The organism is Acinetobacter sp. YH12255 (assembly GCF_013417355.1).
Taxonomy (GTDB): Bacteria; Pseudomonadota; Gammaproteobacteria; order Pseudomonadales; family Moraxellaceae; genus Acinetobacter; species Acinetobacter pseudolwoffii.
In genome coordinates this window covers 1-56,248 of the sequence record NZ_VPEC01000023.1, presented here as the reverse complement: position 1 = coordinate 56,248, position 56,248 = coordinate 1, and the positions used below count along the sequence as shown (strand labels likewise).

48 protein-coding genes, 3 tRNA genes and 2 pseudogenes are annotated in these 56,248 nt (G+C 44.9%); 25 read left to right on the top strand and 28 right to left on the bottom strand.

Annotated elements, in window-relative coordinates; translation table 11 throughout:
* From FTV30_RS10760 to truA, 4 genes and pseudogenes are all read left to right on the top strand, one after another.
* Positions 1-108 (top strand): annotated as a pseudogene (locus FTV30_RS10760) (IS5/IS1182 family transposase); the annotation flags it as partial.
* Positions 109-264: 156 nt separating this feature from the next.
* Positions 265-1,575, top strand: a complete 1,311-nt coding sequence (locus FTV30_RS10755; protein ID WP_180001573.1) for a fimbrial protein FimV — start codon at positions 265-267, stop codon at positions 1,573-1,575.
* A 47-nt stretch (positions 1,576-1,622) separates the two neighbouring features.
* Positions 1,623-2,591 carry an asparaginase gene (locus FTV30_RS10750; RefSeq protein WP_005172835.1) on the top strand — a complete coding sequence of 323 codons (969 nt, stop codon included), beginning with the start codon at positions 1,623-1,625 and terminating at the stop codon, positions 2,589-2,591.
* 15 nt (positions 2,592-2,606) lie between these two features.
* Positions 2,607-3,404 (top strand): tRNA pseudouridine(38-40) synthase TruA, encoded by a 798-nt coding sequence (gene truA / locus FTV30_RS10745; RefSeq protein WP_100329278.1) that lies wholly within the window; start codon positions 2,607-2,609, stop codon positions 3,402-3,404.
* Between the two features lie 90 nt (positions 3,405-3,494).
* Here the strand turns inward: truA and FTV30_RS10740 are convergent, their stop codons facing one another.
* Positions 3,495-4,502 carry an AraC family transcriptional regulator gene (locus tag FTV30_RS10740; RefSeq protein ID WP_180001572.1) on the bottom strand — a complete coding sequence of 336 codons (1,008 nt, stop codon included), beginning with the start codon at positions 4,500-4,502 and terminating at the stop codon, positions 3,495-3,497.
* Positions 4,503-4,733: 231 nt separating this feature from the next.
* Here FTV30_RS10740 and infA point away from each other — a divergent pair, with 231 nt between their 5' ends.
* The 3 genes from infA (at position 4,734) to FTV30_RS10725 (ending at position 6,019) form a co-directional block, all read left to right on the top strand.
* Positions 4,734-4,955: a translation initiation factor IF-1 gene (gene infA, locus FTV30_RS10735; protein ID WP_001284370.1), complete on the top strand. Its 222-nt coding sequence runs from the start codon at positions 4,734-4,736 to the stop codon at positions 4,953-4,955.
* Between the two features lie 132 nt (positions 4,956-5,087).
* Positions 5,088-5,468, top strand: coding sequence for a hypothetical protein (locus FTV30_RS10730; RefSeq protein ID WP_100355809.1), 381 nt, complete (start codon positions 5,088-5,090; stop codon positions 5,466-5,468).
* Between the two features lie 146 nt (positions 5,469-5,614).
* Positions 5,615-6,019 carry a hypothetical protein gene (locus tag FTV30_RS10725; RefSeq protein ID WP_180001575.1) on the top strand — a complete coding sequence of 135 codons (405 nt, stop codon included), beginning with the start codon at positions 5,615-5,617 and terminating at the stop codon, positions 6,017-6,019.
* Between the two features lie 83 nt (positions 6,020-6,102).
* Here FTV30_RS10725 and leuB read toward each other — a convergent pair whose 3' ends face one another.
* The 4 genes from leuB to leuC form a co-directional block, all read right to left on the bottom strand.
* Positions 6,103-7,182 carry a 3-isopropylmalate dehydrogenase gene (gene leuB / locus FTV30_RS10720; protein ID WP_180001571.1) on the bottom strand — a complete coding sequence of 360 codons (1,080 nt, stop codon included), beginning with the start codon at positions 7,180-7,182 and terminating at the stop codon, positions 6,103-6,105.
* 42 nt (positions 7,183-7,224) lie between these two features.
* A complete protein-coding gene (locus FTV30_RS10715) occupies positions 7,225-7,788 on the bottom strand; it encodes a hypothetical protein (RefSeq protein WP_180001570.1) in 564 nt (187 codons plus the stop codon).
* A gap of 87 nt (positions 7,789-7,875) precedes the next feature.
* Positions 7,876-8,526, bottom strand: coding sequence for a 3-isopropylmalate dehydratase small subunit (gene leuD / locus FTV30_RS10710; RefSeq protein ID WP_100329281.1), 651 nt, complete (start codon positions 8,524-8,526; stop codon positions 7,876-7,878).
* 105 nt (positions 8,527-8,631) lie between these two features.
* On the bottom strand, positions 8,632-10,065 hold the full coding sequence (gene leuC, locus FTV30_RS10705; protein ID WP_100329282.1) for a 3-isopropylmalate dehydratase large subunit: 1,434 nt from the start codon (positions 10,063-10,065) through the stop codon (positions 8,632-8,634).
* A gap of 261 nt (positions 10,066-10,326) precedes the next feature.
* Between leuC and FTV30_RS10700 the strand changes: the two genes are divergently transcribed.
* The 3 genes from FTV30_RS10700 to ovoA all read left to right on the top strand — a co-directional run bounded on the left by FTV30_RS10700 (position 10,327) and on the right by ovoA (position 13,958).
* Entirely contained in the window at positions 10,327-10,563 is a 237-nt protein-coding gene (locus FTV30_RS10700) for a DUF2061 domain-containing protein (protein WP_005172852.1), read from the top strand.
* A 195-nt stretch (positions 10,564-10,758) separates the two neighbouring features.
* Positions 10,759-11,634 (top strand): LysR family transcriptional regulator, encoded by an 876-nt coding sequence (locus FTV30_RS10695; RefSeq protein ID WP_100355810.1) that lies wholly within the window; start codon positions 10,759-10,761, stop codon positions 11,632-11,634.
* Between the two features lie 149 nt (positions 11,635-11,783).
* Entirely contained in the window at positions 11,784-13,958 is a 2,175-nt protein-coding gene (ovoA, locus tag FTV30_RS10690; protein WP_180001569.1) for a 5-histidylcysteine sulfoxide synthase, read from the top strand.
* Positions 13,959-14,001: 43 nt separating this feature from the next.
* Here the strand turns inward: ovoA and FTV30_RS10685 are convergent, their stop codons facing one another.
* Together FTV30_RS10685 and FTV30_RS10680 are read right to left on the bottom strand one after the other, a co-directional pair.
* Positions 14,002-14,250 (bottom strand): DUF2789 family protein, encoded by a 249-nt coding sequence (locus FTV30_RS10685; RefSeq protein WP_005095458.1) that lies wholly within the window; start codon positions 14,248-14,250, stop codon positions 14,002-14,004.
* A 169-nt stretch (positions 14,251-14,419) separates the two neighbouring features.
* On the bottom strand, positions 14,420-15,070 hold the full coding sequence (locus FTV30_RS10680) for an HAD family phosphatase (protein WP_005095456.1): 651 nt from the start codon (positions 15,068-15,070) through the stop codon (positions 14,420-14,422).
* Between the two features lie 182 nt (positions 15,071-15,252).
* Here FTV30_RS10680 and FTV30_RS10675 point away from each other — a divergent pair, with 182 nt between their 5' ends.
* The 3 genes from FTV30_RS10675 (at position 15,253) to FTV30_RS10665 (ending at position 18,651) form a co-directional block, all read left to right on the top strand.
* Positions 15,253-15,735, top strand: coding sequence for an RNA pyrophosphohydrolase (locus tag FTV30_RS10675; RefSeq protein WP_005095455.1), 483 nt, complete (start codon positions 15,253-15,255; stop codon positions 15,733-15,735).
* 88 nt (positions 15,736-15,823) lie between these two features.
* Positions 15,824-18,121 carry a phosphoenolpyruvate--protein phosphotransferase gene (ptsP, locus tag FTV30_RS10670; protein WP_005172856.1) on the top strand — a complete coding sequence of 766 codons (2,298 nt, stop codon included), beginning with the start codon at positions 15,824-15,826 and terminating at the stop codon, positions 18,119-18,121.
* Between the two features lie 41 nt (positions 18,122-18,162).
* Complete coding sequence (locus FTV30_RS10665) at positions 18,163-18,651, top strand: hypothetical protein (protein WP_005095451.1); 489 nt, start codon at positions 18,163-18,165, stop codon at positions 18,649-18,651.
* Here the strand turns inward: FTV30_RS10665 and FTV30_RS10660 are convergent.
* A complete protein-coding gene (locus FTV30_RS10660) occupies positions 18,648-18,827 on the bottom strand; it encodes a hypothetical protein (protein ID WP_005095450.1) in 180 nt (59 codons plus the stop codon). The genes FTV30_RS10665 and FTV30_RS10660 overlap by 4 nt on opposite strands.
* A gap of 642 nt (positions 18,828-19,469) precedes the next feature.
* Between FTV30_RS10660 and FTV30_RS10655 the strand changes: the two genes are divergently transcribed.
* Positions 19,470-20,990, top strand: a complete 1,521-nt coding sequence (locus tag FTV30_RS10655) for a catalase (protein ID WP_180001568.1) — start codon at positions 19,470-19,472, stop codon at positions 20,988-20,990.
* An 89-nt stretch (positions 20,991-21,079) separates the two neighbouring features.
* Here FTV30_RS10655 and FTV30_RS10650 read toward each other — a convergent pair whose 3' ends face one another.
* The 9 genes from FTV30_RS10650 to hcaE all read right to left on the bottom strand — a co-directional run bounded on the left by FTV30_RS10650 (position 21,080) and on the right by hcaE (position 30,010).
* The gene (locus FTV30_RS10650; protein ID WP_180001567.1) at positions 21,080-21,781 is read right to left on the bottom strand and encodes a DUF542 domain-containing protein; all 702 of its coding nucleotides are present in this window, start codon (positions 21,779-21,781) and stop codon (positions 21,080-21,082) included.
* A 130-nt stretch (positions 21,782-21,911) separates the two neighbouring features.
* On the bottom strand, positions 21,912-22,967 hold the full coding sequence (locus FTV30_RS10645) for an MBL fold metallo-hydrolase (RefSeq protein WP_180001566.1): 1,056 nt from the start codon (positions 22,965-22,967) through the stop codon (positions 21,912-21,914).
* Between the two features lie 499 nt (positions 22,968-23,466).
* Positions 23,467-24,375, bottom strand: a complete 909-nt coding sequence (locus FTV30_RS10640; protein WP_100329289.1) for a DMT family transporter — start codon at positions 24,373-24,375, stop codon at positions 23,467-23,469.
* A gap of 297 nt (positions 24,376-24,672) precedes the next feature.
* Positions 24,673-25,899, bottom strand: a complete 1,227-nt coding sequence (hcaD, locus tag FTV30_RS10635; protein WP_100329290.1) for a 3-phenylpropionate/cinnamic acid dioxygenase ferredoxin--NAD(+) reductase subunit — start codon at positions 25,897-25,899, stop codon at positions 24,673-24,675.
* A 5-nt stretch (positions 25,900-25,904) separates the two neighbouring features.
* A complete protein-coding gene (locus FTV30_RS10630) occupies positions 25,905-26,870 on the bottom strand; it encodes a 3-carboxyethylcatechol 2,3-dioxygenase (RefSeq protein ID WP_180001565.1) in 966 nt (321 codons plus the stop codon).
* Positions 26,871-26,983: 113 nt separating this feature from the next.
* A complete protein-coding gene (gene hcaB / locus FTV30_RS10625; protein ID WP_004278515.1) occupies positions 26,984-27,799 on the bottom strand; it encodes a 3-phenylpropionate-dihydrodiol/cinnamic acid-dihydrodiol dehydrogenase in 816 nt (271 codons plus the stop codon).
* Between the two features lie 2 nt (positions 27,800-27,801).
* On the bottom strand, positions 27,802-28,128 hold the full coding sequence (gene hcaC, locus FTV30_RS10620; RefSeq protein ID WP_180001564.1) for a 3-phenylpropionate/cinnamic acid dioxygenase ferredoxin subunit: 327 nt from the start codon (positions 28,126-28,128) through the stop codon (positions 27,802-27,804).
* Positions 28,128-28,646, bottom strand: a complete 519-nt coding sequence (hcaF, locus tag FTV30_RS10615; protein ID WP_180001563.1) for a 3-phenylpropionate/cinnamic acid dioxygenase subunit beta — start codon at positions 28,644-28,646, stop codon at positions 28,128-28,130. The genes hcaC and hcaF overlap by 1 nt, the downstream gene beginning before the upstream one ends.
* Positions 28,643-30,010, bottom strand: a complete 1,368-nt coding sequence (gene hcaE, locus FTV30_RS10610; protein WP_005095430.1) for a 3-phenylpropionate/cinnamic acid dioxygenase subunit alpha — start codon at positions 30,008-30,010, stop codon at positions 28,643-28,645. The genes hcaF and hcaE overlap by 4 nt, the downstream gene beginning before the upstream one ends.
* A 280-nt stretch (positions 30,011-30,290) precedes the next feature.
* Here hcaE and hcaR point away from each other — a divergent pair, with 280 nt between their 5' ends.
* Positions 30,291-31,199, top strand: a complete 909-nt coding sequence (gene hcaR / locus FTV30_RS10605; protein WP_180001562.1) for a DNA-binding transcriptional regulator HcaR — start codon at positions 30,291-30,293, stop codon at positions 31,197-31,199.
* Positions 31,200-31,578: 379 nt separating this feature from the next.
* On the opposite strand, the gene FTV30_RS10600 is transcribed toward hcaR, so the two are convergent.
* The 7 genes from FTV30_RS10600 to FTV30_RS10570 form a co-directional block, all read right to left on the bottom strand.
* Positions 31,579-32,439 (bottom strand): alpha/beta fold hydrolase, encoded by an 861-nt coding sequence (locus FTV30_RS10600; protein WP_005095425.1) that lies wholly within the window; start codon positions 32,437-32,439, stop codon positions 31,579-31,581.
* 284 nt (positions 32,440-32,723) lie between these two features.
* On the bottom strand, positions 32,724-33,992 hold the full coding sequence (locus FTV30_RS10595; RefSeq protein WP_180001574.1) for an OprD family outer membrane porin: 1,269 nt from the start codon (positions 33,990-33,992) through the stop codon (positions 32,724-32,726).
* A 429-nt stretch (positions 33,993-34,421) separates the two neighbouring features.
* Positions 34,422-35,441 carry a 4-hydroxy-2-oxovalerate aldolase gene (gene dmpG, locus FTV30_RS10590; protein ID WP_005102984.1) on the bottom strand — a complete coding sequence of 340 codons (1,020 nt, stop codon included), beginning with the start codon at positions 35,439-35,441 and terminating at the stop codon, positions 34,422-34,424.
* An 11-nt stretch (positions 35,442-35,452) separates the two neighbouring features.
* Positions 35,453-36,346, bottom strand: a complete 894-nt coding sequence (locus FTV30_RS10585; RefSeq protein ID WP_004278526.1) for an acetaldehyde dehydrogenase (acetylating) — start codon at positions 36,344-36,346, stop codon at positions 35,453-35,455.
* Between the two features lie 24 nt (positions 36,347-36,370).
* A complete protein-coding gene (locus FTV30_RS10580) occupies positions 36,371-37,168 on the bottom strand; it encodes a 2-keto-4-pentenoate hydratase (RefSeq protein ID WP_005095421.1) in 798 nt (265 codons plus the stop codon).
* Positions 37,169-37,574: 406 nt separating this feature from the next.
* The gene (locus FTV30_RS10575; protein WP_005095419.1) at positions 37,575-38,243 is read right to left on the bottom strand and encodes an HAD-IA family hydrolase; all 669 of its coding nucleotides are present in this window, start codon (positions 38,241-38,243) and stop codon (positions 37,575-37,577) included.
* Between the two features lie 195 nt (positions 38,244-38,438).
* Positions 38,439-39,395 carry an RluA family pseudouridine synthase gene (locus tag FTV30_RS10570; protein WP_005095416.1) on the bottom strand — a complete coding sequence of 319 codons (957 nt, stop codon included), beginning with the start codon at positions 39,393-39,395 and terminating at the stop codon, positions 38,439-38,441.
* A gap of 766 nt (positions 39,396-40,161) precedes the next feature.
* Here FTV30_RS10570 and FTV30_RS10565 point away from each other — a divergent pair.
* The 5 genes from FTV30_RS10565 to FTV30_RS10545 all read left to right on the top strand — a co-directional run bounded on the left by FTV30_RS10565 (position 40,162) and on the right by FTV30_RS10545 (position 46,148).
* Positions 40,162-43,632: an Rne/Rng family ribonuclease gene (locus FTV30_RS10565; protein ID WP_180001561.1), complete on the top strand. Its 3,471-nt coding sequence runs from the start codon at positions 40,162-40,164 to the stop codon at positions 43,630-43,632.
* A gap of 182 nt (positions 43,633-43,814) precedes the next feature.
* Positions 43,815-45,647: a long-chain-acyl-CoA synthetase gene (locus tag FTV30_RS10560; protein WP_373683716.1), complete on the top strand. Its 1,833-nt coding sequence runs from the start codon at positions 43,815-43,817 to the stop codon at positions 45,645-45,647.
* Positions 45,648-45,842: 195 nt separating this feature from the next.
* Positions 45,843-45,918 (top strand) — tRNA-Lys (locus tag FTV30_RS10555).
* A gap of 20 nt (positions 45,919-45,938) precedes the next feature.
* Positions 45,939-46,014: transfer RNA gene (locus FTV30_RS10550), tRNA-Lys, on the top strand.
* A gap of 58 nt (positions 46,015-46,072) precedes the next feature.
* Positions 46,073-46,148 (top strand) — tRNA-Lys (locus FTV30_RS10545).
* Between the two features lie 191 nt (positions 46,149-46,339).
* Here FTV30_RS10545 and FTV30_RS10540 read toward each other — a convergent pair.
* Positions 46,340-47,032, bottom strand: coding sequence for a hypothetical protein (locus tag FTV30_RS10540; RefSeq protein ID WP_180001560.1), 693 nt, complete (start codon positions 47,030-47,032; stop codon positions 46,340-46,342).
* A gap of 243 nt (positions 47,033-47,275) precedes the next feature.
* On the opposite strand from FTV30_RS10540, the gene FTV30_RS10535 reads away from it, so the two are divergent.
* The 3 genes from FTV30_RS10535 (at position 47,276) to FTV30_RS10525 (ending at position 50,048) form a co-directional block, all read left to right on the top strand.
* The gene (locus FTV30_RS10535; protein WP_005095409.1) at positions 47,276-47,551 is read left to right on the top strand and encodes a PspC domain-containing protein; all 276 of its coding nucleotides are present in this window, start codon (positions 47,276-47,278) and stop codon (positions 47,549-47,551) included.
* A gap of 216 nt (positions 47,552-47,767) precedes the next feature.
* Positions 47,768-48,553: a sulfite exporter TauE/SafE family protein gene (locus tag FTV30_RS10530; RefSeq protein WP_180001559.1), complete on the top strand. Its 786-nt coding sequence runs from the start codon at positions 47,768-47,770 to the stop codon at positions 48,551-48,553.
* An 82-nt stretch (positions 48,554-48,635) separates the two neighbouring features.
* On the top strand, positions 48,636-50,048 hold the full coding sequence (locus FTV30_RS10525; protein ID WP_005172903.1) for a DASS family sodium-coupled anion symporter: 1,413 nt from the start codon (positions 48,636-48,638) through the stop codon (positions 50,046-50,048).
* Between the two features lie 122 nt (positions 50,049-50,170).
* Here FTV30_RS10525 and FTV30_RS10520 read toward each other — a convergent pair whose 3' ends face one another.
* Both FTV30_RS10520 and FTV30_RS10515 read right to left on the bottom strand, forming a co-directional pair.
* The gene (locus FTV30_RS10520; RefSeq protein WP_005095404.1) at positions 50,171-51,289 is read right to left on the bottom strand and encodes an HPP family protein; all 1,119 of its coding nucleotides are present in this window, start codon (positions 51,287-51,289) and stop codon (positions 50,171-50,173) included.
* 233 nt (positions 51,290-51,522) lie between these two features.
* Positions 51,523-52,365, bottom strand: coding sequence for a transglutaminase family protein (locus tag FTV30_RS10515; protein ID WP_005172908.1), 843 nt, complete (start codon positions 52,363-52,365; stop codon positions 51,523-51,525).
* Positions 52,366-52,678: 313 nt separating this feature from the next.
* On the opposite strand from FTV30_RS10515, the gene glyQ reads away from it, so the two are divergent.
* Both glyQ and glyS read left to right on the top strand, forming a co-directional pair.
* Complete coding sequence (glyQ, locus tag FTV30_RS10510; protein ID WP_005095400.1) at positions 52,679-53,662, top strand: glycine--tRNA ligase subunit alpha; 984 nt, start codon at positions 52,679-52,681, stop codon at positions 53,660-53,662.
* On the top strand, positions 53,662-55,731 hold the full coding sequence (gene glyS, locus FTV30_RS10505; protein ID WP_180001558.1) for a glycine--tRNA ligase subunit beta: 2,070 nt from the start codon (positions 53,662-53,664) through the stop codon (positions 55,729-55,731). Before glyQ ends, glyS begins: the two co-directional genes overlap by 1 nt.
* A 255-nt stretch (positions 55,732-55,986) precedes the next feature.
* Here glyS and FTV30_RS10500 read toward each other — a convergent pair.
* Positions 55,987-56,248 (bottom strand): annotated as a pseudogene (locus tag FTV30_RS10500) (IS5/IS1182 family transposase); the annotation flags it as partial.

Here is a 56,248-nt window from a genome sequence, read left to right as displayed (position 1 = left end):
CTTAAACATTTTCGGATATTAACAGAACGCTATAGAAATAGACGGAAACGCTTTGGTCTAAGAATGAATTTAATTGCTGGAATGGTGAATTGGATGCTCTTAAATTAACTTTCGCAAGAGATCTATTAAATGCGCGTCTGGCCCAGCTGCAACAACAGCTTAAAGCCCAACAAGCAGATAAGAAGCCAGTTAATTAAAAGTTACACATGACGATTTATTGGGATGAGTGAACATTGAATACACTCTATCCTCAAGGGGTAAAACATGCTGATTTATGTGATTCCATTAGTGATATTGATCATCGTATTAATTGTCGTCAAAAAACGACAAGATGCTCAAGAATCAGATAAAGCAAAAACTAAAACTGTAAAAGCGAAAAAACCTGGCTCTGCTTCAAAAACTGCCCCACAAAAAACCAAAGTAGTTGAGCCAGTCGGGGTCGCAAAAAAATCAGCAACGCCATTATCCGCAGAAACGCGTAAAAAAATTGAAGGCCTGATTCAGGAACGTAATTTTTTTGCGGCCGAAGCTCAGATTAACCAGGCATTGAATCGCGACAATTCCCAGCATGAGCTCTATCTGCTGTTGTTAGATATTCATATCTTACAGAAAGATGAGTTTGCGATTTCACAACTGCTCAACCATATCCGTTCTTTAAATTTAGATGAGATTCTGGCGCAAGCTGAAGCCAAACAGCGTGAATTTGATCAATCTTTATCTGCTGTTCAAGATACGATTGATTTCCCAAGTGCACAGCTTAAAACTTCATCTGTACAGGAAACCTCGGCATCTTCCGATGCCTTTGCTGATCTGGTCGCTCCCGCTCCTTCAAATGAGCAGGCATTTGAACAGTTGCAACAAGAGTTTCAACCAAGCAAGCCAGCTCCAGCAATTGAGCCTGTTGCGGATATTCAGCCACTTGAATTTAATTTTGAACCGACAACTACGCCGGTCATAGCGCCAAAATCTGAAGAAACTCCGGTACCTGCTGTAGATTTTGAATTTCAAGATACTTCATCTGCTGTTGTGCAAACTACACCTACGGCAGCAACAGAAACTGCACCTGTTTTAGATTTTAAACTGGAATTGCAGCAGGCTGCTCCAGTAGAAACAGCGCCTGCTGTATCTGAAGAGATCAAGCCTCTGGATTTCTCATTTTCTATAGGAACTCCAGCGCCTGTCGCCGAAAAAACCTCAGAACCAGCAATTGAGTTTGATCTGTCTAGTCTTTCTGCTGCTGCACCTGTGAGTGAATCTGCGACACAGACAGACCTTTCATCAGGCCTAGACTTTAAATTAGATCATGCAGAAACTAAACCTGCTGCAACAGGTGTTACTTTCGACATTCCTGCTACATCAGTTCAAACAGCCACAGACCAGCATGATCCACTGGTACAATCTTTCCCGGAATTACTGGACATCAATGAGGCCAGTCTGAATCTGGATCTTGCGCAGCAATATATTCAGCTCGGTGCCTATGTTGCCGCACGTGAGATCATTGCAGAGCGAGAAGCTGAATGTACGGCCGAGCAACAGCAACGCGCAGAGCAATTACTGAATCAAATCGCATCTTGATGCATTTCGATTTACACTAAAGCAGTCAAGGGTTGGCTGCTTTTTTTATGATGAAAAATATTGCATTAATTTATATGGGTGGCACATTCGGCTGTGTCGGCGATCCACTTGCCCCGATGTCTGCGGATTTATTTATTCCCAAGCTCGAACAGATACTCGCAGACCAATATTTCGTTGAATGCCATCGCGCACCAGCCATTAAAGACAGTAGTGCCTGTACAGCAGCGGACTGGCTGCAATTGGTGCAGTTTATTCAAGAACTACAATCTCGAAAGATCCAATATTTTGTGATTATTCACGGTACAGATACGCTGAGTTATGCCAGTGCAGTCCTAGCACATTTTCTCGGCAACTCGGCACATGTGGTACTGACTGGTAGTCAATATCCGCTGCTGAATGCTCAGGGCAATAAGCAGCGCGAATTTAGTGATGCGCTGGATAATCTGAGATTCGCCCTAGATTCTGTCAGCATGTGTACCGCAGGGGTCTATCTGGCTTTTCATCATCAACTAATGCATGCCCAGACGGCACTCAAACAGCATACCACCGAGTTAAATGCCTTCTCAGGTCTTGAGGCCAATATTACAATCCAGGCCAGTCAGCAGTGTTATCAAGTCAAAGCTGAAGATATTAGGAAAGCCGCTGGATTTAACTGCATGAGTATCATGATGCAACCGATTGATCTGGCCCAGCAACTGAACAACCTGCACAGCTTATTAGCCAGACCACCGCATTTTTTATTTCTGCAAGGTTTTGGCACGGGTAATCTCGCTGTCAATGAGGCCCTGATCGCACTCATTGATCAACTCTATGACCAAGGCTGTCTCTCTGTACTGACCACCCAGGTGCCTTTTGGCGCGACAGATCAGCGCTATGCCATTGCAGAATGGGTCAATCACTGCAAAATTCTGCTGAATGAAAGTTATGGCCATGCGGATCTGTATGCAAAAGCACTGAAAATGTATTTACAATATGACACTGTAGAGCAATGGCATCGTCATTGGTACGATCAATAAGGTTTTGAGGTCATTATGCAGCGTTTTGCGGTGGGAATTGAGTTTTGTGGGATGCATTATCGAGGATGGCAGACTCAACAGCCGGGTGTTGCAAGTGTGCAGGAAACCATTGAAAAGGTACTGAGCCGGGTTGCCGATCAACCGATTAGCCTACATGGTGCCGGACGTACCGATGCGGGGGTACATGCGACCAATATGGTGGCACATTTTGATAGCGATGCCATTCGTTCTGAACGTGGCTGGCTGATGGGTTGCAATAGCCAGTTGCCCAAAGATATCTCGATTCAGTGGATCAAAGAGATGGATCACAGCTTCCATGCCCGCTTTAAGGCTCAGGCACGCCGTTACCGCTATGTGGTCTATAATCATCCTGTGCGACCTGCATTGCTGCATAAACAGGTCACCCATGTCTATGCTTCACTCGATATTGAACAGATGATGCTGGCTGCGAAAAAGTTTGAAGGTACACATAATTTTGAAAGCTTCCGTGCTGCAGCCTGCCAATCCAATCAACCGGTACGCCATGTCAGCCATTGCCGTCTGATTCAGCATGGTCAATATCTGGTACTGGATATTCAGGCCGATGGCTTTCTGCATCATATGGTGCGTAATATCATGGGCTGCCTACTGGAAATTGGTCAGGGCATGTATGCTGCCGATCATATTGATAGTATTTTCGCGGCCGAAGACCGCAAAGCTGCTGGCGTGACTGCGCCTGCCGATGGTTTATATTTTATTCATGCCGACTATCCGGAGCAGTTTGAATTGCCTAAATTACCGTTGGGGCCGCATTGGCTGAATCTGCCGGAATAATTTTTAAATTTTTTAGAATATTTACCTCCCCTAACTCCTTCTGAAAGGAGGGGAATTCCTCCCTTTTTAAAGGGAGGTTAGGAGGGATTTTTAACGCTGCTTGCGTTTCCGATATTCCACTGGCGTTTCATTGGTCCAGCGTTTAAAGGCACGATAAAACGTACTTGGTTCCGAGAATCCGGTCAGATAGACAATTCTTTCAACACTTTCAGTGGTACTCGCCAGCAAACGCTTGGCCAGACGACAACGATAATCCGACAGAATCTGTTGAAAGCTGGTATGTGCTTCACTCAGTTGTGTTCTTAAGCGACGTGGCGTGATGTTTAGCTGTGCAGCTACAGTTTCCAGTGTGGTTTCGCCACTTTCCAAAGTAGAGCCAATCGCTCGACGAACTTCACCGACCAGATCATAACGCGCCAGTTCCTGCAGTTTTTCAATTGCCAGCTGCTCATGTAATTGTAAAAGCTCTGGTTCAGCCTGCCACAGTGGAAACTCTAGAATACTTGGGTCGAAATAAAGTCGGGTTTCTTTTTGACCTAAGCTGACCGGACACTCATAAACCCGGAAATATTCCTCGTCAGGAGCACCTTTGGAAAAATTAAAATCGATATAAATCAGTTCAAAACGTCCTTCGGTAATAAATTTGAAGAAACGCAGTACACCCGACATGGCACACTCGGTAAAATGACGATTGACCAGACTTTCAGCAAAAGGCTGCTCGCCATTGGTTAAATAGCAGCGATCATCTTCAATCACCAACTTGGCAGCAAAGGCATCGCTGATCAGTCGTTGATAGGCCAAGGCACGTTTCAGTCCCTCACCAAAATTTTCAGATGAAACAAACAGGTGTTCAATCACCTGACCACGATACAGTGGTAAATGTTCGCCCAGATGCAAACCAATATCCGGGTCCTTACTGACTTCTTCAGCTGCCACCCAAAAGGCATACTGGGCACTCAGCGGCGTACGGTCATTGGCCTCGACCTGATTTAAAGCAACTCCTGCTTTGGTCAAAAGTTCTTCTGTCGGCAAACCCGCACGACGAATCGCCTGATAGCCCAAACGCAATACGACTGATGCATCCGTTAGCTGACTCACTCAAAAGCCTTCCTTGTATGTACTTCATTTATACTTAAAAAGATTAATTTTAGATTAACTGCGATTGACCAAACTGACAACAGAAACCGACATTTTTTTAGTTAAAAAGTTTATCCTGATCGTTCGCTTATTTTACTGACAGATGATCAGTCTAACACCCGTTTCACCTTGTATTTTGCAAAAAAATTGACTATAATTTGCGCCTTTCCAATTTATTCATTCAGGTAGGCTATGGCCAATAAAGAGGAACTCATCGAGTTCGAAGGCGTTGTCACCGAGACGCTTCCTAATACTATGTTCCGTGTACGTTTAGAGAACGGTCACGAAGTGATTGCCCACATCTCTGGTAAAATGCGTAAACACTATATCCGTATTTTAACTGGCGACAGTGTAAAGGTTGAAATGACACCTTATGATTTGACCAAAGGTCGTATCACCTATCGTGCACGCTAAGTTTTAGCGCAAGCAAAAGCCACTTTTAGTGGCTTTTTTATTGCTTTAATTTTTTATTGAAAAATAAAATAATTTGACACTGAACTATAAACTCACGACTATTCATTTAATTAAAATAACATGTCTAAAACTATGAATATGAAGTGCTTAGTCCTGCTGTGCAGCTTAATCCTCGTCGCCTGTGCCACAGGCGGCAAACATCACCTAAATCAGTCGCTACAACACTATGTCGGTCAAAATGCAGCACAGGTTCGCAGCCAGCTTGATCTGAGTGCAATGGGATTTAAAACCGCCCAGCAACCGATTCAGACAGCAGAGTTTCTCAGCTACACTATTTTTCGGGACATGAATATTCCGATGGGTACACCGAATATTAGTCAGAGTATTTCGATCGGTGTACCAATGCCTACGCCCTCAAATGGCGGTTATAACATCGAGATGAAATGCCAAATCCGGTTTGAGCTGAAAGATGAAATTATCCAATCCGTTCGCTATAGCGGCAGGGCTTGTTAAGCTGTCATCCTGTAGTCCAATTTCTTTGATGGATTGATGTTGAGCTAGCTCTCGCCCCCATCTGTACCGCGTGTCAAATTACAACAATACCAATCACACTTCCTGCCTACACTATTGATGAGTCGTTCCTGGGCAGGAGTGAAATGATGCGATTTTCCTATCTCCAACTATCGCTCGGTATTTTGGCCAGTGTTTTAATAGCGGGCTGTGCACATTCCCCCAATATGGGCCAATCTGAACGCGAAGCCTATTTGCAGCAGTTTATTGGACAAAGCAGCCAGCTGATCGATCAAACTCTGGATCTGAAACGTTTAGGTTATCAGCAGGTCAGTGGGCCTGAACTCAGTGCCCAGCAATTAAGCTATGTGGTACAGCGCCCTGTTGCAATTCCTTTGCCTGTAGCACAGTTTCCGGCAGCAGGCGGTGCTGTACCTATTCCGGTTCCTGTGAGTCCTTCAGGTGGCTATGACGTCAATCTGCAATGTAAGATCACCTTCTTACTCAAAGATAATATTGCAACCGCAGTTCGTACTACAGGTCGAACCTGCTAACCTGAGCTAGATACGAGAAATCTGACATAAAAAAACGCAGCTCAAGGCTGCGTTTTTTAATCAGTTTTTAAATCGAAACAAACTTAGTTTAATGCAGCAACCACTGCCTGACCCATTTCAACTGTACCGACTTTCTGCATGCCTTCAGACATAATATCTGCTGTACGCAAGCCTTGATCCAAAACATTGCCTACGGCATCTTCAATCGCTTTGGCCGCAGCTTCTTCACGGAAGGTGTAGCGTAGCATCATCGCAACAGACAAAATTGTGGCCAATGGGTTCGCCAGGTTTTGGCCCGCAATATCAGGGGCTGAACCATGACAAGGCTCATACATACCTTTAGCATTTTCATCTAGCGAGGCTGATGGCAACATGCCGATTGAACCGGTAAGCATCGCTGCTTCGTCAGACAAGATATCACCGAACAGGTTAGAGGTGACAATCACATCAAACTGTTTTGGCGCGCGCACCAGTTGCATCGCAGCATTGTCGACATACATATGTGACAAGTTAATTTCTGGATACTGTTCTTTTTTCAACGCAGTAACCGTCTGTTTCCACAGCTCTGTTACTTCAAGTACGTTGGCTTTATCCACTGAACAGACTTTAGCACCGCGCAGCTTCGCCATTTCAAAGGCAACTTTGGCAATGCGTTTGATTTCAGATTCTGAATACACATCCGTGTTATAACCTTGCTTCTCGCCATTTTCCAATTCACGGATCCCACGTGGCTGACCGAAATAAATACCACCCGTCAATTCACGCACGATCAGGATATCCAGACCTGCCACGATTTCAGGTTTCAGGCTTGAAGCATCAGCCAATTGTGGATAGAGAATCGCTGGGCGCAAGTTGGCAAACAGGTTCAGTTCGCTACGTAATTTTAATAAACCGCGTTCCGGACGGATTGAGCGCTCGATCGTATCCCATTTTGGCCCGCCGACGGCGCCCAATAAAATTGCATCGGCTTTTTTGGCCTGTTCCGAGGTCACTTCAGGATATGGTGAACCGTGGGCATCAATTGCCGCACCACCGAGTAAACCCTGTTCCCATGTCAAATCGAGATTAAATTTTTCATTTACACGATCCAGTACCTGCTCTGCCGCTTTGACAATTTCAGGACCGATGCCATCACCAGCTAAAATCAAAATTTGTTTAGACATGAGATTTTCCGTTTAAAGCGTCAGATTCAGACCTGACAAAGGTTAAATTTTCTTTTCTACAAACTCTGCAATGCCGTTGACCACATTATAAGGTTTGCAAAAACGACGAATGGTTTTTTGCTCTTGCAATAAATCCACGCAAAGCGGATCAGGTGCAGAGGCATTTAATAAACTGCTGCTACGCGCACTACGGTCGCGGAACATTTTCAAGGTATAAGTTTTGTTGGCCTGAAAGCGATGAAACACATGTAAAATTTCCGCTTTATCCTTACTGATTGGATAAAAACGGACGACTAATTCATGCTGTCCTGCGGGTACTGACAAGTAAATCGGATTGGCCTGACTTAAATTCTTAGCCTGCAAACGTACCAGTTTTTGCTTTCGCGCCTCATTACTGAGGCGGCCATTGTCGTTATTGACAATGATGGTCTGGTTTAAGCGCTCGAACTGGCAATCCGATGTTCCTTTACAGTAAATCAGGGCATTGTTTTTGCTTTCGGCATTTTCTTTGGCATGTTTGAGCTTCATGGTATCGATGCTTTGACATGCAGTCATCAGCACCGACACCATACTTAAAGCAAGCCACTGTTTCCAATAATTCGCCATAATGTCTGTCTTACCCAATCAAAAAATCCAATAATCTTCCGATATTAGCAAGGGCATCGCAGTCATGCTATGACAATTTTCGCTGATTTAGCCCTGAATTTCGGCAAATACCCATGGACGTGATTGTTTGGTTTTTTCCTCATAAGCACGAATGTCATCCGCAGCTTGTAAAGTTAAACCAATATCATCCAGACCATTTAACAGGCAATGCTTACGAAATGGATCGACTTCAAATTGAAAGCTTTCACCATTTGGTGTGCGTACTTCTTGTGCGTTCAAATCGATGGTGAGTTGATAACCTTCAGTTGCAAAGCATTCTTTGAATAACTGATCAACAATCTCTTCAGACAAAATCACAGGCAACATGCCATTCTTAAAGCTGTTGTTATAGAAAATGTCGGCATAGCTTGGTGCAATCACGGTACGGAAACCGTATTCTTCCAATGCCCATGGCGCATGTTCACGACTAGAACCACAACCAAAGTTGGCGCGTGAAATCAAAATGCTCGCGCCTTGATAGCGAGGTTGGTTTAATGCAAAATCCTTGTTTAAAGGTCGTTTTGAGTTGTCTTGACCCAAATAGCCTTCATCCAGATAACGCAATTCATCAAATAAATTCGCACCAAAACCACTACGTTTGATCGATTTCAAAAACTGTTTTGGAATAATTAAATCGGTATCGACATTGGCCCGGTCTAATGGTGCAACGATACCTTGTTCAACGGTATATTTTTTCATTGTCTTTATTCCTAAAGAATGTCATCACTTTAAATCTCCCCTAACCCCCTCTTTATTAAAGAGGGGAACTTCCTCCTTTTCTAAAAGGGGGACTGAGGGGGATTTTTAGAAACTACGCACGTCAACAAAGTGACCGGCAATTGCCGCGGCGGCTGCCATTGCAGGGCTGACCAGATGCGTACGACCGCCATTGCCCTGACGACCCTCAAAGTTACGGTTAGACGTCGATGCACAATGCTCGCCCGGTTGTAACTTGTCAGCATTCATTGCCAGACACATTGAACAACCTGGTTCACGCCATTCAAAGCCGGCTTCTACAAACACTTTATCTAGGCCTTCAGCTTCTGCCTGGGCCTTGACCAGACCCGAACCCGGAACCACCATCGCCTGCTTGATGCTTGCCGCGACTTTACGACCTTTGATCACTTCAGCCGCAGCACGGATATCTTCAATACGCGAGTTGGTGCATGAGCCAATAAAGACACGGTCTAATTGAATTTCAGCCAAGGCCTGACCGGCATTTAAACCCATATATTGATAAGCACGGTTCCAGTCATTGCGTTGTACTTCGTCTTTGGCTTGTTGCAAAGTTGGTACTGCCTGAGACACTGGAATCACCATTTCAGGAGAGGTTCCCCAAGACACTTGCGGCTCGATCTCTTCGCCTTGCAAGACCACAACTGTATCAAAGTGTGCATCTTCATCCGAATGTAAGGTATTCCAATACACTACGGCCTGATCCCACTGTTCTGCAGTCGGTGCATAAGGACGGCCTTTAACATATTCGATGGTTTTGTCATCGACAGCGACCATACCTACGCGTGCACCGGCTTCGATTGCCATATTACACACGGTCATACGACCTTCAATCGACATGTCACGGAACACCTGACCGCCAAATTCAATCGCATGACCAGTACCCCCTGCTGTACCAATCTTGCCGATAATCGCCAAGACCACATCTTTCGGTGTCACGCCCTGACCCAACTGACCGTCAACGCGTACCAACATGTTTTTCATCTTCTTTTGAACCAGGCATTGGGTCGCCAATACATGTTCAACTTCTGAAGTACCGATACCATGCGCCAAACAACCGAAAGCACCATGGGTCGCAGTATGTGAATCACCACAGACCACGGTCATGCCCGGCAAGGTTAAACCTTGCTCAGGCCCAACCACATGCGCAATCCCCTGACGGATATCATTAATATCAAATTCAACAATATTAAAGGTCTTGCAGTTGTCGTCCAAGGTTTGTACCTGAATGCGCGAAGTTTCATCTTCAATGCCGGCAACACCCTGTTCACGCTCTTTTTTCGAGGTGGGTACGTTATGATCTGGTGTAGCAATGTTTGCGCTTAAACGCCATGGCTTGCGCCCGGCGAGTTGTAAACCTTCAAATGCCTGTGGCGACGTTACTTCATGTAATAAGTGACGGTCAATGTACAGTAAGGCAGAACCATCATCACGTTGTGTTACTAAATGGTCATCCCACAATTTATCATATAATGTTTTTGCTGTTTGGGTTGCGCCTGCCATGTCGATGTACTCCACTGGACTGGGTAAATTCTTGCTCTGATTTTGATTATATCGCTGCTGTCACATAAATCTAATTTATCATTTTTATTAGTTAAAAAACTTTTTGGAATCTTTCAAAAGCTGAATAAAATCATGATTTCGCTGCATTCCCATAAATCTACTTTTCCGATCAATTTATTAAAAATATTCGTTTTTACAAATTAAATGAGAATTATTATTATTCCTGCATAGACAGAGATTTATATTTTGAGGAACTTCGACATGGCACATATCCAACGTTTTGTAGACAATAATCAGCGTATGTTTAAAAAGACCTTCAGCTATTACATTATGCACATCACGGTGGCGATGATTGTCGGTTATTTGGTGACTGGCAGTTTGGCCATGGCAATTGCCTTAAGTTTATTGGAACCCACAGTACAGGCAGTTGCGTTCTTCTTCCACGAAAAAATCTGGGAGCGTAATATCGAACAGCAGAATGAGGACATCACCGCCTGATCTTTTCTGTCGATGTTCCTGACCAAAGACCATCTCACCCAAGAGGGTCTTTTTTTGACGCTATTTAAATCCCAAGGCTTTGAAAATGTTTAGTAATGCAGCAATGCAATAGAAACAAGCGAATTATGCTTTGATTTATTCTTAAAAAATAACAATAATATAATTACACATAAAAATTCTTTATAGGTGATTAAGATGAATCTCGCAGCTTTTGAAGCCTTCGTAAAAGTCATGGAAACTGGTTCGATTTCTCTGGCCGCAGATCAGCTTTTTATTACCCAGCCTGCCGTCACCAAACGTATTCACAGTCTGGAAGAATATTTTGGGGTCAAACTGTTTGAATCCGCCGGACGTGGTGTACAAGCCACCCATGCCGCGCATTCGCTATTGCCTAAAGTGAAAAACTGGCTGAATGAACTCGGTGATATTCATTATACCTTGAGCCATGAACAGGGTCAGGTACAGGGAAAATTGAAAATCGGCACCAGTCATCATATTGGCCTGCATCATCTTCCGAGTCATTTGCGCCGTTATGTACAGGAATATCCGGATGTAAGGCTGGATGTACATTTTGTCGATTCCGAGCAGGCGCATGAACAGGTGATTGCTGGCGATCTGGAACTGGCATTTTTAACCTTGCCGCCACGGGGTGATGCGCGTCTGAATTACGTGACCATCTGGAATGATCCTCTGGTCTTTGTGGTGGCACCGTTTCATCCGCTGGCGCAGCAAAAAAATCTGTGTCTGGAAGATTTACTCGACTACCCGAGCCTATTGCCCTCATCACAGACCTATACTTCGCAGATCACCTTGGCCGAATTTGAAAAACAGGGTATTAAACCGAAAGTCAGCATGAGCAATAATCCGCTGGAATCAATCCGCATGCTGGTATCCATTGGTCTCGGCTGGTCTGTGCTGCCAAAAACTCTGGTCAATCACGATCTGCATCAGCTGGATATCAATCTGGAAATGAACCGCCGGCTGGGCATGGTCTGGCATCCGGGTCGTACTCAGTCCAAAGCGGCGCAAGCTCTGGTTCAACTCATGCAAAGTAGTTCCCTGCCTCTTTAATTCATTTCTAAAAATGCTGCATTCAAAACAGTGCAGCATTTTGTTACCTAAATACACCCATCTGGGGATTTCTTTCGCGTATTTTTAAGATAAATCTATTCTTTTGCGATGCAGAGGAATACTTAAAATTATTCGATGGAGCCTGACGGATGCAGCTCGATTCTCCCCTAAAACCCCTCTCTCAAGATAAAACAAATACCAGCAGCCTATGGCTTTCGGCCAAACCGATGCTGTTGCCTACCCCTGCGCTTGATTTTGCCGACGAACAAACAGCGCGACACAGCCTGCGTGACTACTTCCTGAATACCTTTGATACCTATGAGCAGTTATTTGAATGCCTCAAGCATGAAGATGCTTTTTTTATCAAGCCAATTAATTTGCGTCATCCGCTGATTTTTTATTTTGGTCATACCGCGACTTTTTTTGTCAATAAACTGCTGCTGAGCAAACTCATTACTGAACGTCTGAATCCGCATTTTGAAAGTATTTTTGCGATCGGGGTTGATGAAATGAGTTGGGATGATCTGGATGAAGTGCATTATGACTGGCCGACTGTGCAGGCAGTCCGGGATTATCGACATCAGGTACGCGCGCTGATTCTGAACATTGTTGAGCATGCCCCGCTGAATCTGCCCTTAAACTGGCACAATCCGTGGTGGACGCTGATTATGGGCATCGAACATGAACGGATTCATCTGGAAACGTCATCGGTGCTGATTCGTCAGCATGCTTTAGAACATGTACACCAGCATCCGCAGTGGCGTGCCAATATCATTACCGGCATTGCCCCGGAAAATAGTTTGATTGCTGTGCCTGAAGGCCAGGTACATCTACAGAAAGATTTTAACCATCCTTTTTATGGCTGGGACAATGAATACGGCCAGCATGAAGCCGAAGTTGCAGCCTTTGAAGCTGCAAAATATCTGGTGTCGAATCAGGAGTTTCTGGCCTTTGTCGAAGCAGATGGCTACCAGACCGGACACTACTGGAGTGAAGAAGGCTTAGGCTGGCTGCAATTTTCACAAGCGACTCATCCGTGTTTTTGGTGCAAGACTGAACTCGGCTGGTCACTGCGCCTGATGCTGGAAGAAGTCCCCATGCCCTGGGATTGGCCGGTAGAAGTAAATTATCATGAAGCCAAAGCCTTTTGTCAGTGGAAATCGCAACAGCTTGAAAAAACCATCCGCCTGCCCACCGAAGATGAATGGTATCGCCTGTATGCGGTTTCAGACCTGGATCCAGATTTACCCAGTCCTGAACAGGCCAATATCGAATTGAAATATGGCACCAGTTCCTGCCCGGTCGATCATTTTCAGCAGGGCGATTTCTATGATATTCAGGGCAATGTCTGGCAATGGACTGAAACGCCAATCTATCCGTTTCATGGCTTTCAGGTGCATCCTCTTTATGATGATTTTAGCACCCCGACCTTTGATGGACGGCATAATATTATTAAAGGTGGCTCCTGGATTTCAGCAGGCAATGAAGCCCTGCACAGCGCACGTTATGCTTTTAGACGGCATTTCTTTCAACACGCTGGCTTCCGCTATGTCGCCTCTGATCAAGCCTTGCAACAGTTTCCTTCACAGTATGAAAGTGACCAGTTGGTGTCTCAATATCTGGAGTTTCAGTACGGCGCCGAATACTTTGGCATCGCCAATTTTGCCAAAACATTGGTGCAGCTGGCACAGCCGTATTTCCGGGAAACTGCATGTAAAAGTGCTCTGGATATTGGCTGTGCTACTGGCCGCGCCAGCTTTGAACTGACACACTATTTTGATCAGGTCACCGGTCTGGATTTTTCTGCACGCTTTATTCAGCAAGCCGTCTTTCTGGCCCAAGGTCACCGAATCCGTTATCAGCTCCCCGTAGAAGGTGAATTAAGCGAAGAGAAAATCTGCTCGCTTAAGGATTTCGCTTTGGATCGGCTTGCCTCTAAAGTGGAATTTTTTCAGGCCGATGCCTGTAATCTGAAAGCACATTTTATTGGCTATGATTTTATTCTGGCGGCCAATCTAATTGACCGGCTGCATCATCCCAAAGACTTTTTGATGCAGATCCATCAACGGATAAATATGGGTGGAATTCTACTGCTCAGTTCGCCTTATACCTGGCTGGAAGAACATACTGCACGTGATGAATGGCTGGGCGGGTTCAAGCAGGCAGACAGAGAGGTCACTACACTGGAGGGAATCTCGGAAATATTAAAGGCTCATTTTGAGCTGGTGACCCAGCCCCAGGATGTGCCTTTTGTTATTCGTGAAACCGCCAGAAAATATCAACATAGCTTGTCACAAGTCAGCATCTGGCGACGCACTCACTAAAGCCTTCAAGCTAAAAAAGCCAATCATTCGATTGGCTTTTATTTCATCCTTCACTGGTTGAGTTTTCATGCAGGGATTCATTGAGTTGATCCACCACAATGGCCCATGAACCATCAGATGCAATTTTTTCGGTTAAAAACTGACGTTGTGCTTCTGACCAGTACGGTGCATCGAGCAAAGTCAGATCTTTATGCAGTTGATGTTCGTGAATAAACTTTTCAATGCCTTCCTGAGTGGCATCCAAGCCAAGCTGCTGAAACAGATGTGTCATACGCGGTCGAACGTGAGTCATAGCATTACACCTCAAACTTTTCCATTATTTTCATGTCCTGTTTTTTGAGCATAACATGTCCGAGGCAAGCGGACTGTGAAAAAACATTAACACTTATATTGAATTCGGGCAGATAAAAAAGCACAACCGAAGTTGTGCTGGATCAATCAGATGGATAAAATGCAATCAGTTAAATCGACCAGTCCTGTATATTCCAGCCCTGCGCTTTGGCTAAAACTTCAAGGCGGTCATCCGGATTCACTGCAATGGCATGATCGGCATATTCCAGCAAGAAACGGTCATTAATCGAATCTGAATAGGCCCAAGACTCGGTCACATCGCGACCTTGCAGCCACTGTTCCAGACGCACCAGCTTGCCTTGTTGATAACACGCGGTATTGATCACTTTTCCGGTATATTTGCCATCGAGTACTTCAGCATTGGTGGCAATAATTTCAGTAATGCCGAATTCACGAAAAATTGGTGCAGTAATAAAATCCGAAGTCGCGGTAATCCCGACCAGAGCATGACCGGCGTCTTTATGCCGTTGAATGGCCTTAAAACCTTCTGGACGCATTTGCGGGCGAATCACCTTTTGCATAAACAGCTGGTGCAACTCGGTTAAATAAGCATGCTCATGTTGAGTCAGAAACTGGAACACAAATTCATTATAGGCATAGGGGTCTAACTGACCTTTTTTATAGTCGTCATAGAACTTGTCATTCATGGCACGATGCTGCACCGGATCGACCAGACCCTCGCTGACCAGAAACTCTCCCCAAGAATGATCCGAATCCGTGTTTAACAAGGTGTGATCGAGATCAAATAGCGCCAATTTCATGAAAATACTCGTAAAAACTGAAATTTAAGAAAAAAATTGTAAATCTATCTCCGCTAGTCGATAGAAATTCGTTAAGATCATAGCAATTTTAACATTTTTAAACTTTGCTTTTTTCGAGTTGGATAAAGAAATAACGCTCCCCGATGGCAAAGGTATAAATTAAACAATTTTTAGGTAGCCAAATGATCGACTCTGAGGGTTTCCGACCAAATGTCGGGATCATTTTGGCAAACGATGCTGGACAAGTTTTATGGGCAAAACGCATTGGTCATAATGCATGGCAATTTCCACAAGGAGGTATCCAATATGGAGAAACCCCTGAGCAGGCACTCTATCGTGAGCTGAGAGAAGAAGTTGGCTTATTGCCCGAACACGTCCAGATCATCGCGCAAACCAAAGGCTGGTTGCGCTATCGTTTGCCGCATCGATACATACGACCGGACTCCGATCCGGTGTGCATCGGTCAAAAACAAAAGTGGTTTTTACTCAAACTTACGGCCCCCGTTCAGCATATTCAGTTGAATCTGTCTGATCCGCCGGAATTTGATCAATGGCAATGGGTCAGTTACTGGTATCCATTAGGTCAAGTCGTGAATTTCAAACGTGATGTTTATCGCAAAGCCCTGGTGGAGTTGTGTCAGCAGCTGCCCCAGCAAAAACCTTAAAAAATCGCATAAATCATGCAGATTTTTTGGTCGGCTATTGTTATAAATAAACGTATCACTGAAATTCTGAATAGACGGAGCAGACCTTATGTCGAATATGCAACTGGACACGTTGAGACGTATTGTTCAAGAGATCAATGCATCTGCCAGTTTGCATGAATCCCTCGATATCATGGTCAAGCATGTCGCAGACGCCATGCATGTCGATGTCTGCTCTATTTACCTTCTGGATGAACGTAACCAGCGTTATCTGCTGATGGCTTCCAAGGGCCTGAAGGCTGAGTCCGTAGGTCACGTATCGTTACAGACTGGCGAAGGTTTGGTGGGTCTGGTCGGCCAGCGTGAAGAAATTGTCAATCTGGACAATGCACCCAAACATGAACGCTTCCTGTTCCTGCCTGAAACCGGTGAAGAGCTGTATAACTCTTTTCTGGGCGTCCCGGTGATGTACCGCCGTAAGGTCATGGGTGTGCTGGTGGTTCAGAATAAAGAATCTCAGGATTTCTCTGAAGCCGCCGAATCATTTCTGGTCACACTGTGCGCGCAGCTCTCTGGCGTGATTGCCCATGCCCATGCGGTGGGCAATATTGATGTCTTCCGCAAGCCAAATAACCTGCCTGCCTATAAAACCTTTCAGGGTGTGTCCGGTTCAGGCGGGATTGCTCTGGGTCGTGCCGTGATTCTCTACCCGCCAGCAGATCTGGCCGCCGTTCCCGATCGTGAAGCCGATGACATCAGCGAAGAACTACAATTATTAGACAGCGCCCTCAACTCCGTCCGTGAAGAAATCCAGTCGCTCGATGACAAGATGCAGGATGCGCTGATGGCCGAAGAACGCGCCCTCTTTAGCGTATTCTTGCGGATGCTGGATGAAAATGCCCTGCCGGCAGAAATCAAGGCGCTCATTCGGGAAGGCCATTGGGCACAGGGTGCAGTGCGCATCGTGATTGATAGTCATGTGGCACAGTTTGCCCAGATGCAGGATGATTATTTACGTGAACGGGTGGCAGACTTAAAAGACTTGGGCCGCCGTATTCTGGCGCGTTTACAGGAAGCTGATGCCAGTCATCGTGAGCTGACCGATGAGAGTATTCTGATAGGGGAAGAGATTTCCACTGCAGCTCTGGTTGAACTGCCAGTGGATAAAATTGCTGCGATTGTCACCACTGAAGGTGCCATGAACTCGCATATGGTAATTGTGGCACGTGCCCTCGGCATTCCGACTGTGGTCGGTGTGACTGAACTGCCAATTAATACCCTGGATGATGTAGAAATGATCGTTGATGCGCATCAAGGCCGGGTCTTCATCAATCCGCCACGGCGTTTGCGCAGTCGCTATAAAGAAATTCAAAAAGAAGAAGAACAGATCGCCAAAGATCTGCGTCAGTACGAAACCAAAGATGCGATTACCCCGGATGGGGTAGCGGTAAAACTGTACGTCAACACCGGCCTGATGATCGATGTGGTCCGTGGCGTGCAACGTGGTGCCAAAGGCGTTGGTTTATACCGTTCTGAAATTCCATTTATGCTACGCGACCGCTTCCCGGGCGAAGAAGAACAGCGCGCGATTTATCGCCAGCAACTCACTCATTTTGCCAATAAACCGGTAGTGATGCGTACCCTGGACATTGGGGCAGACAAAGACCTGCCGTATTTTTCGATTGAAGAAGAAAATTCGGCACTGGGCTGGCGTGGCATTCGTTTTACCCTGGATCATCCGGAAATTTTTTCTTCACAAATTCGCGCCATGCTTAAAGCCAGTATCGGACTGAATAACCTGCATATTCTGTTGCCGATGGTGACCAGTGTCAGTGAGGTTGAAGAAGCCCTCTATTTACTGGAACGTGATCATGCGGCGATTCAGGAAGAAGAACAGGTCAAAGTGAACAAGCCAAAACTCGGCATCATGGTGGAAGTGCCGAGTGTGCTGCATCAGATTGATGAGTTTTCCGAACTGGTCGATTTCTTCTCGGTTGGCTCTAACGATTTGACTCAATATCTTTTGGCAGTCGATCGCAATAATCCGCGGGTTGCCAATGTCTATTCACATTTACATCCTGCCGTACTGCGTGCCCTGACCCGTCTGGTGCAGGACTGTCATCGTAATGAAAAACCGGTCAGTATCTGCGGTGAAATGGCAGGTGATCCGCTGTCTGCGGTTTTGCTCATGGCCATGGGCTTTAATACCCTGTCAATGAGTTCGAGTAATATCCTGAAGGTACGTAAAACCATTTGTCACGTGCCGATGAGTGATGCACAGGAATTGCTACAGCATGTGTTAAAAATGGACAATCCACTGATGGTAAAAAGCTGGCTGGAATATTATTTCAGAACCCATGGTTTGGGTGATATGGTGAAATCAGCCACGCGTATGGTGAGTGCCTAATCCGGGACTTTTCCAGTCCCTCGACGAGTGTAGAGGTGGTTATGGAATTTCTGGTTATCCTGTTCATGCTCATTGCGGTGTTCTATATTGTTATTATTGCACCTGCCTTGCGGGCCCGGAAAAATGCGGATTATTCCGGTTCATCTTATACACGTCCTGCCAGCGGCTATGCCGATCGGCCTAAAATGTCCCCTCTATTGGGCATCGAAATTTCAGCATCCCAGCGACGGCGTTTAGGCCGAAATGATCCCTCTGTGATAGCGGCCAAACTCTATCGTCAGCAAAAAGATCAATTTGCCAGTTTTCAGCAGGCCAGAACTGAACCTCACCCTGCACATTATGGACAGCCAAATCAGGGAAGACTGAATAAATTATTTAATGATTTTATACGAGATGAGCCAACAAATTCATCGCGGCGCTCCACTCAAAATACACAAAATCGTAGCAACCGCCCCGTTGCCCCGCTCTCTCCACTTGGAACCAACCCCAAACAGCCAACGCGTCATCCTCAACCACCTTACAGATCTTAAGCTGCCATTAAAAAAGGGCGATCTTCCATAGAATATCGCCCTTGTCTGTGCTTGTTGTAGCCACGTTTTGCATTTTTCTTTCGGTCTACAAAAACCTGACTTTTGTTGACTTCATGCATGTGTTTTGCCACAAAATTATGGATCACCACATGCTCGACTGTTTTCTTCTTGGCCATGTTGTACTTTCGCCTTTTAACTAGATTTTAGTGAGTTTCCACGCGAGTGGGAAAATAATGATACGCCATTTTGGACAATTTTCAAGCATATTTGCCAATGCTTTTTTTAAAAATAAAGACCATTTAAGCAGGATATTCTGTATACAAAAATGAGCACTATAGCCGGAAAACATGCTGATTACATTCAGCACTTTATGATGTTTTTCACACAGACAAAACCTAATCAAAAAAAGCATTTAAAATAAATCAGTTATAAGATTTATTTTAAACAGCACGATTCATCTATTAGTTTGATCCTTTGATAAAAACATATAAGGGACTTAAAGATTGTTATTTTCGTTTAATCCGATTCATTATTTGAGTTATCCAAAATATAGAGAATTTGATATTGTCAAAGAGTAGAAAACCGGCTACTTTTAAAAAGTAACCATTTAATTTTAAATATTTTAGACTTTATTAACTTTAAAAATATTTTTTGAGTGACATCACTCAATTATATCCTGTGAATTCCACTTTGTGCGCTAACAGTATTTATATCAAGATATTGAAAATAGAGTAAAACCTGATGCCCTTCGCAGATAACTCAATATTTTATAAATACTGGATAAACGCTACAAGATATTCAAAACTTGGAGAGGAAAAATGAGCCAAGATTTTAAAAAATGCCCTGTTACCCACCTGACCACTGAAGCGGGTGCGCCTGTGGTCGACAACCAGAACAGTATGACCGCAGGTGCACGTGGTCCATTACTTGCTCAGGATTTATGGCTGAATGAAAAACTGGCTAACTTTGTTCGCGAAGTGATTCCTGAGCGCCGTATGCATGCCAAAGGTTCAGGTGCTTTTGGTACATTTACCGTGACCCATGACATTAGCCAATATACCCGCGCTAAAATCTTCTCTGAAGTGGGCAAAAAAACTGAAATGTTTGCGCGTTTCTCTACCGTTGCCGGTGAACGTGGTGCTGCCGATGCAGAACGTGATATTCGTGGTTTTGCCCTGAAATTCTATACCGAAGAAGGTAACTGGGATTTGGTTGGTAACAACACACCAGTATTCTTCTTCCGCGACCCTCGCCAGTTCCCTGACCTGAATAAAGCAGTAAAACGCGACCCACGCACCAACTTGCGTAATGCGACCAATAACTGGGATTTCTGGACATTGCTGCCGGAAGCATTGCACCAAGTCACCATTGTGATGTCAGATCGTGGTATTCCAGTCGGTTATCGTCACATGCATGGTTTTGGTAGCCATACCTACAGCTTCATCAATGCCAACAATGAACGTTTCTGGGTGAAATTCCATTTCCGCACGCAACAAGGCATTCAAAACCTGACCGATGCCGAGGCAGCAGAACTGGTTGGTCGTGACCGCGAAAGCAGCCAGACTGACCTGTACAATGCGATTGAACGTGGGGACTTCCCGAAATGGACCCTGTTCGTACAAATCATGCCAGAACTTGAGGCAGAACAAGTACCATATCATCCATTTGACCTGACCAAAGTCTGGCCGAAGGGTGAATATCCACTGATTGAAGTGGGTGAATTTGAACTGAACCGCAACCCAGAAAACTACTTCCAGGATGTTGAACAAGCCGCCTTTGCACCAAGTAACCTTGTTCCGGGGATTAGCTACTCACCAGACCGCATGCTACAAGCGCGTTTAGTTAACTATGCCGATGCTGCACGTTACCGTGTAGGCGTGAATCATTCACAAATTCCAGTGAACGCAGCACGTTGTCCGGTGCACTCAAACCGTCGTGATGGCCAAGGTCGTATGGATGGCAACTATGGCAGCTTGCCACACTATGAGCCAAACAGCTTCCACCAATGGCAAGAACAGCCACAATACCGCGAACCGGCATTGAAAATTCGCGGTGATGCAGATTTCTGGGATTACCGTGCAGATGATAGCAACTATTTCAGCCAGCCACGCGCATTGTTCAACCTGATGAACCCTGAGCAAAAACAGGCCCTGTTTGATAACACCGCACGTGCGATGGGCGATGCTCTAGACTTCATTAAGTACCGTCATATCCGTAACTGTTATGCATGTGACCCAGCTTATGGTGAAGGCGTTGCTACTGCATTAGGCATGACGGTTGCTGATGCCCAAGCTGCTCGTGCAACTGATCCTGCACTGGGTCAGCCAGGTGTGCTGTAATCTTTGCCCTTAAAGATTCACTAAAAATATAAAGCAATAAAATACCCCTATTTCGATAGGGGCTTTTTTTAGTTTAGAGCCTTGAGAATTTAGCTAGTATAGCGCTTAAACAACACGCTATTTTCTTTAGCAATGTGTAAAAACACATCATCGACCAGTTCATGCAGTTTGGCATAGACCACTTTGACCGTTGGGCAGGCATAATCCGGCGGGGTAAAATGCCCGGTCAGTTCAATGATCTGTTTAATCAACTGGCCTGCGGCATCATGCTCATCTTCAAGTTCTGCAATTAAACTTTTAATTTTGTCTAAATCTGCTGCAGACTTTGTTTCAAGCCGCAAAGCTGGAAACAAAATTTTCTCTTCTTTGGCAAAGTGCTGTTCAAGTTCCATTTTAAGCAAGCTAAAACAACGATGCAGTGCCAATAAACGTTCTGGATCATGCTTAAAGTGCACCAGTAAAATTTTATTGACCAGTTCATCCAGCTCTTTCCAGAGCGCTCGTTCCGGCACATGATGAACAGAGAGAATTAAATCAATTAATTCCTGATCAGATGATTCACTGACTGGTACATCGGTCTGTTCCTGAGTTAAATACTGTTGATAGGCCTGCTGGATTTCATTTAAAAAATCGGCAGCAAGTCCGGTTTCCTGCATCGCGGTTTGTAAACTCCGATCGCCCTGACAGCAGTAATCTATCTGTAACGCATTCAGTCGCGGGGTAATGGCGGGAAAGAAAGTGACCAACTCGCCCAGTGTGGTCTGTTCAGTAATCTCTAATGTTCTGGTCATTTTATTATCCTTCTCATCTGTGCAACATGGTGGAATCTGAACCTGACGCGAAGCCTCTTTAAACCCTACCATACCCGCGATGCGGTGATCTGCTAAACAGGTCTAAACCTAACCCTCTGCCTATTCAACATTAGACAATAATCCGTTTGCCTTCACGTATGCAGTAAAATGGATTGATCAGCTTGGAAGAATGCTTGATGAGCTCATGCAATTCGTGTTCCGGTGCATCCCGGTCTTCATCCGTCAGCTGGAAAGTCCGGTAATGAATCGCCAGGGAACATTTGGCCTGCAAGTCATGATGGGCATGAAAGGCATCTTCCGGATTCATATGGATGGCGCGCATCAGTTCACGCGGCTCATAAGCGCCAATCGGCAGCAAGGCAATTCGCGGTGCACCCAGACGTTTACGAATCTCTTTAAAATGCGAAGTATAACCGCTATCTCCGGCAAAGAAACAATGTTCCTTACCATGTAATAGAGAAAAGCCGCCCCAGAGCGCACAATTCTGATCTCGCATGCCACGACCTGAAGCATGTTGTGCCGGCGTATAAACAATCCGGATCTCTTCAAAGAAGGCGTTTTCCCACCAGTCCATTTCATGCACGGTATAGTGTTCTGGCAAATACCAGGCATTGCCCAGACCGGTATAAATCGGCATCTGAAAAGCGTTATGCAGCCATTCCAGACTGGCCAGATCCATATGATCATAGTGGTTATGGCTGAGCAGCACAGCATCAATATGTGGCAGTTCATCTAGCGCAATACCGGCAGGAATGACCCGCTGCGGACCAGTGGATGCAGAAGGACTGGCATATTCAGCCCAGACCGGATCGGTCAGGAAATTATAAGGCCCGATTTGAATGAGCACAGTGGCGTGACCAATAAACCAGATTTGCCAGTCATCTAAAGGCGCATCGGGACGCTGCTGTGGCAATGCACGCGGTCGCGCAAAAAACTCGGCACGTTCTGCGTCAAGATTGATATTCCAGGTTTTGGATTTTCGGGTAATGAGCCATTTATATAAGTCAAAACGACTGTGCGCCCGAGCAGGATGCTCGAGATTACGAAACTGTTGTCCATTGAAATGATCTGAATGCAGATACTCAAATACCGGCTTAGACCAGAGATGTTTCCAGCTGGACTCCGTGGTTAACTGAAATTTTTTAGTTTTGAGAAGATCTTGCATAAACATCCACTATTTATTATTCGCTATATGCAAGACAGCAACCGCTTGAAATGGTCAGGCGATGCATCTTTTAATGAGCATACAAACTAAAAACAGGCGCACTTGAGTATAGTATGAAATCCATCACAGACAATCATGTATGTTTTTGTTATTTTAGCAAAAAAATAGCGCTCTGATAGCCTGCTGGCTGGCCGGACTATGGGTACTGTCGAGAAAAACATGTTGCATACAGTTTTTTAAAAAATACAAAATCATACCAAGCCCTACTCTACTGATTCCAGCCAAAATTTTATCCTCATAATGTGCTGATTTGATCGTGCATGCCTGAGTTATGCAACGATTGAGAGTGCATACGATGACATATACTATTTTTAACATTTGGCCAATCTGCTAAATAGACTTGCTTAAACTCTTGTGAACGGATGTAGCCATAGACTTCATTCCTCTAAAAGATTTAAAGCATAAAAAAGGGCTTTCGCCCTTTTGATTTGCTACAGATTTAGTGCTTGGAAAAGTATTGCTCACGCCACTCTTTCCAAAAGTACATAATGATGCCGAACATCACCACGGCAATTCCTGCAAAGGCATGACTGCTGATGATTTCATGATTCAGAGTCGCACCAAGTACCAGTGCGATGACTGGCGTCATGACATTACTCAAAGATACTGTTGAAGCATTTAAACGCCGAATCAGCCAGAAATAACACAGCATCGCCACAATCGAGGACATGATCATGGTAAATACAAACCCGATCAGCGCCTGTATGCCAGGCAACTGGGTCGGCATATGCTGCCAGATAAATGGAATCAAGAGCAGTGAACCGGCTGCTGATAGCAGCAATGAACCTGTCGCTTGTGACATTGGGCTTAAAGGTGCGTTGATCTGTTTGACCCAGAAGATTGAACTGATATAGGACACCATACTGATCAGCATCAGCACCACACCCCAAGGATTCACCTTGCTGTCTGCCGAATCTAAAAATACAAAACTCAGCCCTGCAATGGCAACAGCCATACCTGACCATTGCAGCCACACTAACTGATGAGTTTTTAAGATCACATGCCCGATCAGACCGGCAATCAGCGGCGAAAAACCAAAAATCAGGGCCATCAGACCTGAGGTCAGATAATTGGCTGCCAGATAAATAAACAGCTGTGCACCGATTAAATTCAGACTGCCGGCCAGATAGCTTTTCATTGAAGTGCCGTCAAAAGGCAAGGGATCACGCATGATTTTTAGCAGGAATAGCGCAATAATCGATGCGCCAAAATAGCGAATGATCAGTACCCACATCGGGTGAATCTCGGCCACACTCCAGACAATCGCCAAAGGCGTTGCGGCCCAAATCAGCACAAGTAAAACGTAAATACTTGCCGTCACCAGCATGGGAGATGAATTTGAATTCATAAAAGACTCAATTAAAGTTAATCAGAAAGAATTGAACTAACTTCTCGTTCAAATCCACAATCGACAATACTGATTGCGGCATGGATGCCGCCGCTAAACTGGGATATATGGACATATCCTCAGTTTAGAAAAAGATTTTTGTCACTTTTGACCTCTCAAAAGTGAGGCATTACCTACGCAAAGTAATACAAACCAAAACTGAAACTTGAGGTAGTGATCATATAGAGAGTATTCGATAAACATAAAAAAACAGACCTATGCAAAACATAGATCTGTTCCAAGATATCTCAATACAACTTAAGCAATTTTGCGTAAGTCTTGTGCCAGATCCAAATGTTTTTCAGCTTCAAAAGCCGTATTCTTGCTGATCATTTTTTTCAGATGACGCATTTCTTTGGCCGCATTGACGGTAATACCGGCAACGATTTGACCATCTGTCACACCATACATCACAAATGAATTGTCTGCGCCTTTGGCTGCATCCATGTCGCCACGAACCAGCCATTGGGTCGCTGCCATATCACCGACAAACTGGAAGTTGATATTGAGCTGATCGGTCCAGAACCAGGCCGGATTGGCTTTTGGATGTTCGACACCCATGACATGACGCGCAAAAATGCCTGCCTGAAGATTGGCATTTTCCCAAGTCTCGACACGGCGGAATTCGCCGTCTTCACGAAGTTGTGTCGCGACATCGCCTGCTGCATAAATATGGGCATTTGAAGTCTGGCAATTTTCATTGACCTTGATCGCAAGATCAGCATCTAAACCGGCTGCAATGGCAAGCTGTGCGTTTGGCACAATTCCGATTCCATAAACCACAGCATCAGCACGTAACTCTTCGCCATCAGCTAAAGTCACCACAATTTCTTCACCATCTAAACGGCAAGCTGCAACTTGAGTATTTAAGCGAACATCTACGCCTGCCAGACGGTGTTGTTCAAGCAGAAATTCACTTAAAATACGCGGTGAACAACGCCCCATTACCATTGGTCCCTGCTCAAGCACAGTCACCTGACAGTCTTTGTAACGCGCAGAGGATGCCAGTTCAAGACCGATCACACCGCCACCGATCAGCAGAATACGTTGACCTGCTTGCAATACAGGAACCAATGCCTGTGAGTCTTCAAGGTTACGCAAGGTATAAACATGTTTGCCTAACGCATCGAAGTTTGGCAGACGGCGCGCGGCACCGCCTGTTGCGAGAAGCAATTTGTCATAAGCAACAACATCACCATTTTGAAGTTCAACCGTTTTCGCGGTCGCGTTGATTTGAGTCACGCCATTGCCACGAATGGTGGTCACGCCAAGATCAGCCAGTTTTTCTGCTGACAGAATTTCAATCTTGGTGTCCTCAGGTTTTAGAATCACATCTTTCGACAGTGGCGGACGCTCATAAGGAAGATGCGTTTCATCACCAATCAGAATGATTTTACCTGCGTACTTGTTGCCACGAAGTTCTAAAATCGCGCTTGCACCTGCCTGGCCAGCCCCTACAATTACGATGGTTTCGATGTTGCTCATGTCAATTAACCTTTTAACTCTGCAGATACGATGCCGAAGCCCGCAATCCATTCACTGATATCTTCATAGCAGTGTGTTGTCATGTCGTATTCGCCCATTTCGCTTAAGGCTGCAAATGCGGCCATCCAGGAACGGACTTCCTGACCACCACGACCGCCGTCACGACGAATTTCATCTTCTGTCACGGCTTCTAAGGTCGCAAAATCAGCGTTCTTGAAGGTTTCAAGCAGTGCACGATCCCATTCAGCATTTAAAGGAACTGCAACCGAAGTATCGCCTGCTGCCAGTTTCTGACCGACTGCAATGACTTTGCCCTGACGTGCTTCACGTGCTTCAGGCGTTGGATTACGACCTGCAATCAGGAATTCTTCTACTTGTGGTGGAACCGAACCCATTTGCGGTGTGGGTGGATCATGCGACAGACCACCTGTACCTAAAACAAGGACACGCTCATTTTCAAGGTTTAAAGATTTAATAAACTGACCTACAGCACGGCCCAAAGCAATGGTACGCTTGGGGGTTGGCATCGGTGCTGCAGCGCCATTAATAAAAATTGGAATCGTTGGATAACGATCGAGTTTGCCGTCACACAGGAAGTGCAATGGCTGAGTCACCCCATGATCCGCCTGCATACGGTAAGAATATGCAACGTCGACACCTTCATCGAGTACACGTCGAACCAAACCTAATGCTTTGTCTTCAGGTACATCAATGTGATCATTGTCTTTACCATAATCCCAGTCACCCGCAGCTTTGGCACGAATACCGACACAGAAACTTGGCATCAGGTCATAGAAGAAACCATTAAAATGGTCAGGACCAAAGGTGATGATCAGGGTTGGGTCGTAAGCTTTTACTTCAGCAGAGAGTTTTTCAAAAGCATCACGAACAGCTTGTTCTTTACGCTTTTCCTGTGGTGAAGCAAATTCCATTAACGGACTGTGCGATGCACAAATAAGTTTAACGGCCATGAGAGACTCCAAAAAGGAAGACTTAAATCCTCCCCATCCTTCCTTTAAAAAGGAGGGAGATTTTCTCCCTCTTTTATAAAGAGGGGGAAGGGGAGATTTTTAAAAGCAGATTTTTATTCGTCAAAGAAACCGGCACGGGGCTGACGTAAGCCACGAATCCCCAGACCGCATTCTGCATTGATCAGAACGCCAGTCAAAGGACGGTTATTTTGACGAGATGCCAAGAGTACGTATGAACCTGTCATATCTTCCGGTTCAGGCAAGAAATTCAGTGGCATACCACGTGCAATTTTCTCAGGATCACGTGCATCGAGCAGGCCAACATTTTCCTGACCGAGCGACGCTGCGCCTTTGATATTCACATTCATACCTGACGGTGCAACCGCATTCACTCGTACTTTAGGCGCAAGCTCATAGGCCAATTCTTTCATAATACCCACCCCTGCATGCTTAGATGCAGTATATACAGGGCCTCCGCCAGCGGAGTACAGTGCCGAATTAGACAAAGTAAATATGATAGAACCTTCAGAAGCGATCAATGCATCCAGTGCAGCCTTCGCGCCGAGAATGAGCGACTTGGTATTAATCCCCATAATCTCGTCAAAGGCTTTTTCCAGCTGCTCACCAGAGGTATTGACGATATCGGCATAGTGATCCCAGATACCGGCATTACCAACGAAACAATCGAGTTTACCGAAACGTTCCACAGTTGCTTGAACTGCACGAACGTTATCTGCATAGCTGGCTACATCACCTTCGATCGCAAGAACTTTTCCACCGAAGTGTTCATTTAATGCATCTACTTTAGCTTTTGAACGCTGAAGAACAGCGACTTGCGCACCTTCCTCAATAAAACGCTCTACCAAAGCCCAGCCTAAGCCTGAACCACCACCAGTAATAAGTGCAACTTCGCCCTGTAGCCAACCCATGATTACTCTCCTACCATCTCTACAAACAATTGACCATCTTCAACAACCACTGGGAATGTTTTGATTGGATCAGTTGCAGGTAGACATAATGCTTCACCTGTTTTTAAACAGAAACGTGCTGAATGCAATGGACATTCCACAGTACCGTCATCTTCCAGATAGCCTTCAGACATAGAAGCATTACCATGACTGCATTTATCGTTCATAGCGAAGAATTCACCGCCATTGTTAAATACAGCCAGCGCTTCGATACCGTTTACGCCACAATCTACTTTTAACGCTTCGCCTTCGTCTAATTCGTCAACTTGGCAAACAAAAATCTTATTCATTAGAAGAACACACTCAGGTTATGTGAGCTATATGTCGCTTGATCAAGCGTGATCTTACGGTTGAAGATCTGGAAGCCGAGGCCGCCTTCAACTTTACGGATCTTGTCATGACGTTTACCGCAGTAAATGACAATGTCTTTCTCTTTTTGCGTACGATATAGCAAATAGGTTACGTACACGTCGTATTCGCCTTCAACTTCAGTTGGCTCTACGATCACGTTGCTCACCATGTGGGTGGTACGTGATGGAGGCTCTTCAGCCCAAGCCATACCGGTTTCCAGACGCGCTACACGACGCTCTAAAAGGTCTTTCGAATCGTTAAACACCCAAGTTGTAGGTGGTTCAACTGAACGACGACGGTCACGGGTTTGTGCGTTTGGTGTGGTACGTAGCGTGTAAGAAATATCTTCAGCTAAGGTATCTAACCAATCGCGGAATTTCCAGTCGTCCAGCAATTTTGCTTCGCGATACAGGAACTGACTGATTTGATGATGAAGTTCTAAACTCACTTGACTCATTTCATAAGCTCCTTCTCGTATGCGTCAGCTGCTGCTTCAACGTCTTCCCATTTTTCATGGATCAATAAATCTGCCCAGCGGCGGTACATGCCACGTGCTGCAGTTTCAGAGAAAATATAGTTGGTGATCCCCGGAATACCGTCTTCACGGATTTTCTCGTTGCCTTTACCCATTTCCATAATGAGTTTGTTTTGACGGGCTTTATAACCACGTAAAACTTTTTGGATTTCGATCCAGTTTTCAGAGTCATCTTGCTCTAGGAAACCAGCAGGACCGAAAGCACGCGTTGCAGAACGTTCAAATGCTTCTTTGACTTCTTGCGATGCTTCAGCATCCGCAATACAGAATGCCCATACTTCAGTTTTGTTTGGACCACGTGGGTGCCATACACGAAGCGTTGCCGTACCGTTCAACCAAGACAAGGTCGGGAACATGGTGTTATGACCTGCAAGACGCAGGGCACGGACTTCACCTAAACGCTCTTTTACTTCTTCATAAGTTTCGCGGAAGTAGTTGGCTACTTCACCGTCGACCCATACGTTTGCATCTGGTTTTTCTGTAAAGAAGAAGCCTGAACCGTGACCACGTGAACCGTACTGAAGTGCATCTTTAGCCGTTTCCCAGACTGGACGAGCCGTTTGTGCAGCACCAAGTTTTTTCGATGCTTCATCATCTGGTTTTGCGCCAAGGACTTGGATCGCAGATGCATGAGAGAACAAGGCATGATATTGGTCAGATGCAAACTGTTCCGCTGCAAATTTCCAGTTACACTCGATTTCCCATTTGTGTACACCACCGATAATTTCTGTACCACCTGGACGACGGTCAAGTACACCATCTAGATACCAGGCGATATCGCCCATGTATTCTTCAAGATCAGGTGTGGTTTCATCCCAACAAGCGAATACCAGACCTTTGTAAGACTTGACACGATTCACTTCGACCAAGCCCCATTGCTCTTTACATGCACCTTGTGGGTAAGCACGTTCTTCAAGCGGAATGTCTTTTAAAGAACCGTCAATGCCATAAGACCAGCCGTGGTATGGGCAAGTGAATGCACGGGTATTACCACAGTCTGCGAAACTCACACGCATAGAGCGGTGACGGCACTGGTTTAAGAATGCTTTGATTGAGCCATCTTTTTGACGTGCCACGATGATCGGATCTTCACCCATATAGGTATTGAAGAAGTCACCCGCCTTTGGAATCTGGCTTTCATGACAAAGGAACAACCAAGTACGGCCAAAAACGCGTTCAAGTTCTAATTCGTAAATATCTGGATCTGTATAGATAGATGGAGTGATACGCCCATTTTGTGCATCGACTAAAGCGTCGATTTCACGCACATCAATTTTTCCACTCATGAAAAGCTCTCCTGTGACCCATCAAGGCACAAAGTAAATAGACTCAATTCGAATGGATAATGGATTTTGGATTGATTTTGGGGAAATATTTTTTTTGTTTCAATTAATAGCTTTAAGCAATTATTCCACGTGCTTGTTCTGATATTAAAACATTAATAAATATCTCAAGAGTATTTACTTTCTAAATATCAAAATAACCTTCACGACATAGTTGTTTATAGATTATACTTCTATGAAATTATAGTAAGACATTTTTTGGATTACTCTTCGGGCTGATGACATGGAATTACGACACCTTCGCTACTTTATCACCGTTGCTGAAGAACTGAACTTTAGTAAGGCAGCACTTAAACTTTATACGGCTCAACCCTCACTTAGCCAGCAAATCAAAGACCTGGAAGAAGATGTCGGCGTCAAGCTACTCAACCGAACCAAACGTAAAGTGGAGCTGACCGAAGAAGGCGCCGTATTCCTGGAACAGGCCCGTCTCACCCTTGCACAGGCGGACAAAGCCGTTGCCATGGCACGTCAGGTGTCACAGGCCAAACAGCAAATGCTCCGTATCGGTTTTGTACCGGTAGCCGAGATGAAAATCTTCCCCTATATCTTGCCAAATCTACGTGTACAGAACCCAGATTTAAAAATTGAACTGCTCAGCCTGAACAACAATGAGCAGATGCGTTTGTTAAAAAAAGGTGATCTAGATCTGACATTTACCCGTCATAATTTCAATAGTGATGAAATTGAAAGCCAGTTCGTGATTCGTGAACCGCTGATTTTTCTCCTGCCTAAAGATCACCCCTTAGCAAAATACGAAAGAATTCCTGTTAAAGCATTGAATGGTATTGATTTTATTATTCCATCAGCAGAGCAGTCCTTGACCCTGAACCAGGCTATTCTGGACTTTGCCAAAGCCAACGGCATTGAACTCAATATCGTGCAAAAGGCCGATAATATTTTATTTAATATCAACTCGATCGGAATGGGCCTAGGCTGTACCATTTTGCCTGGCTATATTGCACCACTAACCATGGATAATACCGTGATTCGTCCGCTGGACGTGGAACTGCCATATCTGGATCTGTATGTCAGTTACCACAAAAACAACAAATCCTATGCGGTAACCAAATTCCTTGAGCTATTAACCCGGGTGTTTTATCTGGACATTAACCGCGACGAACAGGACTAATGCCGCTCCATCCCCGATCAAGCATATGCCATTCAACTTTTGAGTGGCATGTGCTTTTTTGTTTTATCATTTTTTGCTAAAAAATTTATTTTAAATTCTATTTTTTGATAAAGGATCAATCTGTAGCTCCTTAATTGGTCGCCTGATCTAGGCTAATACTGCCTGTTTTTCACCCTAAACTCCCTTCATTTACAACTTAAGTCTAATAAAAGTTAAGTCAGTTTTTTCTCGGCTTAAATTTAATAACTTGCTAAAAATAATTAGATTTTTACATCAACCTATACAAATGAGAATCATATGCACTTAAATACATTCTGTTCAATATTTTGCCCACAAAAAAAGGATGACCGAAGCCATCCCTTTTTAAAACACGGTAAAATTATTTTACGCCGTGAACAGCAAGATAGTTTTTGATCACAGTATTGAATTCGTCTGCTTTCTCAACTTGAGACCAGTGACCACATTGGCTGAAGATGTGCGCATCAGCATTTGGAACCACATTCAGGATGTCCCAAGTACGTGATACTGGAATGACCACGTCTTGCGTACCATGAATCAATAACACTGGCACAGTAATATCTTTCATTTTTTCGAAATCAAGCGGGAATTCGAAACGGTCACGGTCACGTGCGCCAACTACATCCATCAAACGATTTGATGCATAGTCATTTGCAGCAGAAGCAAAGCGAACTTTAACCAGTTCATCCGTGATCAAGTCTTTATTTACCACAAACATTGACAAGGTTTTCTTGATGCCTTCTTCAGTCAACACCGGGTTTGCATGCGCTTTGAGTGCAGCAGTTTGTTTCGCACCGCCTGTCCCCATAGACACGATACCCAAAACGCGCTCTGGATAATCCAGTGCCAACTGGAATGCCAACCAGCCACCTAAAGAGTTACCCACTAACCAGGTTTTTTCGATACCCAAAGCATCTAGCGTACGGATCGCATGGTCTACCCAGGCACGAATACCATATTCAGTGTTTGGCGCAACCACAGTTTGGCCATAACCAATGGTATCAATCGCGATACAACGTGCTTGCTCACCAATTTGTGGCAGGTTTAACCACCAGTTTGCCGCAGCAGATACACCTGTGCCTGAACCGTGTAAAAATAGAATAGGCGTACCTTCACCAATTTCGTGGTAATGGGTCAACTCACCTTCAGCAGTTTCAATCCATTTGTCTTCCAAGCCAAAGAACGGATCTGTTTGATAGTCAGGGATTTGAACAGTGCTCATATTACTTCCTCTTACAGTCTTTCGCTTGCGTGTCCCTCTCTTTTCAAGAATTCGACGTCAAGTTGACTCATTAAAATGACTTTTTTACATCCTTATCTTAACCGCTCAAGACGGGTCAACTGATACAAAATTACGATTGCACACTACAAAATAAATATAATTTAAGTTTATGTTTTATATGGTTATTTTAATATCAAAATCCTTATTTATTTTCAGGATTTAGTTTATGTGCAGATAGAAAAACAGCGCTACACCGGATAGCGCTCTTGATCAAGGCAGCAGAATTAGAACTTATAGGTATAAGTGGTTGCTACACGGTATTCCTGAAGGTCTGGTTTTGCTGGATTTGCAAAATTCACATCAATATACATGCCCTGTACGCCTAAACCTTTTAATTTACCTTCTGGCACAGTGTAATTGACGATTGCATTCACTTCATCCGTATTGAAGTTCTGACCTTGATATGCTCCGGTACCTTGCTGATCATAGCCTTTGAAATAAATCGCTGTTGCATTTAGTCCCTTCAAGCCGACTTCAGAAAAGTCATAACCATAAGACACATGCCATGACTTTTCTTCCGGCGCTGTGAAAGTTGAGACTCCCCAGTTTGCCAAATAAGGCTGTGGCACCCAGCCTCCCAATGTCGGGAATGCACTGTCACCAAACATTTGCTGATAACCCACACCGACCGTATGCGTACCATGATTGATTTTTGCAGCTACCGATAATGCCTGGTTGTCGATCTCACCATATAATTTATCGCCAGATTCGGAGTTATTGAAATAACGTACATGGCTATCAAGTTTGGCTTTTTCACCTAACTTGGTTTTATAGTTTGCACCAACATATTGCTGGGTATAAATATCTTGTACATCGGCATACCAGTAGCTTGCACCAATCTCAGGTGTAAATTGGTGATCAATACCCGCAATGTACATACCATCCGCTTCAGCACCCGTATCATAGAAACTTGGTGGAGCAAATTTAGTTAAGTCGCGGAACTGGTTGTCATAACGGTTATTAATGCCATCAATATACGCAAGAGTTAACTTGGTATCTTTAAGGTCTTTAGACTCTAACCAGGCACCACTATACGTCGTCAATAACTGACGCGATGGATCGAATACCAAGACTGGAGATACCGGCAATAACTCGCCGACTTTCAGTTCAGTTTGTGACACTTTGGCTTTTAAGGTCGCACCAACTTTACCAAAATTATCTTTTTGCCCTTTGCCTGGTCCTTCATGCGGTAAAACCCAGTCAGGATTATTATCACGACCATTCAAACGGAACGCATGCTGAATAAGAAGATCTGCACCGACCTGCACACCACCACCGATATCGTGATAACCCGACTTGGCATCCAGAGTCACCCCTTGTGACCAAGAACCCCAGTTACGTGATGAAGCATCATCTTGATACTGGCGATCTAAATAGAAATTTTTAAATTTTAATTGCACATTACTGTCGTCAATAAAATCTGCATTCGCTGCAGTTGTTCCTAAAGTTGCTATCGCAGCAAACATTGCTATCCATAAGTTTTGACGACGCATCATGAGTTCCCCATTTAACAGATAAAATCTATGTCGCCATCATGCGCAAGTCGATTTAAATAAAAAATCCGACCACAGTATTAAGATTTTCTGCTTTCATCGGCCGATATTTCAGACCTCTCCTCAAGCAACCAATCGCTTAGATTTTAAAACGATTAATTAAAATAAAAAATTGACCAGATATTTAATTCAAACTTTTGTTTCTTCTATTAATAAGAGTAAATTTTTTAAAATCTTTCAGCAGCCATTTTTTATTTATCGTTTTTATGTTTAAGGAAAATATAAAGCCAAAATAATCGCCCTACAACATTATAACTAAAACATCTCACCCCAGAGTTTTAATATATTAATCAGTCTCATTTAAAATAAAAAAGCACCCAATTTGGATGCTTTTTTATCAAACTTATTTTAATACTGAGCGATTAAAAGTTAAGCTTGTAACTCACGTGCTTTAGACATAGTTAATGCTAAATCTTCAATCATGTCTTCCTGACCACCGACCGTACCACGACGACCAAGCTCCATCAGGATTTCACGTGCAGAAACGCCATATTTTGCTTCAGCGCGTTTAGCAAACAGCAGGAATGAAGAATACACACCCGCATAACCCAAAGTTGCTGCATCACGATCCGCGCGGATCGGGTTGTGCATCATTGGAATGACCAGATCTTCAGCAACGTCTTGTACTTTGAACAAGTCAACGCCAGTGTCCATGCCCATACGGTTTGCAACCGCAATGAACAACTCAAGTGGTGTATTACCCGCACCCGCACCCAAACCTGCAGATGCCAAGTCAACACGTACTGCACCGGCTTGTACCGCAGCAACCGTATTCGATACACCCATACCCAAGTTATGGTGACCGTGGAAACCGAGCTCAATGCTTGGGTCCAAGTGTTGACGTAAATGACCAACACGATCGATGACATCTTGAGGAAGCATATAACCTGCTGAGTCAGTGACATAGATACAGTTTGCACCGTAAGACACCATCTTGTTCGCTTCTTCAAGCAGTTTTTCAGGAGATGCCATGTGCGCCAACATCAAGAAACCGACCGTGTCCATTTCTAGTTTGCGTGCAGCCGTGATGTGCTGTTCAGAACAGTCTGCTTCTGTACAGTGTGTTGCCACACGAATAGTAGATACACCAATTTCATGCGCCATTTTTAAATGGTCAACCGTACCGATACCAGGTAGAAGTAATGCAGAAATTTTGGCATTCTTCATACGTGGTACAACAGCTGACAAGTATTCTTCGTCAGTTGCAGCAGCGAAACCGTAGTTGACGGATGAACCGCCAAGGCCGTCACCGTGGGTTACTTCGATTAAAGGTACGCCTGCATCATCAAGTGCTGTTGAAATCGCAATCATTTGCTCAACAGTGGTTTGATGGCGCTGTGGGTGCATACCATCACGCAAAGTCATATCATGAACAATAATCTTAGACATGTGGTTGCTCCTTAAGCGTCTTTATTGAATACGTGTTCTGCAAACATCTCTGCAGTACGTGCTGCAGCAGCAGTCATGATGTCAAGATTACCGGCATATTTCGGCAGGAAATCACCAAGCCCTTCAACTTCTAAGTAAATTGACACGCGGTTGCCATCAAAAACTGGACCATTGACAAGCTTGTAACCCGGTACATATTTTTGAACTTCTTTAATCATTGCGTGTACAGATTCAGTGATCGCTGCTTGATCCGGTTCACCTTCTACCAGACAGTGAACCGTGTCACGCATCATCAGTGGTGGCTCAGCCGGGTTGATGATGATAATCGCTTTACCCTGTTTCGCGCCGCCCACTTTCTCAATGGCACCGGCAGTGGTACGGGTAAATTCATCAATGTTTTTACGTGTACCTGGACCTACTGATTTAGTCGATACCGTTGCAATGATCTCACCATATTCAACCGGTTGAACGCGAGAAACTGCAGCAACCATCGGAATCGTTGCCTGACCGCCACAGGTGACCATGTTTACGTTTGGCACTTCGCCACCCGCAAGCAATGCTTCAAGGTTGACCGGTGGTACACAGAAAGGACCGATCGCAGCAGGCGTTAAGTCAATCATCAGTACGCCAAGTTCATTGAGCTTGCGGCTGTTTTCAGCATGTACATAAGCAGACGTTGCATCGAATGCAATTTTAATATCATCTGCAATCACGTGAGGAAGAAGACCATCCACACCTTCAGCGGTGGTTTTTAAACCCATTTTTGCAGCACGTGCCAGACCTTCAGAGGTCGGGTCAATCCCCACCATCCACACTGGCTCTAACCATTCGCTGCGTTGTAATTTATAAAGCAAATCCGTACCAATATTACCTGGACCGATCATTGCACATTTAATCTTTTTCATGAATGTACTCTCTTGGAATCTCGATTATTCAGCAGCAAATGCAGCTGTAACAGAACCGAAGCCTTCAATTTCAACTTTGAATTCATCGCCTGGTTGAGCCACAACCATAGGCCCTAAGGCACCTGTTAAGATAATGTCGCCTGCAAGTAATGGACGACCACGGCGTACCATTTCATCTGCCAGCCAAACTGCAGCATTGAGTGGATTGGCCAGACATGCTTTACCCACACCTTGAGACACAACTTCGTCACCACGCGTCATGACCATTTTGCAGTTCACCAGATCAAGGTTTTCAAGTTTTACAGGTTGAGAACCTAAAACGAATGCTGCGGAAGATGCGTTATCTGCAACTGTATCAATTAAACTGATTTTCCAGTTTTCGATCCGGCTATCGACCACCTCAACTGCAGGCAGGGCATACTCAGTCGCGCTGATAATGTCTGCATAGGTATGTTTTTCTTTGGTCAAATCCTGGTTAATTACCAATGCGATTTCCGCTTCAACCTTAGGTTGAATCAGCAGACCTGCAGGAATTACTTCACCATCGCCATAGGCCATGTCAGCAAACAACATGCCGAAGTCAGGCTGATCTACGCCGAGTTGCGCTTGAACCACTTTAGAGGTTAAACCAATTTTACGGCCGACCAGACGGCGACCTTCAGACAAAGCGCGCTCGGTATTCACTTCTTGAACGGCATAGGCAATATCTACGTCAGCACTTTCACCACCCAGTTCTGGGCGAATCGGCGCGATCGCAGTTTGTGATAATTCAGCGCTACGAAGGGCTTGTGCAACTGATTCAACAACAGCAGAATTCGACATCAATGTTTCCTTAAACTGCAAAAATTAGGCTTATGCTGAGATCTAAGATGGACAGAAAATATGGACATGATCAGGCCGATAATCCGTCAGGATTACCTTTCTCAGAGCGAGCATATGAATAAACAGTTTTAGGATGGGAAAAATACGGCTTTTATGCCAATAGTTATTTTATTTTTTGCTATAGCTATTATCTATAAAGAAAATCCATAAAAACCAAGACAAAACAAAATCTTAGTATTTAAAATGCATCATCATTTAGCAAAAAAACTCCGCTAATCTGACCGAATAAAATCAACATAATTGCAACTTTAGACTAAAAGATAAGAGCAAACGCTTAAATCTATGGCGCTCCCCGGCAGTTTTAAACCGGGGAAATACCATTTTTTACTGTAACCAAGATAATAGATTAAATTGCTTGTTTCCATTGGACTTTAGCCAACAATGCCGCATGTAAAGCGGTCACATCATCCACGATACAGACCGGATTGAATTGCGCCAAAAGTTCAGGTTCATGCACGCCATAGCTGACACCGATACTTGGCATGGCCATATTTTGTGCCATTTCCAGATCATAAGAAGTGTCACCGACCATAAGCGCATGTTCGGCCTGTACACCCGTTTCTGCCAGTATTTCTTCTAACATGAGTGGATCTGGTTTGGAACGGGTTTCACTGGCAGCACGCGTGGTCACAAACAGCTGCTCACTGTTGGTCTGCTTCAAGACACGATCCAGACCTTTACGGCTTTTACCCGTCGCCACTGCCAGCTTCACACCGTGTTGCTGCAAATCTGCAAGCATATGTGCCACCCCTTCAAACCAGGAATCTCCGGAAGAGTTTGCCACATAGTGTTCGGAATAACTTTGTAAAATATTGGCATGCAATTCAGGCACATTCGGAAATAAACGCTGTGCCACTTCAGGCAAACCTAAGCCAATAATGCTTTTCGCGTCTTCATCGCTTAAGGGCTGCTGAAACTGCTGTGCTGCAAACTGCAAACTCGCCACGATTTGACTGACCGAATCAAATAACGTGCCATCCCAATCAAAAATGACCAGTTTTACAGGTGTGTTCATAAGGTTTCCTAAATTTGATTCAAGGTTAGGTAGCTTTACCACCTCTCTCTAGCCCTCTCCTTGTAGAAGAGGGCTAGAGAGAGGTTTAATGCCTAAAATCTCCCCTAGCCCCTCTTTAAGAAAGAGGGGAATTCCCTCCTTTTTCAAAGGAGGGTTAGGGTGGATTGAATTTATTAAAAGAAAAAAAATAAGTCTTTACTGAGCCGTCGGCTTATCCGCTTTCTGTGCTCTTAACTGCGCCACCAGACTCTGCATATCTTCCGGCAAAGGTGCTTCAATCATGGCATAACCCGGAATTTCCAGACGCATGGCATGCAGGCAAAGACGGCGTGGTTTCGGCCCGTTATAGCCAGTTTCATGACCATACTTTTCATCACCAACCAGCGGATGACCAATACTGAGACCATGTACACGAATCTGATGGGTACGACCCGAAAGTGGAGAGGCATAGACCAGTGTGGCATGCATAAAGCGTTCCTGCACATTCCACTGCGTCTTCGACTCTTTACCTTCTTTCGGCGATACACAGACACGACGCTCGCCATTGGCCAGCTCATACCGATGTAAAGGCGCATCAATCAACTGACGGTCAAGTGCTACGTTACCTTTGACCACAGCAGCATAGGTTTTTTTAATTTTATGTTCACGTAGCATGTCCTGTAAGCTTTTCAGTACGCTACGTTTTTTCGAGATCATCACCAAACCAGACGTGTCACGGTCAATACGATGAATCAGTTCCAGATATTTTTTCCCAGTCGCTGCACGTAAGCCTTCGATCAGACCATATGCGACACCACTACCGCCATGTACCGCGATGCCCGAAGGTTTATTCACCACCATCAGACCTTCATCTTCATAGATCACGCGGGCCAACAAACCATTGGCAACCTTGTCAGAAATGGGCGCAGCAGATTCATCTTTTTGCTCATAACGGATCGGTGCAACACGAATCTGATCAGCAATCGCCAGTTTGGTTTCCGCCTTGATGCGTTTTTTATTGACGCGCACCTGGCCTTCACGAATCAGGCGATAGATACGGCTTTTTGGCACACCTTTCAGACGACTAAACAGGAAATTATCGATGCGTTGTCCATCTTGATGTTCATCCACTTCAAACCAAGTGACGTTTTGCCATTGTTGCGTAGAATTCATACAGTTACTATGACCCAAAAAATACTAAAATTGATTAAAAACTGATCACTTAGGTTATGCTTTACACAAGAAACATAAGCTTAGCCCATAGGCAGATGATGCAAGGTTTGATATAGTCAGCGCACGGAAACCATCGTTTGTGGGTAAAAGTTGAATCATTTCAGATTTTTCTGAACTTGATTGTTCAATTAAAGACTCACATGATACGGGAAGGTCCCCAAAGAATTATGCCGACGCCGAAGGCTTATTATATCGGCAAACAAAGCAAACTGTTGCGTTTAATTGTACCTCAGGTACATAAATCAGTTTGTCTTAAAAAATATGTCGCCAACTTTCGTTGGTTTTTAAACGTAAACTGATACACATCAGATTAGTCGCACCCTGAAGACGACTTCAGGCTACAGCGTCGATGCATTGGATCTGCACAGTTTGTAAAGATACGACGACAATTCCGTATCAAGACACTTTCTATAAAGAAGGGATGATCTTCGAGCAATGTGACAGTGAAAGTTACATACATCCAATGCACCGCTCGTCCGCCAGTGAAGCGTTCAGGTGACTTTAATCCGTTCAAAGATTGAAGCCGTATTGCCATCATCAATACGTGAATCAAAACCGAAGCCTATCTATACAAGTAGAAGCCGGTAAGAAAAGACTCAGACCACAATGAAATTCATTGCAGATTTGAGCCATTGATCCGTGATGTGTGATGTTCGCTACGTGTATAGCGATTTTTTGCTGTGTATCACTATAAGGTGTTACACCCATGAAACGTATGTTGATTAATGCAACACATGCCGAAGAAATTCGCGTTGCACTTGTCACTGGTCAGCGTCTTTACGATTTTGATTTAGAGAATCGTACCCGTGAACAAAAAAAATCCAATATCTATAAAGGTCACGTGACTCGCGTTGAGCCTTCTTTAGAAGCTGTATTCGTCGAATATGGTGCAGGTCGTCAAGGCTTCCTGTCGATGCGTGAAATTGCAAACTCATATTACAAAGCCGACCCTCGCCAGACCTCAAATATCCGTGAACTGATTACGGAAGGTACCGAGCTTTTGGTTCAGGTGGAAAAAGAAGAGCGTGGCAATAAAGGCGCTGCCCTGTCTACGTTTATTTCACTTGCTGGCCGTTACCTGGTTTTAATGCCAAACAACCCGAAAGGTGGTGGTATCAGCCGTCAAATTTCTGGTGCTGTGCGTGAAGAACTGAAAGAAATGCTGGCGACGCTTAACGTACCACGTGGCATGAGCGTGATTGTGCGTACTGCCGGCATCGGCCGTTCACAAGAAGAGCTGCAACTTGATCTGCAACATCTGCTTGACCTTTGGGCACAAATCCAGAAAACAGCAAGTTCTGGCCCATCTCCAATGTTGGTGCATCAGGAAGCGGGTGTGGTGACACGTGCCATTCGTGACTACCTGCGTGATGATGTTGCGGAAATTCTAATTGACTCTAAGCAAGCCTATAACGAAGCTTATAACTTCGTAAAAGCAGTGATGCCACGTCAACTCGACAAACTGAAAACCTATACCTTAAATGAGCCTTTATTTGCTCATTTCGCGATTGAAAGCCAGATTCAGACTGCCTATGAACGTGAAGTAAAACTCCCTTCTGGCGGTTCGATCGTCATCGATCAAACTGAAGCTTTGGTGTCGATTGACATCAACTCAGCAAAATCGACCCGCGGTAGCGATGTTGAAGATACTGCGCTGAACACCAATATTGAAGCTGCAGAAGAAATTGCGCGTCAACTCCGTTTACGCGATATCGGCGGCCTGGTGGTGATCGACTTTATCGACATGACCAAAGATCGCAACCAGCGTATGGTGGAAGCGAAACTTCGTGAAGCGACCCAGAGTGACCGTGCCCGTATTCAATTCGGTCAATTGTCACGTTTTGGCCTGATGGAAATGAGCCGTCAGCGTCTACGTCCTTCTCTTGAAGAAGCGACTGGCTATGTCTGCCCACGCTGTCATGGTACTGGCATGGTACGTGACTTGCGTTCACTTTCACTTTCAATCATGCGTAAAGTGGAAGAGATTGCGCTGCGTGAACGTCAAGGTGAAGTTCAGGTCGAAGTTCCGGTCGAAATTGCTGCATTCATGTTGAATGAAAAGCGTCATACCTTGGTATATCTGGAACAGACCTCGAATGTACGTGTGACAGTATTGCCGCATCCGCATCTAGAAACACCGCATTATGAAATTACCTATAATGCCGAAGGCTTTGCCCCAACCAGCTATGAACGTACCGAAGCGACCCGTTCAAGTGAAAAAGAATTGGGCTATGAGTCTTCTGAATGGCATCTAGAAGAAGAGCAGCATGCGCAACACGCAGCACCAGCGCCTTCACAGCCGCAACAAAACAACGGCCGTAATAACAATAAACGCCGCAATCCACAAAACCAGCCGGCTCAACCGCAAGTGGCACAGCAAACACCTGTACAGGCAGTAGCTCCAGTAGCTTCAAGCAGCCCATGTGCATGGTTAGAAAACCTGTTTGTACAAAAACAGGCAGCGACTGTTGATCCATCACGTACTGCCAATAATGCTGCAGCAGCGATTGAACAAATGATCAATGGCGGTGCGGTAAGTCGTGGCCAGTTCGGTCAGGTGGCTGCACCGGTTGCACAGCCAGCACCACAGCACGTAGCACAACCTGCTGCTGTATCAAGCAACAATAATGCTTACCTGGCACCATCGACTGTTGCACAAAAACAGGAACGTGATGCGGCAGAAAAACCGGCAGAGCGTGAAGAAAGGGCACCACGTCACAACAAGAAACCGCGCAACCCGAACCCGAAGCACAAAGAACCGCGCGAGCAGGTTCAGTCTGAAGCTCCTGCACCTCAGCAACATCAAGTGCATGAAGAAGTGGTTCAGGTGTCTCGTCAAGAACAACGCCATGAAGCACGTGAAAACAAGCGTCATTCTCGCCGTCAGCATCACAACGAGCCAGCGCAGCAAAATGATGTTCAGAACAATGAACAACAGCCACAACAGGCAATGCCGCGCCGTGACCGCCGCAACCAGCAACGTCCGGAACGCCCAAATCGCCACCGCGATCCAAGTGTTCTGAACGAACAAGCGCCTCAGGCAGCTCCTGCAGTTGTTGAAGCGCCGGCCGTCAATGACAAGCAGCTTCGTGTTGAATTGGTCGATGCACCCCGTACGGATGTGATGCCAACAGCAATGGTCGTAAATATTGACCAGGCAAAAAGCGAAATCGTGGCATTGAATGACAATGCTACAGTTGCAACGCCAGCAGTTGAAGTCACTGCACCGGTAGATGCGCCAGTTGAAGCGGCTGCAGCTGAAAATGTGGTTGAAGCCACCTTGACAGCTCCTGTGGAAGAAATTGTAGCGACTGAAGCAACGTCTGAAAAAACACGGGCCAGCAACGATCCGCGTCAGCGTCGTCGCCAGCAGCGTGCAGCACAGTCGCAACAACCTGCAGCTCAGCAGTTAACACCGTCACAAGTGCCAACTTTGGGCCAGTTCACCATTGGTAGCTTGATTCGTCATGTCTATGGTGAAGACTGCTCAGTGCTGATTGAACAGTTTGGTTTATTACCAACCTTCAACCGTGCTTTAGAAAAGTTCACGAAAGAGTACAACGCGAGTCTGGTGGCTGCCGCAGCACCTGCTGCTGCAGAGAAAAAACCGGTCACCCGTGATGTTGAAGTAACGGTAGCCAAGGTTGAAGCAGAGCCTGCTCCAGTCCTGGACCTGAACCCACCAAAACCGGTCTCAGACAAGCGTGTTGCCAACGATCCACGTGAGCGTCGCCGTTTGGCCAAACAGGCTGCGGAACAGGCTTTGCAACAAGCCAAACAGCAGGCAAAAGTAGAAGCCGCGCCGGCGGTTGAAACTGTGCCAGAACCTGTAGCAGTAGAAGCACCAGCTGAACCTGTTGAAGCAGCTGTAACTGAAGCACCTGTAGCATCGGAAGCAGTGGTTGAAACGACGGAAAATACTCAGCCGACGGAACCAGCAACTGAAACCGCAGCACCAGTAGAAGTGACCACTGAAGTTGCACCAGCTGAAGTTCAGGTCGAAGAAGCGGCTCCAGCTGAAACAAAAGCGCCTGTGGCAAAAAGCAAAGATGTGGCAGAAGCGACCATAGAGGAAGCTGAAGCCAGCGAAGCGGAAAAAGCCGAGAAGCAAGCTGCTCGCCCGCGTCGTCCACGTGGCCGTCCACCGAAAAAAGCCAATACTGCAACTGAGTCATAATTTGCCCAATTGCAGTCACATAAAAAAACCTAGTCATTTCGATGACTAGGTTTTTTTTGCTAGATTTAGTCAGAATAGGTTGATTGCACTAGTATTTTAACGCTAAAAGATGGATAGCTCGTCTACTGTATATAAATTGAACGTATCGGATACGAAAAATAAATAGGATTCTCATGACCCAAATGAAACCACACGATCTGATTGGGATTGCAAATGTCGCTGCCAAAATCCCGGCTTTCTTGACCAAAGTGCCCAATTTGCTCACTGGTCTAAGACAGGCATATTTACGTACTCCGAACACACCGGCCGGCCTGGGTCTGGCTTTTGAAAAAGCGACCAAGCGCAACCCGGAAGGTATCGCCTTGCGTTTTGAAGAGCAAAGCTATAGCTATGCCGCTCTCAATGCTTGGGCCAACCAGATTGCCCATTTCTATCTGTCCTTGGGTGCCAAGAAAGGTGATGTTGTTGCTGTCATGGTCGAGAACCGCCCTGAACTGATTGCCAGCGTGATTGGTCTGGCTAAACTGGGTGTGACCACCGCTCTGGTCAATACCTCTCAAGTCGGCAAAGTGCTGACGCACAGTATCAATCTGGTCAAACCGATTGCCCTGATTGTCGGTGAAGAATGTCGTCATGCAGTCAACGAAATTCGTAATGACCTGAATATTAGCAGTGACCGCTTGCACTGGTTTGCAGATCAAAATACTCAAGCCGATCCGGGTCAGGCACCTGAAGGCTTTATCAACCTGGCTGAAAAAACCGATCTCTCCCCTAAGTTCAATCCATCGACCACCCATTCAGTGCAGGGCAAAGACGGGCTGTTCTATATTTACACCTCGGGTACCACGGGCCTACCTAAAGCGGTGATCTTTACCAACGGGCGCTGGACGCTGGCTTATGGCACCTATGGCCATGTGCTAAACCTGAAGAAAGATGATGTGATGTACTGCACCCTGCCGCTTTATCATGCCACAGGCATGGTGGTGTGCTGGTGTGGCGTGATTGCAGGTGCAGGAACGCTTGCGATTCGACGTAAATTCTCGACCTCCTCCTTCTGGAAAGATGTAAAGAAATTTGATGCATCTGCAATTGGCTATGTCGGTGAGTTGTGCCGCTATCTGATGGATGCCCCTCCCTCTGAACTGGAAAAAGACCATCGGGTCACCCGAATGATTGGAAATGGCATGCGCCCGAATATCTGGGACAAGTTCAAATCCCGTTTTGGGATTCAGGAAGTGCTGGAATTGTATGCGTCCAGTGAAGGCAATGTCGGTTTTAGCAATATTTTCAATTTTGACAATACCGTCGGTTTCTCACCCACACCGTATGCCATTATTGCCTTTGATAAAGATAAAAATGAGCCGGTACGGGATGCCAAAGGCCATTGCAAACGGGTAAAAAAAGGCGAAACCGGCTTATTAATTGGTAAAATCACCCGCCGCTCACCCTTTGATGGTTATACCGACCCGGAAAAAAACAAGTCAGTGATCATGCAGGATGTATTTACCAAAGGTGATGCTTACTTCAATACCGGAGATCTGGTGCGTAATATCGGCTTCCGTCATGCGCAATTTGTCGATCGTCTGGGCGATACTTTCCGCTGGAAAGGGGAAAATGTTTCCACCACTGAAGTGGAAAACATGCTGACTGAGTATGACAAAATCGTTGAAGCGGTGGTGTATGGGGTAGAAATCCCCAATACCAATGGTCGTGCCGGCATGGCTGCGATTACCCTGAAACCCGATGTAAAATTGGATGATGCAGATTTAGCAGCCATGGCCGCTTGCTTTAAAAAATGCTTACCGGCTTATGCAGTACCGGTATTTTTACGTATACAACAGCAGGTTGAAACCACAGGCACCTTTAAATACCAGAAAAACAGGTTGAAAGAGCAAGCATTCGATCCGAATAAAACCGATGAACGCCTGTTGGTTCTCTTACCAGGTGCAACGGCCTATTCTGAGCTCACAGCAGAGATTTTTGCCAACATTCAGGCCTACCAATATCGCTTCTAAGTACTGAAGTTGCCTATTTTTTGTTTAGATAAAGCACAATTGTTCTATTTATAATCAAACATGGGCAACTTTGTTATTTTTTGCTTGCGCTGAAATGAGATCTTGCTACAATACGCTCCATCAAACAAAGTGGTGCTTTAAGCTATTTAGCTTGACTTGCACTATACATTCAAACCTAGTTTGAATGCCGGTTCAGGGCCGTTAGCTCAGTTGGTAGAGCAGTGGACTTTTAATCCATTGGTCCCGCGTTCGAGTCGCGGACGGCCCACCATTTCTTTGATATCCCTTGATGGGCCGTTAGCTCAGTTGGTAGAGCAGTGGACTTTTAATCCATTGGTCCCGCGTTCGAGTCGCGGACGGCCCACCATCATTCTAAAACATCAGTTTTAGAAATCTCAATCAAATTCATTTTGATTACCCAGAATGGGCCGTTAGCTCAGTTGGTAGAGCAGTGGACTTTTAATCCATTGGTCCCGCGTTCGAGTCGCGGACGGCCCACCATTCTTTGCTTAGAATTTTTTCTGAAACATCCCTTACACTATTTTGATTTGCTTTCTATCAGCTGCTATTATATTTTCACGCTTGGATTTTAGGCTGATTTGTCTTCAAAACTTGTTTTGATTTTTAAACAGTTATAAATAGTTTTCTTTAATCCAATTCTAAAAAAAAGAGCAGCGCCGTTTCTTATCGCATTATTTTCTAATATCAAATGTGGTGTCTTTTACCAGTTCATAAGCTTTAGAGGGTGCAGGATAGCCGCGATCAAATAATTCACGATTGATTCTTTCCTTTTCACTATAGATTTTGTCCAGATTCATCACCAGATGGTTCGAATCCTTAATCGTATAATAAAAGCTCGCCCCTTCTTTGCGACTCACCACCACCTCGGTACGCTCCGGATTGATAAACCAACGGTCTTTGCGATAGGTGATATTGCTGGCAGTGCTACTTTTGGCATTATCAATAAACACTTTGCCATACTGCAAAATGCTGCGATGCACCGTACCATCCGGCATTAAGGTCAAAATAAATTCTGCCTTACCCTCATTGCAGGGCGCAAAGTTACCATCACAGTCGATCTCGGTATAATAGCGGCCGATAAAATCTTTGGCATAATCTGGTACGACGGCCAGATTTGACTCGGTTTCTGCCCGAAGGGTAGCTTGCCCTGCTACCTGAGTTAAAGATTTTGCACTCACCGGCACAATATCAGGCTGTGCATTCGCAGCGGAAATTTTCACCCCCTCCTGTCCTGATTCTGCCTGAAGCTCCTGCTCAGGCTTGACTTGATGGCGATCACAAGCCTGTAGTATGCCCATCCCCCCCAACATTAGGCCGAATTTAAAAAAACTGCTTAATGTACAACTTGATACATCCAATTTCATTTTAAAGCATACCTAAATTAGGAAACACAGCACGTACAGAGCACATTGCAAGCCAATGAACTTTACACAAGAGTTCAATAGAATTTTCACTATGTTAGTGGCTCTTAGAGCTGGATTTAATCTTTATTAACATTACTTAACGAATTTATTTGCAATCAGCACTTTAAAAATTTTGATCCAACTCCATTTTTGAAGTATGGATCTGTTTTAGGATTCAACCCTATTTTTAATCAGGAGATTTTAATGGCCAATGTTGGTTTATATCGCTCTAACCGCTCAAACATGATTGCAGGTGTGATGGGTGGTATTGCTGAACGTTTTGGTTGGAACGCAAATTTATTACGCCTTATCTTTGTGGTGATTTCGGTCATGAGTGCTGCATTTCCGGGTATTCTGGTCTATCTGGTTCTGTGGTTAATCATGCCAAAAAAGCAGTACAGCATTGAACAGGACAAGGTTCAGCAAGTTCAGGGCTATCAAAATCCTGTGCGCACCGTCAATCAGGATAAACGCTATTAATCTGCATCCTAATTTATAGCAAGATGTATTGAAGTGCTTCCTCCTTCACCCAGTCTAATGGGGTGAGATTTTGATGCCACGATAATTCCCCTAGATTATCGTGGCTTTTTTTTGCCTATATTTTTGTTATTTCTATGCTGTATGACAGCTTTTTACTTTATCTTTTAGCTCAATTAGCGATAAATTCAATATTCCAATGTTTGAAATGGATGTCAGATGACTCAGGCAGAATGGATGATGCTCTGGCTCTGTGCCTTAGCTGCACTGCTGCATGGTTTAAGCGGATTCGGCTTTCCCATGATGAGTACAGCCGTTCTGTCCAGTGAATATCCGCTGAGTATGGCAGTGACGCTTGTCATTCTGCCCTGTTTGCTGCTGAATCTGATCATGCTGAATGCCGATCCTGCACATAGTCTGTTGAATAGTATTGGCTATTATATAAAACGCTATTGGCCATTAATGCTTAGTAGCCTGATCGGCAGTGTACTCGGGGTCAAGCTGTTACTTTGGCTAAATGAGGCTTATTTAAAACTGTTATTGGGTCTGGTAATTGTATTTTATGTCTTGAACCAGTTACGGGCACGACCCTTACAAGTTAGTCCGCATATTTCCAGCATGCTCTGTTTTGGTTTACTGGCCGGCATTATTGGAGGTGCGACCAATGCTATGGCACCTTTTCTGATGATGTATCTGATGAGTTGCCAGCTCTCAAAGATAGATATTGTTATTATCAGTAATCTCAATTTTATTGCCGGTAAACTGATCCAGCTGATTTTACTATTTCCAATTCTGATCACACTGGAAACCCATCAACAGCATATTCTGATCGGGATCAGCTTATTCGCCCTTGCTGGTGTCTGGATCGGAGGCAAAATACGCCATCGTTTATCTCAGCAGCACTTCAAATGGATTGTCCTGGCTTTACTTTTTGGCTTGGGCCTGTATGCCCTCTGGCAAAGTGCTGGATTATTGCAACAATCTGGTTATAGTATCTTTAAATAGGGTATTTTTTAAACAAAGCAAAATTACAAATTCAAAGCTGATATAAAAAATGACGTAAATAAAAACCTTGCAAGGAGAGCATATGACTCAGACCAATCTAGCCACCCCAACCAATGCGATGCCTAAAGGGCTGCTCAAAGGCTGGATCCTTATTGTTGTTGCAGCTATTGTGGCCTATAGCCTCTATCTTTATCTGCCCTATGACCAGAATGCCAATAAGGGTCTGGCTCTGCTGGCTTTTATCGGTATTCTCTGGCTGACTGAAGCGATTCATATCACCATTACCGCACTTTTAGTTCCAGTGATGGCGGTGTTACTCGCCATGCCAATGGCCTCTGACGGGGGACTGGTTCCCATCACCACACAAGCCGCTTTGGCCACTTTTGCCGATCCTGTCATTTTCCTGTTTTTTGGTGGTTTTGCGCTGGCAACGGCATTGCATATCCAGAAGCTGGACCGGAAAATTGCCATGTGGATTATCTCCATGTCTGGTGGGCATTTGGGTATTTCTGTACTGGCGATTTTTGTGGTGACGGCGCTGCTGTCCATGTGGATTTCCAATACGGCCACTGCTGCCATGATGCTGCCTTTGGCCTTAGGCTTGCTTTCACATCTGGATGTCAGCAAGGATCGTAAAACTTTTGTCTTTATCCTGCTCGGCATTGCCTATTCGGCCAGTATTGGCGGGCTGGGCACCATGGTCGGTTCCCCTCCGAATGCCATTGCCGCCAAGGCACTCGGCTATGATTTTGCCGACTGGATGAAAATCGGCTTGCCGATGATGTTCATTATTCTCCCCGCCATGCTAGTCAGTTTATATCTGGTACTACGTCCAAAACTAAATCACAAAGTACAATTTGTGACCGAAGATATTCCCTGGACCGGCACCCGTATAGCCACCATGATCCTCTTTCTCTGTACTGCAATTGCCTGGATTTTCAGTAAAAAATTCACCGAAATTTTTGGTATTTCTCAGCCGGATACCTGGATTGCAATTTCGGCTGCCTGTATGGTGGTAATTCTAGGTACCGCAAGCTGGAAACAGATTGCAGAAAATACCGACTGGGGGGTCTTGTACCTATTTGGTGGTGGTCTGACCTTGAGTGCCATTCTGAAGGATTCAGGCAGTTCGCTGGTACTGGGGCAAACTCTGGCCAATGCCTTTGGTGATGCCTCCCCGCTGATGATTATTTTTGTAGTCGCCACTTTTATTATCTTCCTGACTGAATTTACCAGTAATACCGCTTCGGCTGCCCTGCTGGTGCCGGTGTTTGCTGCCATTGCCGACCAGATGGGTATGCCCAAAGAAATTCTGGTGATTGTCATTGGTATTGGCGCCTCATGTGCCTTTATGTTGCCGGTGGCCACGCCACCGAATGCGATTGTCTTTGGTACCGGTCATATCCAGCAAAGCGAAATGATGAAAGTCGGTTTTGTACTGAATATTATGTGTATCTTTATTATTTCACTGTTTATTTACTGGTTCTTCCTCTAAACCAAGTCCAATAAAAAAGCACGTTTTGGCGTGCTTTTTTATTGGCAAGTATCGCTGCTTTTTAAGCAAAATCCTTGCTCAAAGCAGATGCATTAAACTCAGATAATTTCTCTAAAATCATCTTATTCAGTTCTGCTTTTGATCTTAAGTTGATTGAGTTCCTGATTCAGTGCAGCAATGATATCGGCACGACTGATAATTCCCACCAGCTGTTGTTGACTGACCACCGGAATATAATTAAAAGAACGTTCAACAAAATAAGGCACCAGATCCTGAATCGGCTGGGTCGGCTGCACCGTGACGACTTTTAAGCTCATAATATGCCTGACCTGATCTTCCCAACTGCTGCGAATATCCGAAGCACGCTTAAACCATTCCACCACGTCATACATGGCCAAAGTGCCGACCAGTTTTTCTTCTGCATTGACCACGGGCAGGCTCATCAGGTTCATCTGTTTAAACTTGTCCAGCGCATGATGAATATTGTCATTTTCATGCAGCGTGACCACATCTTTGGTCATAATATCCTGACAAGTAAATTCATGCACCGCCCGCGCATTGGCAATATCCTGTGCTTCCAGAATAATCTTTTGCAGGTCATATTCACTGATATCCAGCAATTCTGTTTGCTGGTCTAGCACGTCCTGAATATCCTGCGGCTGAATGGTAACTTTCTGGGTCGGGGTTGGATCTTTAGAACGGGTATTCAGTTGCGCCTGCTGCGGATAGCTCTTGCCAATCATGCGGTTAAATACAATGGCGATGATCATCAGCAGCAGTGAATTTAAGAGCACCGGATAAAACACAAAGGCATAGCCCAGATCATGTACCGCATTTCCGCCCAAGACCGCAGTAATCGCGACCGCACCACTCGGGGGATGCAAGGAATCTGTGGTCATCATCAGCATAATCGACAGAGCGACGGCGACACTAAAAGCTTCAGTCGGATTGGCCATGAATAATGCGCAGGTTACGCCGACCACAGCCGCAATGGTATTCCCCACCATAATATTCCAGGGCTGTGCCAGAGGACTGGCCGGCACTGCAAACAGCAACACCGAAGACGCCCCCATCGGTGCAATATACCAGGCCTTAAAATCACCCAGAATCCACAAACTCAGCAATGAGGATACGGCCAAGCCGATCAGGGCACCGATGCCGCATAACAGACGGTCTTTGAGCGGAAGGACTTTGAAGTTTGGTTTTAAGGTATTGAGCCAGTCTAGATTTGAGTGAAACACAGTCTACCTGATTTACTTTTTATCGATTTTCCGCATTATAGAACCAAGCAGCCTTAAAGGTATATTTGTTTTATATCTTTTAATGCTGCAGGTATGCCTACTTTTTAGAAAAAAAATGTCGGCATGATTGCTCATCATCAAAATGGTTTTGAAGGGCTGAGGCTTTATACTTCATGCATATTCCAACAACATCGTGACTTACAATGAAGCTGATAAAACTGTTTAAAATCATGTTATTTTGCAGTAATTTCAGTGGGCTTTGATAGCGGATTTTCATCTGATTCAGATCGAATAATCGGCTCGATTTTAATCAGCTCGACCTCACCATAGAAGGTCGAAAATGCCACATCTCCGGCATCGATGCCAGTGCCAATCCGAATTAAATTTTCTACAGGCGCCAAACGGGTCGGATCAAACAGTACCCACCCACCCTCTAAATAAGCTTCAAAAATGGCGTGAAAATCGGGTAAAAATTTTTCGATTTCGACATAACCGACCACCATGCGTGCTGGAATGCCTAAAGCACGACACAGCGCAATACCTAAATGAGCAAAGTCACGACAGACGCCCGCCCGATGGATGAGCACATCTGTTGCAGTACTAAACTGATCCGTGCTGCCAGAAACATAAAATATATTGTTATAAATCCATTGTTCAATCGCTTTGACCCGCGCATAACCCGGCGTCATCCAGCCAAAGGACCGATTGGCCATTTCTGCAAATAAATCCGAATTACAGTAACGGCTGGCCAGCAAATAAGGCAGCACCGCATCAGGCAAATCCGGAATCAGCACTTCATTCAGATTATGCTGCGCATCTGCATTAATCACCGGATGACGTTCAACTGTCGCGTTATAGTGCACTTCAAAGACATCACAAGGTTGGACATGCAGACGTATATAACGATTTTGATGATTTAAATCCTGGAATTCACGCCATACGACAGGCATATTAAATGTCAATTGTTGTTCAAGAATAGTTTGATCGGAATGATGTGCCGCCTGAATCAGAAAAACAAATTCTGTGGTCTGGACAACCTTATATTTTAAATGACATTGAATTTGATAAGTGGTCATGAATTTCCTTATTTTTAAGCATTATTATATTGTGTGAATATTAAACTAATTTTAGGATGCTAATCGTATAAGATCAGTTGAGCTTTATAATGCTCCGGTTAATCGGATGCCATATATCTGATTTATTCTTGATTTTTAAGTTAGCCTCAATCGGCCAGTAAAGCTGAAATCACGACAGATGCATAGATGACTCTTCTTGTTTAAAGGTATTCTGGATTTTTTCAAAAAAGGTTCCACACATTAACCCTTTGCCACTCCCCTGCAAAGTCCTTATAATTGAGCACAATTTTTCTCTAATTTTAAGTGGATGACCATGAGTCGCGCCATATCGCATATTGATACCTTCCAAGGCTTAATTCTTGCCTTACAAACTTACTGGGCGGAGCAAGGCTGTGTAATTTTGCAGCCTTACGACATGGAAATGGGCGCAGGAACATTCCATACAGCGACTTTCCTTCGTGCTTTAGGGCCTGAAACCTGGAACGCAGCCTACGTTCAGCCGTCACGTCGTCCGAAAGATGGCCGTTATGGCGAAAACCCGAACCGTCTGCAACATTATTACCAATTCCAGGTGGTACTGAAGCCAAACCCGGACAACATCCAACAGCTCTACCTTGACTCGCTTAAAGCGATTGGGATCGATCCACTGGTACACGATATTCGTTTTGTCGAAGACAACTGGGAATCGCCAACCCTCGGCGCTTGGGGTCTAGGCTGGGAAGTCTGGCTCAACGGTATGGAAGTGACGCAGTTTACTTATTTCCAGCAAGTGGGCGGTGTTGAATGCTACCCAGTGACAGGCGAAATCACCTACGGTCTTGAGCGTCTTGCCATGTACTTGCAAGGTGTAGACTCGGTTTACGATTTAGTTTGGACCAAAGGTCAGTTCGGTACTGTGACCTATGGCGATGTGTTCCATCAAAATGAAGTTGAGCAGTCAACTTATAACTTTGAATATGCAAACGTTGAAAAAATGTTTGAGCTGTTCGATTTCTACGAAGCTGAAGCAACGCGTTTAATCGAAGCTGAACTGCCATTGCCTGCTTATGAGCAAGTGATTAAAGCATCACACTGCTTTAACTTATTAGATGCGCGTGGCGCGATTTCGGTGACTGAACGTCAACGTTATATTTTACGTGTGCGTACTTTGGCACGTGCCATTGCAAATAGCTATGTAGCAGCGCGTGCGAAATTGGGCTTCCCGATGGCTGAACCTGAGCTTCGTGATGAAGTTTTAGCGCAGTTAAAAGCACAAGTTGAAGCGGAAGCAAAAGTTGAATCTAAGGAGAGCAAATAATGTCTAAACATACCGTTTTGTTCGAATTAGGCTGTGAAGAACTTCCACCGAAAAGCCTTAAAAAATTACGTGATGCATTGCAAGCAGAAACCGTAAAAGGCTTAAAAGATGCTGGTCTTGCTTTTGATTCTATCGAAGCCTATGCAGCACCACGTCGTTTAGCATTAAAAATTACCAATGTTGATGGCGCGCAAGCTGACACGCAAAAACGTTTCGACGGCCCTGCAAAGCAAGCAGCCTTTGATGCGGAAGGCAACCCAACCAAAGCTTTAGAAGGCTTTATGCGTGGTCAAGGCATCACGGTTGATCAAGTATCGACTTTCCAAGCCGGTAAAGTTGAAAAAGTGTGCTACCTAAAAGATGTCAAAGGCCAAAGCCTTGATGCACTTTTACCACAAATTTTACAAAATGCATTAGACAACCTGCCAATTGCAAAACGCATGCGTTCTGCGGCGAGCCGTACTGAATTTGTACGTCCTGTGAAATGGGTGGTATTGCTTAAAGACAACGACATTGTTGATGCAACCATTCAAGATCACAAAGCAGCTAACGTGACTTTCGGTCATCGTTTCCATGCACCTGAAGCAATCACTTTAACGCATGCTGACGAATACTTAGCGAAATTAAAAGCAGCGCATGTTGTGGCTTCTTTTGAAGAACGTCAAGCCATTATCGACCAACAAGTGAAAGCGTTGGCTGATGAAGTCAATGCCATTGCAATTGTACCAAGTGACCTTCGTGACGAAGTAACAGCATTGGTTGAATGGCCTGTTGCGCTTCGTGCCAGCTTTGAAGAACGCTTCCTTGCTGTTCCGCAAGAAGCATTAATTACCACCATGCAGGACAACCAAAAGTACTTCTGTTTAGTGAATGCTGACAATAAACTGCAACCGTACTTCATTACGGTGTCGAACATTGAGTCGAAAGACCCAACACAAATTATTGAAGGTAACGAGAAAGTGGTTCGTCCACGTTTGTCGGATGCTGAATTCTTCTTCCTGCAAGATCAAAAGCAACCGCTTGCATCGCGTAAAGAGAAATTGGCGAACATGGTGTTCCAAGCAGAATTGGGCACGCTTTGGAACAAGTCTGAACGTATTGCAAAATTGGCTGTGGCTTTAGCGCCAATTACAGGTGCAAATGCTGCCGATGCTGAAAAAGCAGCGCTTCTTGCAAAATGTGATTTAACCTCTGAACTTGTGGGTGAGTTCCCTGAACTTCAAGGGATCGCGGGGACTTACTACGCACGTCTTGAAGGCGAAAATGATGAAGTTGCTGAGTCTTTAGGCGAGCAGTATTTACCTAAATTCGCGGGTGACGTTTTACCGAAAACCAAAACAGGTACAACCATTGCCCTTGCGGATCGTTTAGATACTTTGACGGGTATTTTTGGTATTGGTCAAGCGCCTACAGGCTCTAAAGACCCGTTTGCACTGCGTCGTTCTGCAATTGGTATTTTACGTCTAGTCACTGAAAATGAACTTGATGTATCAATTGAAGATTTGATCAAACTTGCTTTAGCTGCTTATGGCGATGTATTGAAAGATCACGACAAGACTTTAAATGATGCTGTTGCATTCTTAGAAGGTCGTTACCGTGCCAAATACGAAGACCAAGGCGTAGCTGTTGATGTGATTCAAGCTGTTCAAGCCTTGTCACCAAAATCTCCACTTGATTTTGACAAGCGTGTAAATGCGGTCAATCACTTCCGCGCGCTTCCTGAAGCTGCTGCACTTGCTGCTGCCAACAAACGTGTTGCCAACATTCTTGCCAAAGAAGCTGCACCTGAAGGTGCTGTGGTTGAAGCAAACCTGGTTGAAGATGCTGAAAAAGCATTGTTCGCTGAACTTGCGAAAATCACGCCTGTGGTTGAGCCGTTATTTACTGCCAAAGACTACACTGCTGCGTTATCTGCACTTGCTGCACTTCGTGCGCCAGTCGATGCTTTCTTTGACGGTGTAATGGTGATGGCTGATGATGCTGACTTGAAAGCAAACCGTTTACGTATGCTTGCTCAGCTTCGTGACTTGTTTACGAAAGTGGCTGATATTTCGGTGTTACAGCACTAAGCTTTAATTGCTTGAAGTTTAAACAAAACCCCGCTATAAATTAGTGGGGTTTTTTATTGAGTTTAAAATGAGTAAATTAGAACAGGGTGAAATAGCATTATTTAAATATAATAAATTAAGATTCTCCTTCGCTAATTTAAAAGCTGGAGATCAACAGATATTAACAAGTGATCCTTGGTCTCTAATTAATTCACACCTTCAACGGCTTTGTTGTATAAAGGTTTGAAAGGCTGAACTCCTCTAAGTAATCCAAATTTAAGAGACAACTTGGGTATGAGGGCGACCTAATTCTGTGAATTTATTCAAAACCGCTACGCGTGCGTGGATCTCATTTACCTGACTTGGAAAACTCCGCGCTGTTAATTTATCGCCTAATAATTTGATGCAATACATCTTGGTTTCAACCAAACTTCGACGGTGATAACCAGACCACTTTTTCCAAAGCGATCTGCCTAGCCGTTTGACTGTCTTTAATAATTCGTTCCGCTCTATAGACCTCGCTTGCTGATCCTTCCAA

Excerpts from the sequence above, each read along its gene's own strand:
- FTV30_RS10730 (WP_100355809.1), top strand. The coding sequence starts at position 5,088 with ATGAATATGAAGTGCTTAGTCCTGCTGTGCAGCTTAATCCTCGTCGCC.
- FTV30_RS10715 (WP_180001570.1), bottom strand. The coding sequence starts at position 7,788 with ATGGCGAATTATTGGAAACAGTGGCTTGCTTTAAGTATGGTGTCGGTG.
- FTV30_RS10680 (WP_005095456.1), bottom strand. The coding sequence starts at position 15,070 with ATGAAATTGGCGCTATTTGATCTCGATCACACCTTGTTAAACACGGAT.
- FTV30_RS10665 (WP_005095451.1), top strand. The coding sequence starts at position 18,163 with ATGGAATTTCTGGTTATCCTGTTCATGCTCATTGCGGTGTTCTATATT.
- FTV30_RS10750 (WP_005172835.1), top strand. The coding sequence starts at position 1,623 with ATGATGAAAAATATTGCATTAATTTATATGGGTGGCACATTCGGCTGT.
- leuB (WP_180001571.1), bottom strand. The coding sequence starts at position 7,182 with ATGTCTAAACAAATTTTGATTTTAGCTGGTGATGGCATCGGTCCTGAA.
- FTV30_RS10525 (WP_005172903.1), top strand. The coding sequence starts at position 48,636 with ATGACTCAGACCAATCTAGCCACCCCAACCAATGCGATGCCTAAAGGG.
- hcaF (WP_180001563.1), bottom strand. The coding sequence starts at position 28,646 with ATGAGTCAAGTGAGTTTAGAACTTCATCATCAAATCAGTCAGTTCCTG.
- FTV30_RS10655 (WP_180001568.1), top strand. The coding sequence starts at position 19,470 with ATGAGCCAAGATTTTAAAAAATGCCCTGTTACCCACCTGACCACTGAA.
- ptsP (WP_005172856.1), top strand. The coding sequence starts at position 15,824 with ATGTCGAATATGCAACTGGACACGTTGAGACGTATTGTTCAAGAGATC.
- FTV30_RS10645 (WP_180001566.1), bottom strand. The coding sequence starts at position 22,967 with ATGCAAGATCTTCTCAAAACTAAAAAATTTCAGTTAACCACGGAGTCC.
- FTV30_RS10685 (WP_005095458.1), bottom strand. The coding sequence starts at position 14,250 with ATGACTCACGTTCGACCGCGTATGACACATCTGTTTCAGCAGCTTGGC.
- hcaR (WP_180001562.1), top strand. The coding sequence starts at position 30,291 with ATGGAATTACGACACCTTCGCTACTTTATCACCGTTGCTGAAGAACTG.
- FTV30_RS10570 (WP_005095416.1), bottom strand. The coding sequence starts at position 39,395 with ATGAATTCTACGCAACAATGGCAAAACGTCACTTGGTTTGAAGTGGAT.
- FTV30_RS10640 (WP_100329289.1), bottom strand. The coding sequence starts at position 24,375 with ATGAATTCAAATTCATCTCCCATGCTGGTGACGGCAAGTATTTACGTT.
- leuC (WP_100329282.1), bottom strand. The coding sequence starts at position 10,065 with ATGGCAGGCGCAACCCAAACAGCAAAAACATTATATGATAAATTGTGG.
- FTV30_RS10530 (WP_180001559.1), top strand. The coding sequence starts at position 47,768 with ATGACTCAGGCAGAATGGATGATGCTCTGGCTCTGTGCCTTAGCTGCA.
- dmpG (WP_005102984.1), bottom strand. The coding sequence starts at position 35,441 with ATGTCTAAGATTATTGTTCATGATATGACTTTGCGTGATGGTATGCAC.
- FTV30_RS10540 (WP_180001560.1), bottom strand. The coding sequence starts at position 47,032 with ATGAAATTGGATGTATCAAGTTGTACATTAAGCAGTTTTTTTAAATTC.
- hcaD (WP_100329290.1), bottom strand. The coding sequence starts at position 25,899 with ATGAGCAACATCGAAACCATCGTAATTGTAGGGGCTGGCCAGGCAGGT.
- FTV30_RS10585 (WP_004278526.1), bottom strand. The coding sequence starts at position 36,346 with ATGAAAAAGATTAAATGTGCAATGATCGGTCCAGGTAATATTGGTACG.
- FTV30_RS10600 (WP_005095425.1), bottom strand. The coding sequence starts at position 32,439 with ATGAGCACTGTTCAAATCCCTGACTATCAAACAGATCCGTTCTTTGGC.
- FTV30_RS10675 (WP_005095455.1), top strand. The coding sequence starts at position 15,253 with ATGATCGACTCTGAGGGTTTCCGACCAAATGTCGGGATCATTTTGGCA.
- FTV30_RS10535 (WP_005095409.1), top strand. The coding sequence starts at position 47,276 with ATGGCCAATGTTGGTTTATATCGCTCTAACCGCTCAAACATGATTGCA.
- FTV30_RS10575 (WP_005095419.1), bottom strand. The coding sequence starts at position 38,243 with ATGAACACACCTGTAAAACTGGTCATTTTTGATTGGGATGGCACGTTA.
- leuD (WP_100329281.1), bottom strand. The coding sequence starts at position 8,526 with ATGAAAAAATATACCGTTGAACAAGGTATCGTTGCACCATTAGACCGG.
- truA (WP_100329278.1), top strand. The coding sequence starts at position 2,607 with ATGCAGCGTTTTGCGGTGGGAATTGAGTTTTGTGGGATGCATTATCGA.
- glyQ (WP_005095400.1), top strand. The coding sequence starts at position 52,679 with ATGAGTCGCGCCATATCGCATATTGATACCTTCCAAGGCTTAATTCTT.
- FTV30_RS10580 (WP_005095421.1), bottom strand. The coding sequence starts at position 37,168 with ATGTCGAATTCTGCTGTTGTTGAATCAGTTGCACAAGCCCTTCGTAGC.
- FTV30_RS10700 (WP_005172852.1), top strand. The coding sequence starts at position 10,327 with ATGGCACATATCCAACGTTTTGTAGACAATAATCAGCGTATGTTTAAA.
- FTV30_RS10755 (WP_180001573.1), top strand. The coding sequence starts at position 265 with ATGCTGATTTATGTGATTCCATTAGTGATATTGATCATCGTATTAATT.
- glyS (WP_180001558.1), top strand. The coding sequence starts at position 53,662 with ATGTCTAAACATACCGTTTTGTTCGAATTAGGCTGTGAAGAACTTCCA.
- FTV30_RS10595 (WP_180001574.1), bottom strand. The coding sequence starts at position 33,992 with ATGCGTCGTCAAAACTTATGGATAGCAATGTTTGCTGCGATAGCAACT.
- FTV30_RS10650 (WP_180001567.1), bottom strand. The coding sequence starts at position 21,781 with ATGACCAGAACATTAGAGATTACTGAACAGACCACACTGGGCGAGTTG.
- FTV30_RS10515 (WP_005172908.1), bottom strand. The coding sequence starts at position 52,365 with ATGACCACTTATCAAATTCAATGTCATTTAAAATATAAGGTTGTCCAG.
- FTV30_RS10695 (WP_100355810.1), top strand. The coding sequence starts at position 10,759 with ATGAATCTCGCAGCTTTTGAAGCCTTCGTAAAAGTCATGGAAACTGGT.
- FTV30_RS10565 (WP_180001561.1), top strand. The coding sequence starts at position 40,162 with ATGAAACGTATGTTGATTAATGCAACACATGCCGAAGAAATTCGCGTT.
- hcaE (WP_005095430.1), bottom strand. The coding sequence starts at position 30,010 with ATGAGTGGAAAAATTGATGTGCGTGAAATCGACGCTTTAGTCGATGCA.
- FTV30_RS10725 (WP_180001575.1), top strand. The coding sequence starts at position 5,615 with ATGCGATTTTCCTATCTCCAACTATCGCTCGGTATTTTGGCCAGTGTT.
- FTV30_RS10560 (WP_373683716.1), top strand. The coding sequence starts at position 43,815 with ATGAAACCACACGATCTGATTGGGATTGCAAATGTCGCTGCCAAAATC.
- infA (WP_001284370.1), top strand. The coding sequence starts at position 4,734 with ATGGCCAATAAAGAGGAACTCATCGAGTTCGAAGGCGTTGTCACCGAG.
- FTV30_RS10630 (WP_180001565.1), bottom strand. The coding sequence starts at position 26,870 with ATGGCCGTTAAACTTATTTGTGCATCGCACAGTCCGTTAATGGAATTT.
- hcaC (WP_180001564.1), bottom strand. The coding sequence starts at position 28,128 with ATGAATAAGATTTTTGTTTGCCAAGTTGACGAATTAGACGAAGGCGAA.
- ovoA (WP_180001569.1), top strand. The coding sequence starts at position 11,784 with ATGCAGCTCGATTCTCCCCTAAAACCCCTCTCTCAAGATAAAACAAAT.
- FTV30_RS10660 (WP_005095450.1), bottom strand. The coding sequence starts at position 18,827 with ATGGCCAAGAAGAAAACAGTCGAGCATGTGGTGATCCATAATTTTGTG.
- hcaB (WP_004278515.1), bottom strand. The coding sequence starts at position 27,799 with ATGGGTTGGCTACAGGGCGAAGTTGCACTTATTACTGGTGGTGGTTCA.